This is a genomic window from Azospirillum melinis, from assembly GCF_013340935.1.
Lineage (GTDB): Bacteria > Pseudomonadota > Alphaproteobacteria > Azospirillales > Azospirillaceae > Azospirillum > Azospirillum melinis.
The window spans coordinates 1-43,404 of record NZ_WHOS01000060.1 but is presented as its reverse complement, the minus strand read 5'-3'; the positions used below and the strand labels follow the sequence as shown (position 1 = coordinate 43,404).

Below are 43,404 nucleotides of genomic sequence, written 5' to 3'. Positions count from 1 at the left end.
CCCCGCCGCCGCCCGCCAATGACACAGGCACTTCCGGCGCTTCGGACAGCGGCAGCACGTCCTCGACCCTGTCCTCCAGTTCGGCATCCTCCAGTTCGGCATCCTCCAGTTCCGCGGCTTCAAGCTCGGCAGCAGCCGGCGGCACGACCGGCTACGACCCGCTGGACACCAACAAGGACGGCTATGTGTCGGAACAGGAGCGGATGGCCTCCTATGGCAGCATGCAGCAGCAGACGGGCGACGTCACGTCCAACCGCCTCAGCGGCGACATGCTGCGGACATTGATGCAGGGCATCAACGAGGTTGCCGCGTAGCCTTGTGGGTTCGGATGCGCGGCACGGGGAAAGGCGGTCGGCGGGTGGCGCCGGCCGCCTTTTCTTTTGCCCGACTTTCTCCGCCCGACTTTCTCCGAATGCCGTCAAACCGCCCGGCTGTGCCGCCCGGCGCCCTTGGACAGGTGGGTGTCGAAGCGGGCGGCAACGATGCGCATCAACGGACGGGCGTTCTCCGGCACATGGATGCGCCGGCCGTCCATCACCGCGACGCCGTCGGCGACCAGATCGGCCATGCCCTCCAGTTCCGCGTCGAAGGCGGACTCGGGCAAGCCGTGGGCACGGGCGATGGCGGCGGTGTCGACCGACAGGTCGCACATCAGCCGCATGATCAGGTCGCGCCGCACCTTGTCGTCCTGGGTCAGCGCGATGCCCTTGCCGGTGGGCAGGCGGCCCTCCTCGATGGCGGTGGCGTAATGGTCGAAGGGCACCGCGTTCTGCACATAGCCCTGCGGCAAGGCACCGATGGAGGAGGAGCCGAAGCCCAGCAGAATCTCTGCATCGTCGGTGGTGTAGCCCTGGAAGTTGCGGCCCAGCCGCCCTTCCTCCTGCTGCACCGCCAGCTCGTCGCCGGGGCGGGCGAAATGGTCGAGACCGATGGCGCTGTAGCCGGCGGCCGACAGCGTGTCGGCGATGGCGGCGAACTGCTCCCAGCGGCCGAGCGAACCGGCCAGAACCGACTCGTCGATCTTCTTCTGGTGGGTTTTCATCCACGGCACATGGGCGTAGCCGAAAACCGACAGCCGGTCGGGCGCCATTTCCAGCGCGACTTCGGCGGAGCGGGCGACACTCTCCACCGACTGGTGCGGCAGGCCGTACATCAGGTCCAAATTGACGCTGGCGATGCCGGCATCCTTCAGCCAGGCCAGCGCCTGCTCGGTGACGGCGCGCGGCTGGACGCGGTTGATCGCCTGCTGCACCGTCTCGTCGAAATCCTGCACGCCCAGCGAGGCGCGGTTGACCCCGGCGCGGCCCATCGCAGCCGCCATCTCCACCGTCAGGGTGCGGGGATCGATCTCCACCGCCAGTTCGGCATCGTCGGCGACGTCGAAGCGTTTGAGCAGCAGTGCGATCATCGCCTCGAAATCGTCGGGCGCCATCATGGTCGGGGTGCCGCCGCCGAAATGGATGTGGCGCACCGCCAGCCGGCCGGGAATACGGTCGGCCACCATGGCGATCTCGCGCCGCATATGGTCGAGATACTCCGCGATCGGCTCGTAGCGGGCGACGATCTTGGTGTGGCAGCCGCAGTACCAGCACATCTTCTGGCAGAAGGGGACATGCAGGTAGAGCGATCCCGAGCGGGACGGCTCGATCGCCTCCAGCCAGCCACCGTAGACGTCGCCGTTCACCTCTGGCGTGAAGTGCGGCGCGGTCGGGTAGCTGGTGTAACGCGGCACCCGCAGCCCGTCATACTTGGCGAGCAGCGCGGCGTCGACACCGTGGGCGACACCATGGGAATGGGACGGGTTGGCGGGGGCCGGCGAAACGGCCAGGGCGGTGATGGCGTTCATGAGCGACAGAGTGCCGCAGTCCCCCCACCCCTGCCTTGATCCACGTCAAGATCGGAAAGAGCCGCCTTTCGGCGGCTGCCGCTTCAGCGCTTCGCGGTGGCGGCGGCGGTGGCGGCCAGACGCTGTTCCAGATGCTCGTGCAGCAGGTTCAGGTTCATCCGGTTGGCCTTGAAGGCGATGTCGAACACGGTGCCCAGCACCGGGACCGAGCCGCCCGCCCAATCCAGCAGCACGTTGAAGACCATGCGGGCCACCAGCGTCTTCGGCAGGTCGAAGCGGGCGGCCTCCATGATGATGTAGGCGGAAACGAACGCCGTCACCGTGTCGCCCGCCACCGGAACCACGCTGGCTATGCCGTCCAGCCCGATGGGGATGCGGGTGAAGGGAATGCGCCAACGGGTGTCCATCAGCCGGGTCAGGCGGCGAAGCCGCTCCAGCCGCTGGAAATCGATGGGGACCGAACCGCCTGTAGCGCCCGGCGGCGGCGCTTCGGCAACGGCGTGCCGGCGTGTGCGGATGGCGTCGATCATCGCATGTCCCCCCGAGTCAGGCGGTCCCGCGCCCGCAGCGCGACTCCCCGCAAGGGAAGAACCCGCCGATCCCCCCGGCTGTTCCACCCTCCGGGCACAAAGTTCGCGTACCCAGCGGACACCATGCCGCCCTGCCGCCTGCGGCGCTCCCATGGGCGATCCCATGGGGCCATCCCGGTCCGGCGATCTCAGCTTGCCCGGGCCACCTCCCGCGCCCGCGCGCTGCCGGCGGCATGGAGCAGCGCATAGCCGGCCAGTGCCGAGGCGAGCGAGCCGGTCAGCACGCCCAGCCGCACCGCCACCGCATGATGCGGATCGGCGAAGGCCAGCGTCCCGATGAACAGGCTCATAGTGAAGCCGATACCGGTCAGCACGGCGACGCCGTAGATCTGGCCCCAGCTGGCGCGCGCCGGCCGCTCGACCACGCCGGTCCGCACGGCGATCCACACCGCCAGGAAGACACCCGCCTGCTTGCCCAGGAACAGGCCGAGCGCGATGCCCAGCGGCACCGGCTCCAGCAGGCTGGCAGGGGTGATGCCGTCGAGCGGCACGCCGGCATTGGCGAGCGCGAAGACCGGCATGATCAGGAAGGCCACCCACGGGTGCAGCGCATGCTCCAGGCGATAAAGCGGCGCGTCCGGCGCACGCTTGCCGGCGCGGTCTTCGACGCGCAACGGAATGGCGAAGGCCAGCACCACGCCGGCCAGCGTCGCGTGGATGCCCGATTTCAGCACGCACACCCACAGGATCAGTCCCAGCACCAGATAGGGCGTCAGCGACCGCACCCCCGCCCGGTTCAGCAGCCACAGACCGACCGCCGATGCCGCCGCCAGACCCAGCGCCAGCGGCACCAGACCGTGGCTGTAGAAGATGGCGATGATCACGATGGCGCCCAGATCGTCCATAATCGCCAGCGCCAGCAGAAAGACGCGCAGGCTGCTGGGGACCCGGTTGCCCAGCAGGGCCAGCACACCGAGCGCGAAGGCGATGTCGGTGGCGGCCGGGATCGCCCAGCCCTGCAGGGCGCCCGGTTCGGCCTGGGCGAACAGGCAATAGACCAGCGCCGGCACCGCCATGCCGCCCAAGGCCGCGATGCCGGGCAGCATCGCCTTGGCCGGGCTCGACAGTTCGCCCTCCAGCACCTCGCGCTTGATCTCCAGCCCGACCAGCAGGAAGAAGATCGCCATCAGTCCGTCGTTGATCCACAGGATCAGCGGCTTGTCCAACCCGATGCCGCCGGCCGTCACCGCCACCTTCATCGCCAGGATCGCATCGTAGAGCGGGGCCGCCGGCGAGTTCGCCCAGATCAGGGCAAGCACCGCCGCAATCATCAGGACCACGCCGCTGGCGCTTTCGGTTTTCAGGAAGGTGGCGAGGCGTCTCAGCGTCATCGCGTCTCGTCTTTCCGCATAATTGACCAAAAGCAATAGATGGCACTGTCAGGCTCCCGTTGAAAGACACGACTGTCGAAAAATCCCTGCCTGGACGAGCGGCAGAGCATCGCGGCGAATTGACGCGCCCGTGCATCTAAGCTGCTGTTACGGCTCCCAATTCCGGCCCCGAATACTTGAGGCTATACGGGCTTATGTCTTTTGATCGCTGGCGATGCCTGGGGCCAGCCGACACAATTCATCCAACAGCATCAGCAGAGCCGAAGGCCGGTCATCCGTTGGACGATCAGCCGCAAGGCTCTGGGCAAGGCCGGCAAACGGCCGCCCGTTCCGGAGGAAACGACCATGACCACACTTTACTGCGCCTGCTGCGGCAGGCCCTTCGTCCGCACGTCCGCCCGCGGCCCAGCCCCCTTCTACTGCTCCCAGGATTGCCGGCTTCAGATGGCGGTCCGCCGGCGCGCCTGGAGCGAGCGGACCGACAGCATCACGGCCACCCGACAGACCGTCGAGCGGCACGAGGTGGAGCACGCCGACCCATCCCCTTTCGGCCGCATCCCCAGCACGGCGGCAGGACAGCGGACCGCAGCCTTCTGGAGATGAAACGCACGGTCGCGGGATCGGCGGCAAAAGGGCGGTAAGACGCCCGCAAAAACACCGGCAAGTCAGGGGAGCAGACAGGCGGGAAAATGGAACTGGCCCCTTGCAGCGGGCCGAAGCCGACCTCATGTGGTCGCGGTCACGCTGGCGCCCCGCGGTGCCGGCGTGAAACCCGTCGGTTGCACCCATCTGGCGACCGCCACCTGATTGCCGCCATCTGACTGCCGGAGCCCCGCCCCTACATGCTCGACCTGCTCTCCGACCCGAATGTCTGGGCCAGCCTTCTGACGTTGACCGCGTTGGAGATCGTGCTGGGCATCGACAACATCATCTTCATCTCGATCATGGCGTCGAAGCTGCCGCCTGAACGGCAGCACAGCGCGCGGCGCGTCGGCCTGGCGCTGGCGCTGCTGACCCGCCTGGCGCTGCTGGCCTCCATCGCCTGGGTGGCGCAGCTGACCCAGCCGCTGTTCACCGTCGCCGGCTGGGATGTGTCGGGCCGCGACCTGATCCTGATCCTCGGCGGCCTGTTCCTGCTGGCCAAGGGCACGCTGGAGATCCATCACACCGTCGAAGGCCATGAGGAGGGCGGATCGGCACCCAAGCACGCCACCTTCACCTCGGTGGTCGTCCAGATCATGTTCCTGGACATCGTCTTCTCGCTCGACAGCGTCATCACCGCGGTCGGCATGTCCGACCATCTGCCGGTGATGGTCGCCGCCGTCGTCATCGCCATGGCAGTGATGCTGTTCGCCTCCGGCCCGGTCGGCGATTTCGTCAACCGTCACGTCACGGTGAAGATGCTGGCGCTGTCCTTCCTGCTGCTGGTCGGCGTGGCGCTGGTGGCGGACGGCTTCGGCTTCCACATCCCCAAGGGTTACCTGTACTTCGCCATCGCCTTCTCCACCCTGGTGGAGGCGCTGAACCTGCTGGCCCGGCGCAAGCGCAGCGCGGCACATTGACCGAAAGGAAGGGGGCGCCGTCCGCGACGCCCCCTTCCCCGTCACGCCTCGGCGCGTTCGGCCATCAGATGCTCATAGGCGACCTTGAACAGGTCGCGGATCGACACGATGCCGACCGCACGCTTGCCCTGGGTGATGGGCAGGTGCCGGTAATGCTTGTCATGCATCAGCTTCAGCGCGTCGACCGCGTCGGCGTCGGGCGGCAGGCTGTCGGGGTTGCGGGTCATCACCGCACCGACCTCCACCGACGACGGGTCGAGATCCTTGGACAGCACCTTGTTGTTCAGGTCGCGCTCGGTGACGATGCCGATCAGGGCGCCGTGGTCCACCACCAGCACCGCGCCGATGTTCTTGTCGGCCATCATCTTCGACACCGTGGCGACGGAGGTATCCTCCGGCACCAGGATCAGTTCCTGCGACTTCACGACGTCTGGAACCAGCTTGCGTTTCATCGACTCCCCCGGGATCTGGTTGTTATGGACCAGACTGTAGCCAAAGCAAACGATCGGGGAGAACAACGGCATCGCAGAAAATCCGGCGCTGATTGTCGCAGGCAGACCTTTTGAATACTTACGAAACTTTTCCCCTCATGACGCATTTCCCCTCATGACGCTTTGGGCGCGGCAAATGCCGACCCCGCCGACGACTGTCGTCCGGCGATCACCATGCCCAGCGCCAGCAGCAGCGCGCCCAGCACCACCACGGCCGCAGCCCCCAGCAGCACGGCATTGAAGCTGCCGGTGCGGGTCACCACCAGCCCGGCCGGCAGCGGCCCGATGATCTGCCCCAACCCATAGGCGGCGGTCAGCGCCCCGACCACCCGGGCCGAGGCGCCGGCCGACAGCTGCCGCCCCAGCGCGAAAGCCTGGGAGACGATGCCGACGAAGGTACCGCCGAACAACAGCGCGGAAATGACGGCCACCGTCGGCGATCCGGTCATCGGCAGCAGGATGGCGACGGCCTGTGTCAGGTGCGCCAGGATCAGCGACCACCAGCTGTTCGACCGGCGGGCGACTGCGGCCCAGAACACCCCGGCGCCCATCGCCCCCAGCCCGGCCACCATCCAGGCAGCCTCGCCCACCGCGGCGGTGCCGGGATCGGTCTTCAGGATCGACACCAGGAAAGTGGCCGACACGATGTAGCCGCCGCCTTCCAGGAAATAGGCGAGCGTCAGCAGCAGGAGCGGCGCCGACAGTCCTCCCCGTCGTGCCGTACCGGCATCTCCCGCCGCCCCGGCCGTGGCGGAATGCGGCGGCTGCGGCGGGTCGCGCACCCAGAGGCCGGGCATCAGCCCAAGCACCGCGCAGACCGCTCCCAGAGCCAGCCAGTCGCCGGCCCAGCCCAGCCGGTCACCGAACAGCGCGACGAACAGCCCCGACGATGCAATGCCCAGCCCCACCCCGGTGTAGAGCCAGCCGGCGAAGCGTTCGCCGCCCCGCCGCGTCAGCGTGTCCAGCACCATGGCGATGCCCAGGATGAAGATGCCGGCGCTCGACACCCCCGACAGGAAGCGCAGGACCAGCCAGACCGGCATCGCCTGCCCGGCATCGCCCAGCTCCAGCCCCATCGCCGCGGTGGTGACGACGCTGACCAGCAGCGACAGCCGGTACATCGCCGTCCGCGTGGCGCCGTGCGGCACCAGCCCAGCGCCCAGCGCGCCGATGAAATAGCCCAGATAGTTCAGAGAGGCGAGCAGCCCCGCCCCGTCGGCCCGCAGCCCGGTGGCCTCCTGCATTGCCGGCAGGATCGGGGTGAAGGCGAAACGCGCGACACCCATTGCGATGGCAAGCCCGATCAGGCCGCCAACCAGCACTCGCACCATGATCCACGCCCTCTCGTCTTTTCGGCCGGCTCCTTTGACCGGGAACTGTTCGACGGAACGAACCGTCCGGTGGGCCGATTGATTTGGCGTCCATCATGGCCGCGGCCCCGCCCTCATTTCCAATGAATTGTTCTGATGATAAGCTCCACTTTCAGTGATGGGTGCCATGCACAGGAAGTGGAAGGAGGCCTCGCGATGGATCTGGCCGGTTTGCGGGTGGTGAAGGCGGTCGCCGACACCGGAAGCGTCAGCCGGGCGGCGGAGGCGCTGAACTGCGTGCAGTCCAACGTCACCGCGCGAATCAAACGGCTTGAGGAGGATTTGGGCGTCGATCTGTTCCTCCGCCTCAGCCGCGGGATGGAGCCGACGCCGGCCGGGCGGGTGCTCAGCGGCTATGCCGACCGGGTGCTGCGGCTGGTCGCCCAAGCCCGCGATGCGGTGGCGGAAGCGGCCGGGCGCGGCGGCCGGCTGGCGGTGGGCAGCATGGAGTCGACCGCTGCGGTGCGTCTGCCGCCGGTCCTGGCCCGCTTCCACCGCGACCATCCCGACGTGGATCTGACCATCACCCCCGGCCCGACCGAGACTCTGCTGGCGGACGTGCTGGCCGGACGGCTGGACGGCGCCTTCGTCGGCGGCGAGGTCGCCCACCCCGACCTGATCGCCCGGCGCATCTTCGACGAGGAGCTGGTGCTGGCCGAGCCGGCCGCCGGCCTGACCACCGAGTCCGCGCGCCGCACCCTGATCGCCTTCGGCAGGGCCTGCGCCTATCGCGGCCGGGCGGAGATGGCGATGCGCGAGGCCGGGCGCGTGCCCTTCCGGGTCATGGAGTTCGGGGCGCTGGACGCCATCCTGGGCTGCGTTGGCGCCGGCATGGGGGTGACGGTCATCCCGCGCGCCGTCGTCGAGCGCAATCCCTGGCGCGACCTGCTGGCGGCCCGGCCGCTGCCCGACGCGCTGGCCCGCATGCCGACCCAGTTCGTGCGGCGTGCCGACGCCATCGAAACCGCCAGCCTGCGCGCCTTCATGGAGGCGTTTTCACAAGCCGCCGGCCCGGCCATCGCTGCGAATGGCGCAATGCAAGGTGCGACAGGGTCGCCCACATCACGCACAGGGTTGAACGGCTCGTCTGCGGCGTGCTAGGCAGGCGCGGGTTGGCCATCCGGCCCTGTGCCATGCGCGTGCCCTATTCCTGGGAAACGGCTCCGATCAGCCCCGACGGGCGATAGCGGGACCACGGACGCGCGGCTGGCACCGCGGGCCGGAACAGCGGAGAAGAGATCATGCCCTACGTCGTCACCGACGGCTGCATCAAGTGCAAGTACACCGACTGCGTCGAAGTCTGCCCCGTGGATTGCTTCTACGAGGGTGAGAACATGCTGGTCATCCATCCGGACGAGTGCATCGACTGCGGCGTGTGCGAGCCGGAATGCCCGGCCGAGGCGATCGTCCCCGACACCGACGACCGCGCGACCAAGTGGCTGGAGATGAACCGCGACTATTCCGGCCAGTGGCCGAACATCACCCGCAAGAAGGACGCGCCGGCCGACGCCGACGAGTTCAAGGGTGTGGACGGCAAGTTCGAGAAGTATTTCTCCCCGAAAGCGGGCTGAGACCGACTGACGATGCGGCCCGGCCCCCGATCCGAGTAGGATTTTTCGAGTCGGGCCACATCAACCGATTGCACCAATCGATGTTGCTATGCAAAATCGACGGGGCGGCCATGGCCGGGCGATGGACGATTTCCGCCCGATGCATTGCGCGTTCCCTTTGTAACTCGGGCGTAACATCGCTATAATGCGCGCCCGGAGCCGGCCTTCGCGCCATTGCCGGTTTTCCCATCGTTCCAGGACCTGTGGCTTTTGTGATCGTCGTGGATGGGTCCCATCCCCACGGCGCCATAATCGTCCGGGGTCCTTTTTCGTCCCTTCCACCGGGGCGGCAAAATGGCGTGATCGCGAGAAGTGAGAGCCAATCCACATGTCGAACAAGCTTGACTTCGAAGCCGGTGACTTCGTCGTTTATCCGGCTCATGGCGTCGGTCGGGTCGAAGGGATCGAGACCCACAGCATTGCCGGACTCGAGGTTCAACTCTACGCGATCACGTTCGAGAAAGAGCGCATGACGCTCAAGGTTCCGGTTACCAAGGCCCGCAACGCCGGCCTGCGCCGCCTGTCCTCCAAGGACCGGATCAAGGTCGCGCTGGAGACTCTGCAGGGCCGTTCGCGCGTCCGCCGCACCATGTGGAGCCGCCGCGCCCAGGAGTATGAGGCCAAGATCAACTCCGGCGATCCGGTGTCCATCGCCGAGGTGGTGCGCGACCTGTACCGCGGTGCCGACCAGTCCGACCAGTCCTACAGCGAGCGCCAGATCTATCAGGCCGCCCTGGAGCGTCTGGCCCGCGAGCTGGCCGCCGTCGAGAAGATCGACGAGACCAAGGCGACCGAGCGTCTGGAATCGGTGCTGTCCAAGGCCGCCTGATTCCAGGTCCCGGTTTCCGGGCACCTCATATACGTCCGTGACACGAACGGGCGCGCGGCTGCTACGTCACGCCGCGCGCCCGTCTCGTTTTTCGCCTTTGTTTCCACGGCATGACACGCCTAAACTCCGGCCGCCTTCCGGCGGACAGCGTCGGAACGACTTCGCGAACGACGTCGAAGGGAATCGAGTTTGGGTCTGCCGCCGCGCCTTGGTCTTCCCAACCGCCGGACCAACCGACCTGCCGGCCCCAGTGCCGGTGCCCTTGTCGGTGCCCTTGAGGACGACAGCCGTTTCGCGTCGCTCGGCCGGCCGCGCCGGGTCTGGGCCATCGGCGCCATCCACGCACAGCCGGACCGGCTGGACCTGATCCATCAGGCCGTCGGCCAGCGCTTCCGTCCCGGCGACCGGCTGGTCTATCTCGGCAACATGATCGGCTTCGGCGAGCAGGTGGTGGAAACCATCGACCGGCTGCTGGCCTTCCGCATCGCCCTGCTGGCGATGCCGGGCATGATCGCATCCGACATCGTCTACCTGCGCGGCCAGCAGGAGGAGATGTGGCAGAAGTTGCTGCAACTCCATTTCGCTCCCGACCCGCGCACCGTGCTGGACTGGATGCTGCGCCAGGGCGTTGCACCGACCCTGGCGGCCTATGGCGGTCATCTCGATGCCGGCAAGGCGGCGGCACGCGGCGGGGCGGTGATGCTGGGCCGCTGGACGCGCGAACTCCGGCAGGCGGTGGCCGCGAGGCCCGGTCATGAGCAGCTGTTCAACGCGCTGCGCCGGGCCGCCTACACCGGCGGCCCGGCATCGCAGGGCGGGGCCGCGGATGACGGCTCCTCCGACGGCCTTCCGGAGGATGCTGGGGACGGCGAGGGCTGGACCGGCAGCAGCCGCGGCGGCGGAAGCCTGCTGCTGGTCAATTCCGGCATCGATCCCCGCCGCCCGCTGACCGGCCAGGGCGACGCTTTCTGGTGGGGCAGCGCCGGTTTCACCCGGCTGGAGCAGCCCTATGGCGGTTTCAGCCGTCTGGTGCGCGGCTACGACCCCAACTGGGTGCCGGAAAGCCCCGGCGTCGGTGTCGGACCGGCAACGGTGACGCTCGACGGCGGTTGCGGCCGCGGTGGCTACCTCGTCTGCGCCTGTTTTGATTCTTTCGGTGAGATGCTGGACCTTTTCCAGGCCTGACCCAACTTCAGGTTCTGCCAGATCGCTCCGCCCAACCGTAACTTCCCACAATAACAGCAAAGAGTTTCCGCTCTCCGCCCCTCACCAGCCATCCATAAACGGATCGCCGGAAAAATTCCTTTGCCTCTCCGGTGATCCGCTCCCCCTACACCTGCGTATGATTCCGCAACAGGGCGCGCTCATGCTTGTTGTCTTAACCCGACGGCATCGACCGGGGGCAGGCGGCAAAGCGGCGAAGACCCGATAGTACGGGGATATGCGAAGGAACACGATGCCGCCCAGACGGGAAGGAAGGGACGGATGGCATACATCGACGATCCGGAGACTCAGCGTGCAAATCTGAGCTTCATCAAGGCATCCATGCGCGAGCCGTTGCTGTCGCGCGACCACGAATTCGACCTCGCCCGAAAATGGCGTGAGGGCAACGACGAACGCGCCCTGCATCAGCTGGTCCGGGCATACACCCGTCTGGTGGTGGCCACCGCATCGCGTTTCCGCAATTACGGCCTGCCGATGGGCGATCTCGTCCAGGAGGGCAATGTCGGCCTGATGCAGGCGGCCAGCCGCTTCGAACCGGACCGCGAGGTGCGTTTCTCCACCTACGCCGCCTGGTGGATCCGCTCGGCCATGCAGGACTACATCCTGCGCAACTGGTCGATCGTGCGGACTGGCACCACCGCCGCGCAGAAATCCCTGTTCTTCAACCTGCGCCGGCTGCGTGCCAAGATCGACAGCGCCACCCAGAACGGCAGCGGTGCGCCCCTGACCAGGGAAGGCCGCGAGTGGATCGCCGGTGAACTGAAGGTCGAGGTGTCCGAGGTCGAGGCGATGGAAATGCGCCTGTCCGGTTCCGACCAGTCGCTGAACACGCCGGTGGCCGACGGCTCCGACGACGACTGGCAGGATTTCCTGGCCGACCAGCGCCCCTCGCCCGAGGACGTGGTGATCGGCATGCGCGACGCCAGCACGCGGTCGCAATGGCTGGCGGAGGCGCTGGGCGAACTGAGCCCGCGCGAACGCACCATCATCCGCGAACGCCGCCTGCGCGAGGAAGGCGCCACGCTGGAGGAACTCGGCCGTGAGCTGGGCGTCAGCAAGGAGCGCGTGCGCCAGCTGGAGCACCGGGCACTGCTGAAACTGCGGCAGTCGATGCTGAAGCGGGTCGAGGATTCCGACGACCTGCTGGCGGAGGCGTGAGAAAAAGCCCTCCCCCCTGAAGGGAGAGGGCTCGTTTCACATCATCAATGCCGGAAGTGCCGCATTCCGGTCAGCACCATCGCCAGACCCTTCTCGTCCGCGGCGGCGATCACGTCGTTGTCGCGGATCGAACCGCCCGGCTGGATCACCGCCGTCACCCCCGCTTCCGCCGCGGCCAGAAGGCCGTCGGCGAAGGGGAAGAAGGCGTCCGACGCAACCACGGAGCCCTTGGTCAGCGGCTCCGACAGGCCGGCGGCCTTGGCGGCTTCACCCGACTTGATGGCGGCGATACGGGCCGAATCGACACGGCTCATCTGGCCGGCGCCGACGCCCACAGTGGCGCCGTTCTTGGCATAGACGATGGCATTCGACTTGACGTGCTTGGCGACGCGGAAGGCGAACAGCAGGTCGGACAGTTCCTGTTCGGTCGGCGCGCGCTTGGTGACAACCTTCAGCTCGGCCGGGTCGATGCGGCCGCTGTCGCGGTTCTGCAGCAGGAAGCCGCCCGACAGCTGCTTGATCATCATGTCGGGCTCGGCCGGGTTCGGCACGTCCTTGGTCAGCAGCACGCGCAGGTTCTTCTTGGTGGCGAGCAGCGCGCGGGCGGCCTCGTCGGCGTCGGGGGCAATCACCACCTCGGCGAACAGCTTGGAGATCTCCTCGGCCGTCTCGGCATCCAGGCTGCGGTTGACGGCGATGATGCCGCCGAAGGCGCTGACCGGATCGCATAGCAGGGCCGACTTGTAGGCCTCCAGCAGGCTGGCACCCTGGGCGACGCCACAGGGGTTGGCGTGCTTGATGATGGCAACGGCCGGCTGCTCGAACTCCGCCACCAGCTCGAAAGCGGCATCGGTGTCGTTCAGGTTGTTGTAGGACAGCTCCTTGCCCTGCAACTGCACGGCGGTGGAGACGCCCGGACGCTTCTCGCCGGTGACGTAGAAGGCCGCCTGCTGGTGCGGGTTCTCGCCATAGCGCAGGGTCTGCGCCAGCGAGCCCGACAGGGTGGTGCGCGGCGGGAAGGTCTCACCCAGCTGGCCGGCCAGCCAGGTGGAGATGGCGGCATCGTAGGCGGCGGTGCGGGCATAGGCGCGCTGGGCCAGCTTGCGACGCAGGGCCAGCGTGACGCAGCCGTCATGGGTCGCCAGCTCGTCCATCACCGCCTCGTAGTCGGACGGCTCGGTGACGATGGCGACGAAGTCGTGGTTCTTGGCGGCGGCGCGGATCATCGCCGGCCCGCCGATGTCGATGTTCTCGACGCAATCGTCATAGGCAGCGCCCTTGGCGACCGTCGCCTCGAAGGGGTAGAGGTTGACCACCACCAGATCGATGCCGGGGATGTCGTGCTGGGCCATCGCGTCGGCGTGGATGTCGCGGCGGGCCAGGATGCCGCCATGGACGCGTGGGTGCAGGGTCTTGACGCGGCCGTCCATGATCTCCGGGAAGCCGGTGTGGTCGGAGACCTCCTTGACCGGCACGCCGGCCTCGGCCAGACGCTGGGCCGACCCGCCGGTCGACAGGATCTCGACGCCGCGGGCGGCGAGCGCCTTGCCCAGTTCCACCAGACCGGCCTTGTCGGACACGGAAATCAGGGCGCGGGCGATGCGGACCTTGTCGGGGGCGGGGGCGTGGTTGGCTTTGGGCGGGCTCATGGCGTCATCCTGATCGCTGCGGGAATTGCATATGGCCGCAGGCAACCGGGGAGACCCGGACAAGCACGGAAGAAGAAAAGCACGGACGACCACGGAAATGCCGCTCAGCTGTGCTTATCCGCGTCCGCCCGCCCGTCTGCACATTGCCGGCCCGGACGGACATGGATAAGCACGGCGTGAAGAGTCCCGTGGTCGTCCGTGCCCAAAAAATCCCGTGTTCATCCGTGTTTCCACGCCTCTCCCGAAGGGAATAGGCCCGGCCACCGCGGATGGGCGCGATTTACGCCGCCTTGCGCTCGCGGCGCAAGGCCCATTTCACCGTCAGCCCTTCGGGTCCGCATTGTCCCTGCATCATGATCTGCCGGGTGCGACGGGGTTCCTCCCCGCTGCCGAGATAGACGCTCTCCGCCACCTCCAGCACGGCGCCGGTCACCCGCATGCGCCAGGCATTGCCGCTGGGCAGGCGCAGCAGCACCTGATCGTTGCCCCCATTGCCCTGCGCCTGAACCGGAACGACCTGGACATTGGGGTGCAGGTGGAAGCGGATGGCATAGGGCTGCGGTTGGGGCGTGGCGCCGATCACCGGCTCCAGCGTGTCCTCGCCGCGCAGATCCTCGCCATTGTCGGCCAGATAGACGCGGCGGCGGTGCAGCAGGCCGAAGCCCTTGCTGTAGCCGTTGTGGGTGGCCACCACCAGCATGGCGCCGTCCGATTCCTGGCGTTCGCAGCTGACATGCGTCGGCCGGCGGCCGAGCCCGCCCTTCTCCAGCACTTCCGACGAATTGGTGTCGGCGACCGCCATGGTCGAATGGGCGGAGGTGCCGGCCAGCGCCGCGCGCCAGGGTCCGCGCTGTGACGGGTGGCTGCCGCAATTGACGATCAGCCGCTCCTTGTTGACGGAAACCTCCATCGACAGGGTGCCGGCATGGGCGGTGCGGTCCAGCCCGGCCGGCGGCGGCGCGCCGGTGTCGAGCAGCACCAGCGTGCGCCCGGCGAGCAGACGCTCGAAGCCGGTGTGCGGCGCGCTTTTCAACGGACGGCCGCGGGCATCGGCCTGGGCCAGCACCGTGTCGATCAGCGCCGGCTCCTCCTCCCGCCCGCCATTGAACAGGGCGAGGCTGCCATCGACATGGCGGAAGAAGCGCAGGGCCGGCGTCATGCGGTCGATGGCGTGCTGGAGGGTTTCCGGCACCTCCTCCTTCGCGACGCGCAGAACGGCGCGCATGTCGATCAGGTCGCGCAGCACCCGCATCTGGATCGACGGGTTGCGCTCCACATGGCCGCCATCGGGCAGGATCTGACGGGGCAGCTCCTTGTCGAGCAGGCGCAACGCCTCCCGTGCCGCCCTGTCCTGGTCGGGCAGGCAATAGCCGCCGTAGAGCAGGCCCTTGATCGCGCCGATCAGCCGCTCGCCGTCCAGCTTGGCCGGCGCCACCCGCAGCAGGTGGCGAAGCTGGCGGGCCATGCTCTCGAACACCCGGGCACGGAACTCGTCGTCGGCGGACGCGCAGTAGAAATCGTGCAGACCGATCCAACTGGACAGCCGCATGCCCAGCACGTCGGGCGCCCAGCTCTGCGAGTGCCAGCCGCCGTTCTGGTCCAGCCAGGACCACACCAGCACCCGCGCCCGGCGCCGCGCGGTGTCGCCGCCGACCGCGCGCAGGTCGCGCAGCCATTCGAAGCCGTGGGCGGCGCGCAGCCAGCCGGGGCTGACGCCCTGGGGCCGCCAGTTGGGCACACCGTTGGGGTCGACCGTGACCGGTTGGCCGGCGAAGCTCATCCGGCCGGCCAGCATGGCGTTGCCGTTGTCGGTATCGCCCGGCCAGGGATCGGGCGGGATCACCGCCAGCGCGCCCGGCGCCTTGCCGCCCAGCATCAGGGCGTAGAGGGGGTTCCCATAGGCAAGGCGCGCCATGCCGCTGCGAAACCGTCCGTTCCCGTCGCCCATCTGCGCCGACTCCTTCAGGACCGCAAGCGGCGTCGGCAGCCGGCGGAGGGTGATGATGCGGTGCGGGAGAGCGCGGACGGAAGCATGGCTCGTGTCGTATCAATTCGCCGCCCGCACCGCAAGACAGGGCTGGGATTTATCCCGCGGTGCGGACCGCAAAAAGCTTTAGTCCGGGCGCCGGCGCAGGCGTGCCACGAAGAAGCCGTCGATCCCGCCGAGATCGGCCAGCATGCCCGGCAGGCTGCGAACCTCCCCCGCCTCGTTGATCGGCTCCGACAGGCCGCCGAGCTCGTCGGCGGTCACAGGCCAACGCTCCACCCGCCTGTCCTGTTCCAGCAGGCGGGCGACCTGCATCTCCCCCTCTTCCGGCTGGATGGAGCAGGTGCAGTAGATCAGCGTGCCGCCAGGCTTCACCAGCTCGACCGAGCGGGCGAGCAGCCGCGACTGGGCACGGGCCAGCTTGGCGATGTCGTCGGGCGTTTTGACCCGAAGAATGTCGGGATGCCGCCGGATCGCACCCGTAGCCGAGCAGGGCGCATCGAGCAGCACGGCGTCGGCCGGCTCCTCCGGCTCCCAGGTGGTGGCGTCGGCGGCCAGCACATCGGCCTCAAGGTGCAGGCGCTTCAGGTTCTCCGTCACCCGCTCCAGCCGGCGGGCCGAGCGGTCGATGGCGGTGACCTGCGCGCCCCGCACCACCAGCTGCGCCGTTTTGCCGCCGGGGGCGGCGCACAGGTCGAACACCCGTTTGCCCGCCAGATCGCCGAACAGCTTGGCCGGCAGCGAGGCGGCGAGATCCTGGATCCACCATTCCCCGTCCTCGAAGCCCGGAAGCTCGGTCACCGACCCGCCGGTCGGACGGCGCAGCGATCCGGTCGGCAGCAGGGTGGCGCCCAACCGCTCCGCCCAGCCGGCGGGGTCGGACTTCACCGTGATGTCGAGCGGCGCCTCGTGCAGGTGCGCCTCGACGATGCCGCGGGTGCGGGCGGTGCCATAGGCGGAGCGCCAGGACAGCCACAGCCAGTCCGGCGTGTTCAGCCGCCCGGCATCCTGCCGCGCCGCCATCTCCGCCCCCTCGCGCCCGATGCGGCGGAGCACGGCGTTGATCAGCCCCTTGTAGGGAGCGGCGTTGCGCGCTGCCGCCAATTCCACCGCGGTGTCGACGGCGGCGTGGGCGGGGGTGTTCAGGAACACCAGCTGCGCCGTGCCCAGCCGCAGCATGTCGTGGATGGCCGCCTTGGGCAGGCCCGGCTTGGCGAGGCTGGCCTGGATCATCTCGTCGATCTGGCCCAGCCGGCGCAGGACGGTGGCGACCAGCAGGCGGACGAAGCCGCGGTCGCGCGGCTGCAACGCCGCCAGTTCGGGATGCGCGTCGAACGCGTCGTCGAAGGGGACGGACTTGCGCAGCACGTCGCGCAGCAAGTCGAGCGCAACGCCGCGGGCGGCGAGGGAAGTGTCGGTCATGTGTATGGATCTAGCGCGCCGGACGGCCAGTGTCGATACGGGATACCCAGCGATTTCAAAAGCCCGTTGCCGGGCCGCGGAAGCCGGAAAAGCGAAGGGCCGGCGCGTTGCCGCCCGGCCCTTTGATCTTCGCTTTCACCGGATAACTGGAGCGGGCGAAGGGATTCGAACCCTCGACCCCAACCTTGGCAAGGTTGTGCTCTACCCCTGAGCTACGCCCGCGCTCCCGTCGTCCGGGAGCCGCTTTCTACGGAAACACGGCCTCCGCCGCAAGAGGAAAATTCACCCTCCCCTCACTTTTTTCGGTACCTCCCCTTCCACCCTTGCGGCCCACCCGTTCCGCACCGCAACACCGGGCAGCTTGCGTCCCGGCAGCAGGGCGCTATGGTACGCGCCCATACGGCAACGGATGGAGACTGCGGCATGGCCGGCACCATCACCCTGACCCGCGATGGAGCGGTTGCAACCCTGACCCTGTCCAACCCGGACAAGCTGAACGCCTTCGACAAGCCGATGTGGCACGCCCTGATCGGGCACCTGAGCGCGCTGGAAGCCGACGAGGGTGTCCGCATCGTCGTCATGCGCGGCGGTCCCGGCGCCAATGGTGCCCGCACCTTCTCCCCCGGCGCCGACATCTCGGAGTTCGAGAGCGAGCGCAACAGCCCCGAACAGGGGGCGAGCTATAGCGATCTGATGGACGAGGGGCTGGATGGCCTGCGTGCCTTGCGCCATCCGGTTCTGGCCGCCATCGACGGCCCTTGCTGCGGCATCGGTCTGGCAGTGGCGCTGGCCTGCGACCTCAGGGTCTGTTCGGAGAGCAGCCGCTTCGGCGTGCCGGTCAGCCGGCTCGGCATCTCCATGGGGCCGACGGAGCTGAAGCTGGTGGCCGATGTCGCCGGCGGTCCGGCGGCGCTGGAAATCCTGCTGGAGGGCCGCGTCTTCGGTGCGGCGGAGGCCAAGGACAAGAACCTCGTCCACCGCACCGTCCCGGATGAAGGCTTCGAGGCGGAGGTCGCCGCCACAATCCAGCGCATCGCCGCCGGTGCGCCACTGGCCGCGACCCTGCACAAGCGCTATGTCCGCCGCCTCTCCGATCCGGCGCCGCTGACCGAGGCGGAGATCGCCGAATGCTATCGCTGCTTCGGCACCGGGGATTTCCGCGAGGGCTACAGGGCTTTCCTGGAAAAGCGGAAGCCGGTGTTCACCGGGCGGTGACGTGCTAAGGCTCACGGCATGTTCAGGACAAGCCAATGAGGAGCCACACCGCGATGACGATCCATCCAACCGTTCGCCCCCTGCCGCAGAAGACCATCGGCGTGCTCGGCGGCATGAGCAATCAGGCCACCGGCGAATATTACCGTCTTCTCAACGACGGGCTGAATGCCCGGCTGGGCAACTGGGACAACGGCGAGATCGTCATCGTCAGCGTGAATTTCGGCAACATCGAGCATTTCGTCCGCACCGGTGACTGGAACGGCGCCGAACGCTATCTCTCCGGCAAGGTCGATGCGCTGGAGCGGGCCGGCGCCGATCTGGTCATCTGCGTGTCCAACACCATGCACCGGGTGGTGGAGCCGATCATGGCCGGCCGCAGAATCCCCTTCATCCACATCGCCGACCCGACGGGCGAGGCGATCGCGAAGGCCGGGCTGCGGCGGGTCGGCCTGCTCGGCACCGCGGCGACCATGCGGTCCGACCTGCTGGCGGAGCGGTTCCGCGACCGTTTCGGTGTCGAGCTTCTGGTGCCCGACGAGGCCGACCAGACCCTTGTCGACCGCATCATCTTCGACGAGTTGGTCCGGCGCGACCTCCGCCCCGACTCCAAGGCCGAGTACCTGCGCATCGTCGAGGATCTGCGCCGCCGCGGCGCCGGGGGCGTGATCCTGGGCTGCACCGAGATCTTCCTGCTGATCGATCAGCCCGACCTGCCGGGCTTCCCGGTTTTCGACACCACACGGCTGCACACGCAGGCGGCGGTGGACTTCGTCTCTGCGGCCGGGTGATCCGTCTCCGACCGCGCTTACGCATGGCAGGGCTTTCGCATGGGCGATGGTCAATGCGGCGGGACGCCTCACATTCGTAGGGTTCCGCTCCCTGCCTGACGGTCCGTCATGTCGCGCGTCACCCCGCTGATCATCGCCTGCGCCCTGTTCATGGAGAACCTAGACTCGACGGTGATCGCCACCGCCCTGCCGGGCATCGCGCAGTCGATGGGCGAGGATCCGCTGCGGCTCAGTCTGGCGATGACCTCCTACATGCTGGCGCTGGCGGTGTTCCTGCCGGTCAGCGGTTGGGCGGCCGATCGTTACGGCGCCCGCACCGTCTTCGCCAGCGCCATCGGCGTCTTCATGGCGGGCTCCATCGCCTGCGGCCTGTCGAACGGGCTGGCGGAACTGGTGGCCGCCCGCATCCTCCAGGGCATGGGCGGGGCGATGATGGTGCCGGTCGGCCGGCTGATCCTGCTGCGCACCGTGCCCAAGGACCAGCTGGTGACGGCGATGGCACGGATGACCCTGCCGGCGCTGATCGGGCCGGCGCTGGGGCCGCTGGTCGGCGGGGCGATCACCACCTACGCCTCCTGGCGCTGGATCTTCTTCATCAACGTGCCGATCGGGCTGGTGGGCATCGCCCTGGTATTGGCGCTGATTCCCAATCTGAAGGAGGAGCAGCGCGATCCCTTCGACGCCCGCGGCTTCCTGTGGAGTTCCATCGCGCTGGCAGCCTTCATGTTCGGCTTCGAGAATGTCGGGCGCGACCTGCTGCCGGCCACTGCGGTGGCGATCCTGCTGGCGGTGGCGCTGCTGGCGACGCTGGCCTATCTGCGCCATGCCCGGCGGGTGGCGCGGCCGGTTCTGGACCCGTCGCTGTTCCGGCTGCAAACCTACCGGGCGTCGGTGCTGGGCGGCACCCTGTTCCGCATCGGCATCGGCGCGGTGCCTTTCCTGATGCCGGTGATGCTGCAGATCGGCTTTGGCCTGACCGCCTTCGAGTCGGGCGCCCTCACCTTCGCCGGAGCGGCGGGCGCCCTGACCATGAAGGCGCTAGCCGGCCCGATCCTGCGCCGCTTCGGCTTCCGTCCGGTGCTGACGCTGAACTCCATCGTCAGCGGCGTGATCCTGGCCAGCTACGGCGCCTTCCGTCCCGATACGCCGCATCTGCTGATCCTGGGCGCGCTGCTGCTGGGCGGCTTCTTCCGGTCGCTGCAATTCACCGGCATGAACACGCTGAGCTACGCCGAGGTGCCGCAGCCGATGACAAGCCGCGCCAACACGCTGGCCAGCGTGATGCAGCAGCTGTCGATGAGCCTCGGCGTCGCCGTCGGCGCCACCACGCTTCACCTGACCGTGCAGTGGAGCGGCACGCTGACCCCGGCCTCCTTCGTTCCCGCCTTCCTGACGGTCGGGCTTATGGCCTGCGCCTCCAGCCTGCCCTTCTGGCGCCTGCCCGCCGATGCCGGCGACGAGATCAGCGGACATATCGGCCGCCGCAGTGCGGACAAGCCGGCGGGCGATGCCCGCAGCGCGACGGTCAAGGCCGCCGCCCTGACCGACGCCGCGGATTAGCAAAACGGGGGCGAACGACCGCCGCCCCGTTTCCGAGCATCGCAAACATCCCTATCCATTATACGGATATGCCCGGATCGCTGTGACTTCGGATGAGAATAACTCCGGTGATCATGATTAATTTTCGTGCGAATCGCTTTTACTAGCGCGTGCGTTCCGGGCGCGTTCCCGCTATAAACATGCATGGCGGCCATGCGCCGTCCTCAAGATAAACGGGAGGCTCCGGGCGGTTGCGCATCGGGGCGGGACAGCATGATGGATTGGGACAAGCTTCGGGTCTTCCACGCGGTGGCCGAAGCCGGCAGCTTCACGCACGCCGGCGAGACGTTGAACCTCAGCCAGTCGGCGGTCAGCCGCCAGATCAGCGCGCTTGAGGAAAGCCTGGGCGTTCCACTGTTTCACCGCCACGCCCGTGGGCTGATCCTGACCGAACAGGGCGAACTGCTTCACCGCACCGCCCGCGACGTCTTCGCCAAACTGTCGATGACCGAGGCGATGCTGACCGAAAGCCGGGAGCATCCCAAAGGCCCGCTGCGGGTGACGACGACCGTCGCCTTCGGATCGACCTGGCTGACGCCGCGCATCAACGAGTTCATGTCGATCTACCCGGACATCCAGCTGACGCTGCTGATCGACGACGACGAGTTGGATCTGGCGATGCGCGAGGCGGACATCGCCATCCGCATGAACACGCCGCGTCAGCCGGACCTGATCCAGCGGCACCTGATGTCGATCCGCTTCCACCTCTATGCCAGCCAAAGCTACCTGAAGAAGAAGGGCTCACCCAAGACGTTGGCGGAGCTGGACAACCACGACCTGATCACCTACCCGCCCGACGTGCGGGCGCCGATCCCCAACGTCAACTGGATCATGGAAATGGGCGATCCGTCGCCCAACCGGAAACCGATCCTGCAGGTCAACAGCGTCTACGCCATCTACCGCGCGGTGGAGAGCGGGCTTGGCATCGGCGCGCTGCCCGACTTCTTGGTCGACAGCTTCTCCAAGGACGTGACGCGGATTCTGCCGGATGTCGACGGGCCGAAGGTCGATGCCTACTTCGTTTATGCCGAAGAATTGCGCCATTCCAAGCGCATCGCCGTCTTCCGCGACTTCCTGGTTAAAAAAGTGGCAGAAACTCCGTTCTGACCACGAACATTTTCAGTGATCTTGTAAGAGAATTGCCAAAAATGACAGCGCCGCTCCAACTTACCGGAGCGGCGTCATCGTTTTTGGCATTTTTATTAGCTTTCTAAGGGACTTCAGAAGCCATGCGTGTCTTGCATGGTAGATTTATACATTTGTGCCTGGAAAGTTGGCAGCAGAATGGTCAAATTTTGATCGTTGGATGTTGCGACGCAGCATCTGATGTTTCGTCCCGGAGGTCTCCCCTCCGGGGTTGGGTCCTCGGACCCAGCGTCTCCCAGACGTGAAGCCTCCCTGTTCAACTCGCCGCTAATCCAATGGGTTAGCGGCGGTTTTTTTATGTGGCCAGGGGTTGGGCTACGCGGGGGGCCACAATCTGCATGGTTTCTGCTGGCTGCTATGGTCGGCCGCAAGGTGACGGGCAGTCGAGGTCCGTCTTTTCCCAGCGCATCATTCCCATCGGCAGATCATCACCGGGGATGGGACGCCCGGCCAAACCGGGGCATGCCGAACGCCGCCCGCTGGCTCGACATGCCTTCGCCGAGGCATCGCGCCATCCGCACTCATTTGTAGGGGAGCCGGCGGAGGTCAGGAAGGTCGCGACATCCAGCGGATTCTTGTTCAGTCTTTTGAAGAGGCCCGGCTGCTTTCGGCAACGGTCGTAACAGGACGGGTGAAGCTCCTAGACGCCCCCATCCTCCGCCAACGCAAAAGGGCCGCCCCACAGGACGGCCCTCTCTTACATTCGACAATCCGGCCCACAGACGGGCCAAGCCCTGCTTCAGGCCAGTTCGGCCGTTTCGATCTGCTCGGCGCGCTTGTTCACGTTCTTGCGGATTTGCTCCAGCGCGGCCAACGGGATGTCGATCTTCACACAGGGTTCCTGAATGCGCGGATCGTCCCCCGGATACAGCGCCTCATACTCGGCAGCGTTGTCGTAGGCCTGACGGTTGTCGGCTTCGAGATAGGTCTCGACCGGCAGCCCTTCGGCGTACATGCCGTCATGGCTGTCGAGTTCGATGTGGAAATACTCGATCTCATCCATCGCATCCACTTGCCGAACCGACGAGCCGTTGATCAGCAGACGGGCCGAAACACCGTACTCGCCGATCAGCAGCGCATGGCTGGGGGAGATATAGAGATCGCGGGACGGCATGTTCCGGGCGATGGCGTCACGGGCGATCCGCACCGGCAGATGGACCTTGCGCAGATGCTCGGTATCGAAGGACGAGCCCGCCAGCAGACGCTGGCCGATCCAGCGGATCGAACGGAACTCACCGGTCACCGACGACTTGATCATATCGCCGATCTTCAGGCTTTCGACGGGTACATCGCCGAACATGGAACGAACGTAAGTGCCGCGGAGGATGCAGGTCGGAGTCGCGATCGGAACCATTGCCTGGGAAGTCCCATTTCGGTTTGAGAAGCCCTCCGCCTGCCCCCCTGATTTTCAAGGCTGGGAACGACGGTGGTAAGTCCGGAAGGTTACTCCCCCATGCAATTCGTGTGTGTGCGAAGTTGTGCAGATTTACGACCACGCGTGACCAATTGTCTCAGCACCTTGGATGTGACCGCCACGTCCCTCTCACCGCTCCGGTCAGCCACCGCCTTCATTCCGTGACGGCTGCGGCATTTCGTCCCCGTCCTGCCCCACCAGCGCTTCGCGGGCAATGGCGAGGATGTTGTCCAGACGGATGACCAGTTCGTTCTCGCACAGGGCGGAACGTGCTGCCGCCGCCTCGTTCATGATCGCACGCAAGGCTTCGTTTGGTGTCATGCCGTCCCCCGATCCGATGTCGATCCCATGATGCCCGCCCGGCCCTTCGACGGCTCCCCGCTCAATGGGTCATTTTCCCTGTGAAAAACTTCACAGCACACACCCCGCCGTTTCACATACCCATTTATGCATCAGCAACGGAGGGCTCTCCCATGCACATGCGCAACATCAGGGTGAACGGCAAGCGGACCAGCATGAAGCTGATGCCGGTGGAGTGGGAGTCGCTTGAGGAAATCTGCGCCCGCGAGTTCATGACGATGAGCGAACTGGTGTCGAAGATCGATGCCGAACGCCAGGACTGCGACAATCTCACCGGCTGCGTCCGTGTCTATGCCCTGTGCTACTTCCGCAAGGCCGCCAACCTGTCGGAGCCGATGCCGCGCCATCGCCACACCGCGGCCGTGGCCTTCGCAGCGGAGTAACGGCGCAACGCGGCCGTTCCGTCAGGCATAAGCGGTTCGCCGAAGCAGCGCCCGCCGGGTTCTTTCCATCGGACAGGGCCGCTGGCGTGGCCGCTGCCGGCACACCATGTTCGACGCAGGCCCCATTCCGGCGGCCGACTTCTCTTTGCGTCGACCGAAGCGGTGTGCCAATGCCGGATGCCCACCAGTTTCCCGTCTACAGCGTCGGCGAGCGGCGGGCCGATGCGGTCGTTCATGCCATCGGTGTCACCGCCGGCCTCGCCGGCTTCGTCTGGCTGCTGAATGCAGGTGTGTTTTCCGGCGCCGTTCCGGCCCATACGGCGCTGGCGCTGACCGTCTACGGCCTGGGGCTGGTGGGGATGCTGACGGCCTCGGCCGCCTACAACCTCGCCCCGCCCGGCTTCGGCAAGGCGGTGCTGCGGCGGATCGACCATGCGATGATCTTCGTGATGATCGCCGGCACCTACACGCCCTTCACGCTGGGGCTTGGCCAAGGGATCGGGCTGGGTGGCGCCGTCTGGGGCGGGGCCGCCTTTGGCGCCGCGCTGAAGCTGCGCTTTCCGGGTCGCTTCAACCGGCTGGGGCTGGCGCTCTACCTCGGACTGGGCTGGGCGGTGGTCACGGCGCTGGAACCGCTTGGATCGGCATTGTCGGCGCCTGCCCTGTGGCTGCTGATCGCCGGCGGTCTGGTCTACACCGTCGGCGTCGTCTTCCACCTGATGGATCGCATTCCCTACAACAACGCCCTCTGGCACCTGTTCGTGCTGACTGCGGCCAGTTGCCATTTCGCCGCAATCGCAGTCGCTTTTCTTTGACTGCTTCCTTTGATTGCCGCTCTTCGGAATTGCCGGGGAGGCAGAGGACAAGCCGCAACGGATTCCGTATCTTCCGCGGATCACAGTCCCAGGAAGGCATGATGGGCCGGGCAGAGAAAAACCGAGCGGTTATGGACAAGCGCAAAAACGGGAAGCCGTCCATCGACGGCGCAATGCTCGCGGGGGCGGCTGCGCTCTCGATCATGGTCATCGGCGGGGCGGCAAGGGCGGAGCCATCCTTCGACTGCAAGGCGGCCTCCACGCCGGTGGAAAAGGCGATCTGCGCCGATCCCAAGCTGGCCGATGCCGACCGGGAGATTGCCGGCCTCTACAAGGCGTTGCAGGATTTGTCCGCCGCCGCCGACCGTGACCGGCTGCGGACGGAACAGCGGGCCTGGCTGGCACAGCGCAATCAGTGTGCGACCGCGGCCACTCCCGGCTCCTGCCTCGGCCCGGTGCTGGATGCCCGGCGCACCGCGCTGTCCGACTCGATGCCGAAGGCGGTCGCCGCAATGTCCGCCATCGTCGACGGCATCGCCGGCGACCCGGCCGGCGCCGCCAAACGGCTTGCCGAAATCCGCGGCGGGCTGGGCAAGGGATGGAACGCCTATCTGCTGCGCTTCGGCCCCTCCCCCGACCGGGCAAAGTCGGAGTCGCTGCTGCGCGAGGCCATCGCTGGCATCGAGGATTCCTATGCCCGCGAGACGGCATCCGGGGTCGATCTCGCCACCGACGACGGCTTCCTGACCGCTCTGCGCGTCGTCAGCGACGAGGTGGAGATGGCGTGGCCCTGTTCGGTGATGGAGAAGCGCGGAGCGGCGGCCTGGAAAGCGATGGAGCCGCTCTATGGCAGCAACCGCGACAATTTCGGCGCCTATCCCGCCTGCCCCGACGACAAAGCTCTGCTCGCCACCCCCGCCTGGAAGGCGGTTGACGACCTGCTCGCCCCGATGCTGGAGGCGGCCTCCAACCGCACCGGCACGATCCGCTTCGCCACCTACCGCCAGATGGGCATCGACCGCATGAAGTCGGCGGTCGATCCGCGCCTGTTCGTCGCAGATCAGGGCGACGATGCCCCGCAACTGGCCCAGCTGGTCAAGGATGCCTCCGGCTGGTCCAATCCGCGCTGGATCGCGCCCGGCTGGGGCGACCGCCTGCGCAAGGCGGTGGACGGTGCGGTGACGGCCTGGACGCCGCAGATCGCCACCCGCTACGGCATCCCCGCCGCCGAAGCCCGCAAGATCGCCGAGGCGGTGGCCGCACAGGGGCTGAATGGCAGCATCGGCCTGATCACCGACAATCTGGAGATCCAGAAGGACACCCGCCTGCCGGACTGGCTGCGCGGCAACTGGAGCTGGAGCGGCGGCGGGGCGGACGACGCGCCCTTCAACGCCCCCGCCGGAAAGGCACGCATCGACGAGACCAGCATCTGCGTCGGCAGCGAATGCACGGGTTACGATGTCGCCGGCCAGGGAGAGGACGCTTTCTTCGATCCCAAGGAGGTCCCCGGCGGGGTGAAGCCTGCTGCCAACGCCGCCAAGCAGGCGGTCAGCCTCGCCCCTGTGTCGGCCGGCAGCAGCCTGACCGTCGTTCCGCTTGCCGGCGGAAACCTGCTGCTCACCGGCACGGCCAAGCCGGTGGTGCTGAAGCGCGAAGGAAAGTAGGCCGGCACCGGCGCCGTCCTTCTCCCGGGAACGCGAAAGTCTTGCCTGCACCGTTCGGGTAAGCGACACTTCGCGGCGCGTGCTGCGGTTGCGGAACCGCACGCGGCTTTCCGGGGGGAGGCATGGCACGGAACCTCAAGGCGCTCGGGTTGTGGCGCACCGCGCTGGTCGCCAGCGTCCGAAAGGATGCGCCGGACCTGTCGGCGCGGCAATTGGCGATCCTTCTCCAGGTTTATCTGACCGACCCGCCGCACACCGTGCGCGGTCTGGCGTCCCTGCTGAACATTTCCAAGCCGGCGGTGACCCGTGCGCTCGACCGTCTGTCGGTCCTGGGCTTCGTCAAGCGCAAGCGCGATGCCGAGGACAAGCGCAACGTGCTGGTCCAGCGCACCGTGAAGGGCAGCGTCTATCTGTCCGATTTCGCCGAACTGGTGATCGCCGCCGGCGCCGTCGCGCCGGAGGACATGGCCCGCATCCAGGCCGACGAGCAGCTGGCCGCCGCCGCCAAGGCAAGGCTGGAGGCGGAGTTGCAGGAGGTGCCGGCACGGGAGGCCGCCCCGCTGGAAGCCTCCGCGTCCTGACCGGTGCCTTCCCCTGTCCCAAGGGGAAGGGAACTGCGTCTTACAGCAACGCTTCCAGAACGCGGTCGGGCGGGGCGTGGCCGTCTGAGAAGGTCTTGATGTTGATCACCACCTTCTCGCCCATGTCGATGCGGCCTTCGATGGTGGCGGAGCCCATGTGCGGCAGCAGGACGACGTTGTCCAACCGCAGCAGCTTCGGATTGACCGCCGGCTCATGCTCGAACACGTCCAGGCCTGCGCCGGCGATTTCGCCCTTCGACAGCATGCGGGTCAGCGCCACCTCGTCGATCACCTCGCCGCGCGAGGTGTTGACGATGTAGCAGTGCGGGCGCAGCAGCTTCAGCCGGCGTTCCGACAGCAGATGGTAGGTGGCCGGCGTGTGCGGGCAGTTGATCGACACGATGTCCATCCGCGCCAGCATCTGGTCCAGGCTGGACCAGTAGGTCGCCTCCAGTTCCTGCTCCAGCTCCGGATGGACGCGGCGGCGGTTGTGATAGTGGATCGACATGCCGAAGGCACGCGCCCGCTTGGCCAGCGCCGAGCCGATGCGGCCCATGCCCAGGATGCCCAACCGTTTGCCGCTGATCCGGTGGCCCAGCATGGTGGTCGGACCCCAGCCGGTCCACTGACCGGAGCGGACCAGACGCTCGCCCTCCGCCACGCGGCGCGCGGTGGCCAGCAGCAGCGCCATGGTCATGTCGGCGGTGTCCTCTGTCAGGACACCCGGGGTGTTGGTGACGACGATGCCGCGCTCGCGCGCCGCCTTCAGGTCGATGTGGTCGACACCGGTGCCGAAGGAGGCGATCAGCCGCAGCTGCGGCCCGGCGGCCTCGATCAGCGCGCGGTCGATGCGGTCGGTGACGGTGGGCACCAGCACCTCGGCGATGTTCATCGCGTCCTGCATCTGGGCAGGGGTGAGCGGCACGTCGTCCGGATTGAGCCGGGTGTCGAACAGCTCCATCATGCGCGTCTCGATGACGTCCGGCAGCTTGCGGGTGACGACAACGAGCGGCTTCTTCTTGTCGGTCATCGGTGCTGGTCCTCCCTTGCCCCGGCTGCCCGCATCTGAAGGTCTCGGCACAGGCTGCTCCGGTCCATGGTTGCCATACCAAGCGGTCGTGGGACTGTCCAGAAGTCCGTCGCGAAAGGCCACCCTGCGGCAAGCCGGCCGCATCGTCCGATGGGGGTGGCGGCGCTTGCCCTATCGAACGGGTGGTCTCTATAGTGCGGCCCGGTTTGCCCTCCCCTATTCCTGTTCCGGTGCCGCCATGCCTGTCCGCCGCCGCTCCGTCCTCGCCGCTCTGGCCCTGATCGCGGGGTTGGGGGCGGGGCTTTTCGCGGGCGGCGAGAGCGCGGCGCTCGCCGCGGAGGGAAAGGACCCGACCCACGCGTCGGGCCTGCCGATCCCCCGCTTCGTCACCGTGCGCGTCGGCGAGGTGAACCTGCGCTCCGGCCCCAACGGCAGCTACCCCATCGAATGGGTGTTCAAGCGCAAGGACATGCCGGTGGAGATCATCCAGGAGTTCGACACCTGGCGCCGCATCCGCGATTGGGAGGGGGCGGAAGGCTGGGTGCACCAGAGCGCGCTGTCGGGACGCCGCGGCATTCTGATCGTCGGCCAGACCCGCGCGATCTATGAGTCGCCACGCGGCGACGGCGCCGTGGTGGCGCGGGCGGAGCCCGGCGTCATCGGATCGCTGAAGAAGTGCCGCGACGAGTGGTGCGAGGTCGATGTGAAGGGCTATCGCGGCTGGATGAAGCGCGCCGATTTCTGGGGCACCTACCCCGGCGAGAGAATCGAGTAGCCGGTCCCGGTCATTCCCAGGGGCAGATCGGCGCCGGCAGGGCTTGAAGGCGGGCGGGAAAGGCCGTACGGTCGCGGCCTTACCTTTCTCTACTGCAAGAGCAGTCCCATGAGCGGCGCGTCCGGCAAACAGATCAAGAAAGTGGTGCTCGCCTATTCGGGCGGCCTCGACACTTCGGTCATCCTGAAGTGGCTGCAGGAAACCTATTCCTGCGAGGTGGTGACCTTCACCGCCGACCTCGGCCAGGGCGAGGAGTTGGAGCCCGCCCGCAAGAAGGCCGAGCTTCTGGGCATCAAGCCGGAAAACATCTTCATCGACGATCTGCGCGAAGAGTTCGTGCGCGATTTCGTCTTCCCGATGTTCCGCGCCAACACGCTCTACGAGGGCACTTACCTGCTCGGCACCTCGATCGCCCGGCCGCTGATCGCCAAGCGGCAGATCGAGATCGCCAACATGGTCGGCGCCGATGCCGTCGCCCATGGCGCCACCGGCAAGGGCAACGACCAGGTCCGCTTCGAGCTGGGCTATTACGCCCTGCGCCCGGATATCACGGTCATCGCGCCGTGGCGCGAATGGACCCTGAACAGCCGCACCACGCTGCTGGACTACGCCGAGAAGAACCAGATTCCGATCGCGAAGGACAAGCGCGGCGAGGCCCCCTACTCCACCGACGCCAACCTCCTGCACATCTCGTACGAGGGCAAGGCGCTGGAGGACCCGTGGGTCGAGCCGGACGAGGACATGTACACCCGCTCCGTCGCCCCGGAAAAGGCGCCGGACACTCCGACCTATATCGAGGTCGAGTTCAAGAACGGTGACGCGGTCGCCATCGACGGCAAGGCGCTGTCGCCGGCAGCCCTGCTGACCGAGCTGAACCGCCTGGGCGGCGAGAACGGCATCGGCCGCCTCGATCTGGTCGAGAACCGCTATGTCGGCATGAAGTCGCGCGGCGTCTACGAGACCCCGGGCGGCAGCATCCTGCTGGTGGCGCACCGCGCGATGGAGAGCATCACGCTCGACCGTGGCGCCGGCCATCTGAAGGACGAGCTGATGCCGCGCTACGCCGAGCTGATCTATTGCGGCTACTGGTGGAGCCCGGAGCGTCTGGCCATCCAGGCGCTGATCGACCAGACCCAGTCGCTGGTCAACGGCACCGTCCGTCTGAAGCTGTTCAAGGGCAACGTCACGGTCGTCGGCCGCCAGTCGCCCAACTCGCTGTACCGCATGGACTATGTGACCTTCGAGCAGGACAGCGTCTACAACCAGAAGGACGCGGAAGGCTTCATCAAGCTGAACGCGCTCCGCCTGCGTCTGGGCGCGATGGCCAAGCAGAAGATCGGCTGATCGAAGGACCGGCTCCACCGCCCGCCAGCCGGGCGGTGGAGCGTTCCTTTGTCTATTGTGCCGCCAGCATGTCGCGGCGGATTTCCACGGCACGGTCGGCCGCCTTGCCGACCACCTCCTGAAGCCGTTCGAACTCGGCGCTGTAACTGCCGACGCCGAAGGTCAGCGACCGCAACTCCACGATCAGATCCTGCATGTCGGACTGCGGCATGCACGCCTTCACTTCGTCCCAGCCGGGCCAGCCCAGCCGCGCATCGAAGCCCAGCAACTGGCCGCGCCGTCCGCTGACCAGACGCTGTACCTTCGGCGTGAAGGTGCTGGGCACCGCGATGGTGACGGTCAGGATCGGCTCCAGCAGAACCGGCTCGCAGGTCGGCAGGGCATCGGCCATCGCCTGCCGCGCCACCGTCTTGAAGGCCATGTCGGAACTGTCGACGGCGTGGAACTGGCCGCCGGTCAGCGCCACCGCGAAATCCACGACCGGGAAGCCCAGCGGCCCGCGCACCGCCGCGTCGCGCACGCCGGCCTCCACCGCCGGAATGTACTGGCGCGGCACGGCACCGCCGACCACCGCATCCTCGAACTGGATGCCCGACCCGCGCGGCAGCGGGCGGATCTCGACATGGATGTCGGCGAACTGGCCATGGCCGCCGGTCTGGCGCTTGAAGCGGGCATGGTGGCTGGTGCCCTTGCGGATCGTCTCCTTGTAGGGCACCTGCGGCGGCTGGCCTCTCACCGCGACGTTGAAGCGGCTGCGCAGCCGGTCCATCGCCAGCTTCAGATGCACGTCGCCCTGGCCCCACAGCACCAGCTCGCCGGTCTCGGCCGATTGGTCGAGCGTCAGGGACGGGTCCTCGTCCCGCAGTTTCTGCAAGGCTGCGGACAGCTTCACCTCGTCATTGCGGTTCTCGGCGCGGAGCGCCAGCCCATGCACCGGCGGGGCGGCGGCCGGCCAGTCGGCGGGCGGACCCAGGTTGGCCTTCTCGGTCAGCCGGTCGCCGGTCGCCGCCTTCTCCAGCCGGCCGAGGGCCACGAGATCGCCGGCGACGGCCTGCGGTACCTTGGTCTGGTCGCGGCCGAACTGCTGGAAGATGCCGGACACCCGCTCAGCGCCCAGCGTCATGCCGTCGGTGACGGTGCCGCGCCAGATGCGGGCGAGGCTGAGCTTCCCGGCATGGGACCCCATCATCGTCTTCACCACCTGCGCCGCCACCGCCGCGTCGGCAGGGGTGTCGATGCGGGCCGCGGTGGTGGCAACCTCCGGCCCCTCGTGCCGCAGGGCCTTCAGCAGGCGGCGGATGCCGTTGTCGTTCTCCGCCGACCCGAAGAAGACCGGCACGATCAGGTCGTCTGCCAGTTCGTGCGCCAGCGTCTCGTAAAGCTCGGCACTGTCGGGAGCCATGTCCTCCAGCAGCTTTTCCAGCAGGCCGTCGTCAAAATCGGCCGCCGATTCCAGCATCGCCAGCCGCGCTTCCGCCTCCCAGTCGCGGGCGCCGTCGGGCAGGGCGACTAGGTCGGACGGCTTGTGCGGGTTGAAACGCCAGGCGCGCTCGCTGACCAGATCGACCAGCCCGGTGATCTGGCCGTTCTCGCGCAACGGCACCTCGCGCAGCACCAGCTTGCGGGTCGAGACCTCCTGATAGGCGGCGACGACGTCGCGCACCCTGATATCGCCCAACGTGTCGATCTTGTTGATGAACAGCAGATGCGGGATGCGGTGATCGTCCAGCACCTTGAAAAGCGGGGCCAGCAGCACCGCCTTTTCCGGTGCGGCCTCCGCCACCACGATGGCGATGTCGGCGGCCATCAGCGCCGCCTGCGCCTCCCCCGCCAGTTCCACCGAACCGGGGCAGTCCAGGATCGACCAGCGTTCCCCAAGGTAATCGAAGGAGGCGACGTTCAGCTCGGTGCTCATCGACCGGGCCTTCGCCTCCGGCGAGTTGTCGCCCACGGCATTGCCGTCGCGCACGCTGCCCTTGCGGGTGACGGCCCCGGCGGCGAACAGCAGGCTTTCCAGCAGTGTCGTTTTGCCGGCGAGATAGGGGCCGACCAGCGCCGCGCAGCGCGCCGTCCGGATTTGCGTATGCGGCATTCACACCTCCCGTCGAAGCTTCGGGCTGTCGGGACCGGAGGACGGAGCCAGGGCGGGAATCGGGCCGCCGGCGCCGGCCGCCGGGGCGGCCCGTTCGCGTGTGGCACTTCAGACTGGCACTTTAAAGAACTGGCACTTCCTGAAGATTGCGTCCGGATGGGCGACGGGCGGCGGCGGACGGGCGCTGGGAAAACGCATCGGGTCCGGAGCCGGCAGGGCGCCCGCATCGGACTTTCGATGCTCCACCCGAACGGCGCGGCTGTCGATGGAAAAAAGGGGCGGCAAACCGTCACGCGCGGGCTGCGGCAGCGACCGATGCGTCGATAGGCCGCATCGGCGCGCGGATGGCTTGTCCATCCCCGCCCGGCCGCTCTTGCTGCACAGCTAACACGTTCAAACGCAAGGCGATACCGCTCAAAGCTGCGGATCAGATCCATTCATTCGTAATATTGCTATGCTGCAATGCAATATGATCGTGTAGAAATGCAGCGGACAAACGCATGAAACCTTCTGCTAGTAGCCTTACGGGAAAATGGCCGCACGTGAAGGCGACGACGGCCGGATAAAACGTGTCAGGGTCCCCGGCATCTGCTGGCCGGCCCGCAATCCTTGGGGAAAGTGCACATGCGCCTGTGGTTTCGTTTGCTGGCGGTCGCCCTGATTGGCGTCGGGACTGCCGTTTCCGCCCCCCTGTCCAGCCCGGCCATCGCCGAGCAGGCCAAGCCAACGCAGGAGGACGCGAAGTCCATCACCCTGAAGGCGGCGGACCTGATCGCCGCCCAGGGCCTGGACGAGGCCGCCAAGGCGTTCAACGCCGACGGTCCGTATAAGCAGGGTGAGATCTACGTCAACGTCATCGACTTCAGCGGCGTGTGGAAGGTCTACCCGCCGCGCCCGGCCGGCGTCGGCCAGAGCGTCATCAACGTCAAGGACCCGGACGGCCGCTTCATCGTCCAGGATGTGCTGGCCGTCGCCAAGGACAAGGGCGAAGGCTGGGTCGAGTATCGCTGGCTGAACCCCGCCAGCAACAGGATCGAACCGAAGATCACCTATGTGAAGCGCGTGCCCGGCCAGGAACTGGTCGCCTATGTCGGGGTCTACAAGTGACGGTTCCTGCGTAAGGCGGTGACCGGCGGGCAAGGCCGTTGGAGGCGGAACTGTTGGGGGGGAGCATGAGCGGCGGTGTCTTTGCGCGTCTGTCCGGCCTGTCTGTGGCAGGCCGTGTGTTCGCAGCCCCTCTGATGGGGATCGTCCTGACGGTGGCGGCGCTGGTGCTGGCCGACCGCCAGTCGGAACAGGCCCTGGGCGCCGTGGACGCCATCCACCGCGAAGCGGCGGAGCGGCTGGGCCGCATCGACCGGCTGGTCGCCATCGCTTATGTCATCCACAGCGACGTGTCACGGCATCTGGCCCTGTCGGGATCCGGCATCGAAGAGAAGAAGCTCCAGGCCATGCGCGACGCCATCGCCGCCAACCTGGGCAAGGCGCGCGCCGCCATCGCGGAGCTGCGGGCCATGCCGCTGGTCGAGGCGGAGCGGGCGATGCTGGACGAGGTATCGGTGCGGATCGGCGCCTATGCCAAGGCGGTGGACGAGATGAACCAGATGGCGGCCATCGACCGCCTGATCGGCATCCCGATGATGTCCCACACCGACGACCAGTTCGCCGCCCTGACCGCCAAGGTGATGGAGACGCAGGCGGCCATCGGCCGTTCCACCGCCGCCGCCATCCAGGCCACCCGCGATGCCGCCGCATCGGCCCGCCGCGACTTCGCCCTGGTGATGGGCGGGCTGCTGCTGGCGATGATGGCGGCCGGGCTGCTGCTCGCCCGCTCCATCACCCGGCCCTTGCAGCGGCTGTCGAGCAACACGGCCGATCTGGCCGCCGGACAGCTCGATACCGCGGTCGAAGGCGGCTGGATGCGCAACGAGATCGGCGCCATGGCCCGCGCGCTGGAGGTGTTCCAGACCAACGCCCGCGAGGTGGAGCGGCTGACCGCCGACCAGCAGCGCCAGAAGGCGGAAGCCGAGGCGGAGAAACACCGCGCCATCCAGGAGCTGGCCGATCTGTTCGAAGCGCGCGTGGCGGAGGTGGTTCAACTGGTCGGTTCCGGCGCCCATCAGGTGCGCAGCAACGCCGCCGGAATGCTGGAGCGCGCCAACAGCGCCAACCGGCAGGCCGCCACCGTTGCCGCCGCCAGCGCCCAGGCGGGCACCAGCGTCCAGACCGCCGCCGCAGCGACGGAGGAGATGTCGGCCTCCATCGCCGAGATCGGCGATCAGGTCCGCCGGTCCTTCGATATGGTGCGCGGCGCGGTGCGGGCGGTGGAGGAGACCAACGCCCATGTCGTCGGGCTGTCCGACGCCGCCCACCGCATCGGCGAGATCGTCGGCCTGATCAACTCCATCGCCGCCCAGACCAACCTGCTGGCGCTGAATGCGACCATCGAGGCGGCGCGGGCGGGCGAGGCCGGCAAGGGCTTCGCCGTGGTGGCGAGCGAGGTGAAGAACCTCGCCACCCAGACCGCCAAGGCCACGGAAGAGATCGGCGCCCAGATCGCCACCATGCAGGGCGTGACCGGAGCCGCCGTCACCGCGATCAAGGGGGTGGGCGAAACGGTGGTCGGCATCGACGAGATCGTCGGCTCCATCGCCGGGGCCATGGAACAGCAGGCCGCCGCCACCCAGGAGATCACCCGCAACGTGCAGGAGGCCGCCGCCGGCACCGCCGAGGTCTCGCACACCATCGCCACCGTCTCCACCAGCGCCGGAGAGACCGGCACCGCCGCCGGCGAGGTGCTGCGCGCCGCGGAACTGCTGGACGGTCAGGCGGTGACGCTGAACCGCGAGGTGACGAACTTCATCGGCCGGCTTCGGGCGGGCTGAGGAGAACGGGCGGAGGGGGTAGGCACGCGCCCGGGACTCATCACCTGCCGGCGAAGTTTGCCCGCGAAGTTTGGTCGCATCAGACTTGAAACGATCCGCCTGCGCCCAAGCTCTTGTCCCGGGGCCGCGGGGGCGGCGGCCGGTTACGGCCGTGCCGAAGCCGGGGTATGATGCAGGACCCAACAACAAGGATCGAAGCATGAAGATCGACATCGGGATCTCGGACGCAGACCGCAAATCCATCGCCGAAGGGCTGAACAAGGTTCTGGCCGACACCTTCGCACTCTACATTAAGACCCATTCGTTCCACTGGAACGTCACCGGTCCGATGTTCAACACGCTCCACACCATGTTCATGACCCAGTATACGGAGCTGTGGACTGCGCTGGACGAGATCGCCGAGCGTATCCGCGCCCTGGGCTATCCGGCGCCGGGCAGCTTCTCGCAGTTTGCGCAGCTGGCCTCGATCAAGGAAGAGGCGGGCGTTCCCAAGGCGAACGACATGATCCGCCAGCTGGTCGAAGGCCACGAGGCCGCTGCCCGCACCATCCGAGGCGTCTTCCCGCTGGCCGAGCAGGGCAGCGACGAGCCGACCGCCGACCTGCTGACCCAGCGCCTGCAAATCCACGACAAGACCGCCTGGATGCTGCGCAGCATGCTGGAGTAGTCACCGCACCGGCCGCAAGGCGGTCGGTCGAAAGGTTCAGGGCCTCCCCGTCCGGCAGGATGGGGGAGGCCCTTTCCATTTTCAGTCCGATCTTTTTCCTTACGCCGCTGATTTGGCGTGCTGGCGGACCGGCAGATTGGGAATGGTCAGGGTGAAGATTGTGCCGCCATCGCGCTCGATCTTCAGCGTGGCGCCGGCCTGGTGCGACAGCGCCTGCACCAGATTAAGGCCGAGCCCGCTGCTGGCGCCGCCGCGGGTTGGACGCTTATGCTGGCTCGGCATGCCGGCGGGCAGGCCGACGCCATTGTCGCGCACGATCAGCCGCATGCCGTTTTCCTCGCGCTCCAGCAGCACGCGCACCGTTCCCGGATGGCCGTGCGGGAAGGCGTGCAGCAGGGCGTTGGACACCAGCTCGCTGGTGGCAATGGCCAGCGGCGTGGCGCGGTCGGCATCGACGATCCAGTCCTGTGCTTCCAGTTCCAGCCGGGCGGCCGTCGGGTTGTCGGAACGGACCAGCCCGTCGCACATCTGGCGCAGCGCGTCGGCAAAGTTGATGTGTGCCGGCTCGGCCGAACGGTGAAGCAGCTCGTGCAGCAGGCTCATGGTCTGGATGCGGCGCAGGCTCTCGTCGAAGCCGCGCCGCGCCCTCTCGTCGATGCGGGCGGCTTGCAGGCGCAGCAGGCTGCAAATGACCTGAAGGTTGTTCTTCACCCGGTGCTGAACCTCCTTCAACAGCACCTCCTTGTCGGTCACCGCCGCTTCCAGCTGGGCGTTGGCCCGTTCCAGCTGGGCGGTGCGCTGATGAACATTTTCCTCCAGCGTGTCGTAGGCGTGTTGCAGGGCGTCCTCGGCCTCGCGCTCCTTCCGGGCGCGCTGGATGGCGAGCGCGCCGATCACCGCCACCGTCGCGCAGGCCGCGGCGGCGAAGGCGGCGTAAATCCACAGCCGCTCGCTCCAGCGCCGCAGGACGCTTTCGGTGGTGATGGTCACCGCGGCCGACAGGCCGGTGTCGCCGATCGGACGGGTCACGGTGATGTCGTCGGCGTGGCTGACGGTTTCATCCCCGGGATTGCCGCCCGTGGTGCCGCCGCCCTCCGGCTCGCGCAGCAGCGGCGTTCCGTCCGACAGCATGATGGAGATGCTGTGGCCGTAGCCGACGTCGAGCGAGCGGTAGACATCGCGGAAGGCGCGCGCGTCGAGCCCCGCCACCGCCCAGCCGCGCGGCGCGGCGCCGGAACCGCTGGCGGCCGTACCGCCCGGCAGAGGCTGCGCCAGGAGAACCACCGCACGCCTGCCCATCCGGCCGCTGCCGATGGTCATGCCATTCGGCTTCAGCGCCGGCATGCCGGCGCCGGGCGCTGCGTCCGGCAGGCTCGACAGCCGCAGGGCGCCCGCGGCATCGCGGATCTCCAGCCCGACCACGTGGGGAGCGCTGGCCGCCAGCAAGGCCATGCGGTCGCGGGTCGCCGCATCGTCGGGCAGCGGCGTGCCGGCCTGACCGGCCAAGGTCGCCGTCTGGGTCAGCAGCAGGTCGCCCGACTCGATCAGACGGGCGGCATGCTCCGCCGCCAGCAGCCCGATGTTGCCGGCCACGCCGGTCGCCTGCTGGACCGCCTCGTTGCGGTCACGCCAGGCGAACACGGCCGACAGCCCGATGGTCAGCAGAACCGCGGCGGTGCAGGCGATCAGGACCAGCGCCGAACCGGGCAGCCGGTAGAGCGGAGAGGATTGGGAACGCAGCGCGCGCAACGGCATCGTGTCGGAAACCATCTGGAGATACGGCCACTTCATTCTTAGCCGGAAACGGTAACACCGCCCGGCGGGTGACGGTTCCGCCGAACGCTACCCGTGTTGAAGCGGCAGCGGCCACCACCTATTGTGGGGTGCCGACAAAGTCATCCCGCGTTGGTAAGGACTTGGCAAGACTACGGCAGGCATGGGGAGGATAGTTTTATGCGGATCGACGGCACGGCCTATCGCACCATCTGGCCGGACGGCGAGGGTGTCGTCGCCATCATCGACCAGACCAGGCTGCCGCACGACTTCGCCGTCGTCCGCCTGACCAGCCTGGAGGAGGCCGCGCACGCCATCCGCGCCATGCTGGTGCGCGGCGCCCCGCTGATCGGTGCGGCGGCGGCCTATGGCGTGGCGCTGGCCCTGCGAACCGATGCCAGCGACCACGGGATGGAACAGGCCTGTGCCACCTTGCTGGCGACCCGTCCGACCGCCGTCAACCTGCGCTGGGCGCTGGGGCGCATGCGCGGCCGGCTAGCCCCCCTGCCCGAGTCGCAACGCGTCGGCGCCGCCGAGGCGGAGGCTGCGGCCATCGCCGACGAGGATGTGGAGATCAACCGCTCCATCGGCCTGCACGGCGCAGCATTGATCCGCGCCGCGGCAGCACGCAAGGCACCGGGGGAGCCGGTCAACGTGCTGACCCACTGCAACGCCGGCTGGCTCGCCACCGTCGATTGGGGAACGGCACTCGCCCCGGTCTATGCCGCCTTCGAACAGGGCATCCCACTGCATGTCTGGGTGGACGAGACCCGGCCCCGCAACCAGGGCGCCAGCCTGACCGCCTGGGAACTGAAGCAGCATGGCGTTCCCCACACCGTGATCGCCGACAATGTGGGCGGCCACCTGATGCAGCACGGCAAGGTCGATCTGTGCATCGTCGGCACCGACCGCACCACCGCGACCGGCGACGTCTGCAACAAGATCGGCACCTATCTGAAGGCGCTGGCCGCCCACGACAACGGCGTGCCCTTCTATGTCGGGCTGCCTTCGCCGACCATCGACTGGACCATCGCGGACGGTGTGCGGGAGATTCCCATCGAGGAGCGCGACGGCCGCGAGGTGAGCGAGCTGACCGGCCGCACCGCCGATGGCCGGATCGAGACGGTGCGCGTCACCCCCGACGGCAGCCCGGTGGCGAATTACGCTTTCGACGTCACGCCGGCAAGGCTGGTGACCGGCCTTATCACCGAACGCGGCGTCTGCGCCGCCTCGCGCGAAGGGCTGCTGGGGCTGTTTCCGGAGCGGGGGTGAGGGGCGATGGGATCAGGGGCGACGGTTGGACAGGAGCCGCCGCAGCAGCGGCCATCCCAACTGGCGTGGTCTGTCTTCGGCATTCTTGGCATCAAGCCACTGATCGGCCAGTTCACGGACCTGCCAGTCACCGAGAAAACGGTCGCAGTCGATGGCGGTATAGAGTCGAACCCGCTCTTTTCCCAGCCTTTCGAAATAGGCCAGCGCTCTTTGGCGGTCGATGTCTTCCATAGGCCCCAATGAAACGGAGATTGCGGGACGGCCGGTTCTGACCTTTGCCGATCCTCCGGATATTGGGAGCAGCCTGCCGCCCATGCAACTGTCCGTTCGTCGTTGTTCCATCCCCCGGAAGGTGAATGGACCGTCCCCATCGGTGACTGGCTAGCGGCGGCCGGGGTCGAAGCAGTCGGTGTCGAGACGGCCGGTGTGCACGACATCGGCGGACAGCGGAATGCCGGCCCGCGCGGCAGCCTGCTCCAGCGAAGCGCGGTCGGACCAGTAGAGCCGGCCGCCGACCTCCGCCAGGGCGCCCCGCCTCCGGATCACCCACAAGCCGCTGAACGCCATCTCGACGATCCTCCCCATCGGAGAGTCGGATGGCGAGCGGAGCGGCCGGTTCCTGTCTAAGTCTCTATCGACGATTGTCATCTCTGGTCTTCCCAGTGTCGGCCTTTCGGCATTGGGCGTTTGCACGCCCGCAGCCGGAGCTGATTTCTGTCTTCCCCAAGGGGTAGTGGATGAGGTCCTAAAGGGTTTCCCAACCAATTCACAAGAAGTTTTCATCGAAAAATTTCAAACTATTTGTAAACGCCCGCACACAATTTATGTGGTCTTACCACACCATTTGGTAACCATAAATTAAATGGCGTTATTTTCGATGCCGGACACCGGAATTGGCGTACATGCTGTGCCGCATGGTCCAGGCCGCACATCCGCCCAACCTTCCGTACTGCTTGCAATCCAAAAGGAGTGGGGCGCCCTGATCAGATGAGATCGATACCCCTAAATGGTCACAGCAAGGACCGGCGCCACTCACCAAACATAAGCTTGACCGCTTGTTCCCGGCCTGACGGCAGGGTGGCGGTCGGCTTATCGACGTGCCTGTGTTCGAAGGAAGAGACCGATGAAGACCACCATGCGGACATTCACCACCGGGGCGATGGCGCTGATGATCGGCGCGACCCTGCTCGGCGGCTGTTCGAACCTGAACCATCGCGAGAACCGCGCGCTGACCGGCGGCGCCATCGGTGCGGCCGGCGGTGCGGCCATCGGTGCCGTCACCGGCGGCAGCGCCGTCTATGGCGGATTGCTGGGCGGTGCCGCCGGCGCGGCGGTCGGCGCCTTGACGGCGGACGAGGGCAAGCACCGGCGCTGAGCGCCCAGGGGGGCACCAGCGGATGCCGAGGGGACGGGACGGTCGATCCGGCCCCTCCCCTCCCTACTCCTCCTCGTCGTCCTCGAACTGGTCGAGGCTGAGGGAGCGGACCTCGGTGCTCGGGTTAGGAGCGGCAACCGGCGGCATGCTGCTCGGACGGGCGGCGGCCAAGCGGTCGGCAGACGGGCGGGGAGCGGCGCGGCCGGGCGGCAGATGGGCGTTCGGGCCCTTCAGCGGACTGTTCAGCGTACCGCGCGGGCCGATGCTGGGTTCGTCGCCGAAATCGGGCAGCGGCGGGATGCGGTCCATCACCCGCCGGATCAGGGCGGCGATGCGGTCGGCCTCGCCGCGCAGGGCCTGCCCGCGCTCCCCCTCATAGAGCGGGTCGTCCAGGAACTTGCGGATTTCCAGGACGCCGCGCAGCTCCACACCGCACATCTCATGGGTGCCGATGGGCAGGGCCTTCACCCGCGCGAAGCTGGCGAAGAAGGCGGCGCTGCCCTCCACGAACTGGACCACCATGCGGGCGTGCAGACGCTCCAGCGCGGTGGTCATGGGGTCGATCAGATCCTCCATCTCCTCCGGCGCCGCGTCCAGCCGCTCCTGGGTCAGGGCGGCCAGCGCAAAGAAGTCGCGCACCCGCCGGCTGAAGCGGCGATAGCGGGCCAGCCCGCCGACCGACACCCGCTCGCGCGCCGTCTGGGCCAGTTCGGCCGACTGCTTCAGCATAGCGTCGAGCCGCATCAGCAGCGTCGCGATCTCGCGCTGCCGCTGGGCCGCGCTGCGGCCGGGCGTGGGCGCCGGCGGAGCGGCCGGACGGCGGGGAGGGTTCGAACGCATCATGCCGGTACGGTGTGGCTCCTCGACGGTCTTCGGTCAGCGCTGTGGCGCCGTCAACGTTGTGGTGCGGTCAACGCTGGGTGCGGACGGTGACCGACTTTTGCCCGCCCTCGCGCATCACCGTCAACTGCACCGGCGTACCGACGCGCAGAAGGCCGATGCGGTTGCGGAAATCGGTGGCGCTGCGCACCGGCCGGCCATCGACCGCGATCACCACGTCGCCGCTGCGCAGACCGCCACTGTCGGCCGGCGATCCGCGCTCGATCTTGGCGATCAGCGCGCCTTCGTCGCCCTTAAGGCTCATGCTTTCCGCAAGGTCGGGCGTCAGGTCCTGGATGGCGACGCCCAGCCGGCCGCGCCGCACCTCGCCATATTCGCGCAGCTGTTCCACCACCGACCGGACGATGCTGACCGGCACCGCGAAGCCGATGCCGACCGAGCCGCCGGCCGGGCCGATGATGGCGGTGTTGATGCCGATCAGCTCTCCCTGGAAATTGACCAGCGCGCCGCCGGAATTGCCGGGGTTGATCGAGGCGTCGGTCTGGATGAAGTCCTCGTACCCTTCGATCTTCAACCCGCTGCGGCCCATTGCCGAGACGATGCCGGAGGTCACCGTCTGCCCGAGTCCGAACGGGTTGCCGATGGCGACGACGAAATCGCCGACCTTGGTGCGGTCCGAGTCGCCGATGGACAGCGCGGCCAGCCCGTCGGCCTTGATCTGCAGAAGGGCGATGTCGGTGGCGGCGTCGCGGCCGATCAGCTTGGCCCGCAGGCGGCGGCGGTCCTTCAGGGTCACCGCGATCTCCTGCGCGTTCTCCACCACATGGTTGTTGGTGACGACATAGCCGTTGCGGGCATCGATGATCACGCCCGACCCGGCGCTGACCTGCGGCTTGGACTGCGGCATCTGGTCGGGAAGGTTGAAGAAACGGCGGAAGAACGGGTCGCGCAGCAGCGGGTTTTCCGCCTGGGGCGCCTGGCTCAGCACCGAGATGTTCACCACGGCCGGCGTCACCTGTTCCAGCATCGGGGCGATGGTGCCACCGCCGACCGCACCCAGGGGAAGCGCCGCCTCCGCCGGCGAGGCGCCGAGGCCGATGGCGGAACCGATCCGGCCCAGCGCCGAGTCGGCCGGTGCCACCAGCGCGCCGCCGGTCAGCGCCGCGATCCCGACCGCCGCCGCAAACATCACCGGACGCACCGCCGTCTTCATGGACTGTTCCTTTCCTTTTGGGAATTTCTAAGGCGAGATGGCCATCGATCGGGCTGATTTGGGATAAAAACGAAGGTGGTTCAAGCCTGTCGGCCATCTGACGGCCTTTAGACCCCATCCGGCCCCTGTGGGCGCGCCCTGTCCGCCAAAATCCGCCGTCCCGATGATAACGTGGCGGCGTCGGAAACTCCCGGTAAAGAAATACGGTGGTATAGGACGATGGTCGGCGCGGTCCCGGAGACGCCGGGAAGGCGCGGCTGTCGAGGAACGGGTTGAGCGCTATGAGCGGCGGGTCACTGCTCGAACTGACCGAGCAAGAGTATCTGCAGATGGAAGAGGCCCTGTCGCAGACCGCGCGGGGGCGGGCCTTCCTGCGCATGCGCGACCGGCGCAGCCGCGTCGTCGCCTCCGACGAGTTCCACCGGCTTGTGGACAAGCTGGGCACCCAGGTCGACCGGCTGAGCGGCACCTCGCCCAGCGCCTTCACCGCCTTCGCCCCCGGCGAGGACCCGCGCATCCAGCAGGAGCTGACCGCCATCACCCAGGTGGTGCGCGAGGCGCGTAGCGACATCGCGGCCCTGAAGGCGACCGACACGGGATCCAACCGCATCGAGGCGGCGACCGGCGAGTTGGACGAGATCGTCGCCGCCACCGAACGCGCCACCACCGACATCCTGAACGCGACGGAGAAGATTCAGGAAATCACCATGTCGATTCCACGCGACGACGACGATCTGGCCGAACGGATCGACGCGGTCGAGGCGTGGTGCATCGAGATCATGACCGCCTGTTCCTTCCAGGACATCACCGGCCAACGCACCACCAAGGTCGTCAACACGCTGCGCTACATCGAAGAGCGCGTTAACACGATGATCGAGATCTGGGGCGTCGAGCGTCTGGCCGTCGACCCCCAGCAGCATGCGTCGGGCGAGGTGTCCTCGCACCGCAAGCTGGGCGACACCCGGCCGGACGCGCATCTGCTGAACGGACCGCAACTGGGTGGGCCGGAGGTCAGCCAGGACGCCATCGACGCGCTGTTCGACAGCGTGCCGGGGGTTGCGGAGCGGGCCGAGCCGTTGCCGGCCGATGTGGAGCCCTCCCCAC

General features: G+C 67.5%; 40 protein-coding genes, 1 tRNA gene and 1 pseudogene. 24 read left to right on the top strand and 18 right to left on the bottom strand.

Annotated elements, in window-relative coordinates:
- A pseudogene (locus GBZ48_RS36005) lies at positions 1–314 on the top strand (hypothetical protein); the annotation flags it as partial.
- Positions 315–418: 104 nt separating this feature from the next.
- On the opposite strand, the gene hemN reads toward GBZ48_RS36005, so the two are convergent.
- The 3 genes from hemN to nhaA all read right to left on the bottom strand — a co-directional run bounded on the left by hemN (position 419) and on the right by nhaA (position 3,767).
- Positions 419–1,846 carry an oxygen-independent coproporphyrinogen III oxidase gene (gene hemN, locus GBZ48_RS29315; protein ID WP_174474244.1) on the bottom strand — a complete coding sequence of 476 codons (1,428 nt, stop codon included), beginning with the start codon at positions 1,844–1,846 and terminating at the stop codon, positions 419–421.
- An 83-nt stretch (positions 1,847–1,929) separates the two neighbouring features.
- The gene (locus GBZ48_RS29310; protein ID WP_174474243.1) at positions 1,930–2,376 is read right to left on the bottom strand and encodes a DUF4112 domain-containing protein; all 447 of its coding nucleotides are present in this window, start codon (positions 2,374–2,376) and stop codon (positions 1,930–1,932) included.
- 188 nt (positions 2,377–2,564) lie between these two features.
- Positions 2,565–3,767, bottom strand: coding sequence for a Na+/H+ antiporter NhaA (gene nhaA, locus GBZ48_RS29305; protein ID WP_174474242.1), 1,203 nt, complete (start codon positions 3,765–3,767; stop codon positions 2,565–2,567).
- A gap of 345 nt (positions 3,768–4,112) precedes the next feature.
- Here nhaA and GBZ48_RS29300 point away from each other — a divergent pair, with 345 nt between their 5' ends.
- Both GBZ48_RS29300 and GBZ48_RS29295 read left to right on the top strand, forming a co-directional pair.
- A complete protein-coding gene (locus GBZ48_RS29300; RefSeq protein ID WP_174474241.1) occupies positions 4,113–4,370 on the top strand; it encodes a hypothetical protein in 258 nt (85 codons plus the stop codon).
- Between the two features lie 239 nt (positions 4,371–4,609).
- Complete coding sequence (locus GBZ48_RS29295; RefSeq protein ID WP_174474240.1) at positions 4,610–5,329, top strand: TerC family protein; 720 nt, start codon at positions 4,610–4,612, stop codon at positions 5,327–5,329.
- Positions 5,330–5,370: 41 nt separating this feature from the next.
- On the opposite strand, the gene GBZ48_RS29290 is transcribed toward GBZ48_RS29295, so the two are convergent.
- Entirely contained in the window at positions 5,371–5,781 is a 411-nt protein-coding gene (locus GBZ48_RS29290; RefSeq protein WP_109048118.1) for a CBS domain-containing protein, read from the bottom strand.
- Between the two features lie 152 nt (positions 5,782–5,933).
- Positions 5,934–7,151, bottom strand: a complete 1,218-nt coding sequence (locus tag GBZ48_RS29285; RefSeq protein ID WP_174474239.1) for a YbfB/YjiJ family MFS transporter — start codon at positions 7,149–7,151, stop codon at positions 5,934–5,936.
- A 195-nt stretch (positions 7,152–7,346) separates the two neighbouring features.
- Between GBZ48_RS29285 and GBZ48_RS29280 the strand changes: the two genes are divergently transcribed.
- From GBZ48_RS29280 to GBZ48_RS29260, 5 genes are all read left to right on the top strand, one after another.
- The gene (locus GBZ48_RS29280) at positions 7,347–8,291 is read left to right on the top strand and encodes a LysR family transcriptional regulator (protein ID WP_174474238.1); all 945 of its coding nucleotides are present in this window, start codon (positions 7,347–7,349) and stop codon (positions 8,289–8,291) included.
- Between the two features lie 140 nt (positions 8,292–8,431).
- On the top strand, positions 8,432–8,761 hold the full coding sequence (gene fdxA / locus GBZ48_RS29275; RefSeq protein WP_098738899.1) for a ferredoxin FdxA: 330 nt from the start codon (positions 8,432–8,434) through the stop codon (positions 8,759–8,761).
- Positions 8,762–9,128: 367 nt separating this feature from the next.
- Positions 9,129–9,629 (top strand): CarD family transcriptional regulator, encoded by a 501-nt coding sequence (locus GBZ48_RS29270; protein WP_014248912.1) that lies wholly within the window; start codon positions 9,129–9,131, stop codon positions 9,627–9,629.
- Positions 9,630–9,818: 189 nt separating this feature from the next.
- The gene (locus GBZ48_RS29265) at positions 9,819–10,814 is read left to right on the top strand and encodes a metallophosphoesterase family protein (protein WP_174474237.1); all 996 of its coding nucleotides are present in this window, start codon (positions 9,819–9,821) and stop codon (positions 10,812–10,814) included.
- Positions 10,815–11,114: 300 nt separating this feature from the next.
- Positions 11,115–12,011, top strand: coding sequence for an RNA polymerase factor sigma-32 (locus tag GBZ48_RS29260; protein ID WP_109048123.1), 897 nt, complete (start codon positions 11,115–11,117; stop codon positions 12,009–12,011).
- Between the two features lie 44 nt (positions 12,012–12,055).
- On the opposite strand, the gene purH is transcribed toward GBZ48_RS29260, so the two are convergent.
- The 4 genes from purH to GBZ48_RS29240 form a co-directional block, all read right to left on the bottom strand.
- Positions 12,056–13,660: a bifunctional phosphoribosylaminoimidazolecarboxamide formyltransferase/IMP cyclohydrolase gene (gene purH, locus GBZ48_RS29255; protein WP_174474236.1), complete on the bottom strand. Its 1,605-nt coding sequence runs from the start codon at positions 13,658–13,660 to the stop codon at positions 12,056–12,058.
- 280 nt (positions 13,661–13,940) lie between these two features.
- Positions 13,941–15,608, bottom strand: coding sequence for a heparinase II/III family protein (locus GBZ48_RS29250; RefSeq protein WP_174474235.1), 1,668 nt, complete (start codon positions 15,606–15,608; stop codon positions 13,941–13,943).
- Between the two features lie 165 nt (positions 15,609–15,773).
- A complete protein-coding gene (locus GBZ48_RS29245) occupies positions 15,774–17,069 on the bottom strand; it encodes an RsmB/NOP family class I SAM-dependent RNA methyltransferase (RefSeq protein WP_174474234.1) in 1,296 nt (431 codons plus the stop codon).
- Positions 17,070–17,216: 147 nt separating this feature from the next.
- Positions 17,217–17,291, bottom strand: a tRNA-Gly gene (locus GBZ48_RS29240).
- A 201-nt stretch (positions 17,292–17,492) separates the two neighbouring features.
- On the opposite strand from GBZ48_RS29240, the gene GBZ48_RS29235 reads away from it, so the two are divergent.
- From GBZ48_RS29235 to GBZ48_RS29220, 4 genes are all read left to right on the top strand, one after another.
- On the top strand, positions 17,493–18,284 hold the full coding sequence (locus GBZ48_RS29235; protein WP_174474233.1) for an enoyl-CoA hydratase/isomerase family protein: 792 nt from the start codon (positions 17,493–17,495) through the stop codon (positions 18,282–18,284).
- Positions 18,285–18,337: 53 nt separating this feature from the next.
- The gene (locus tag GBZ48_RS29230) at positions 18,338–19,072 is read left to right on the top strand and encodes an aspartate/glutamate racemase family protein (protein ID WP_174474232.1); all 735 of its coding nucleotides are present in this window, start codon (positions 18,338–18,340) and stop codon (positions 19,070–19,072) included.
- A 108-nt stretch (positions 19,073–19,180) separates the two neighbouring features.
- Positions 19,181–20,632, top strand: coding sequence for a DHA2 family efflux MFS transporter permease subunit (locus tag GBZ48_RS29225; protein ID WP_174474231.1), 1,452 nt, complete (start codon positions 19,181–19,183; stop codon positions 20,630–20,632).
- A gap of 255 nt (positions 20,633–20,887) precedes the next feature.
- On the top strand, positions 20,888–21,778 hold the full coding sequence (locus GBZ48_RS29220; protein ID WP_098738890.1) for a LysR family transcriptional regulator: 891 nt from the start codon (positions 20,888–20,890) through the stop codon (positions 21,776–21,778).
- A 778-nt stretch (positions 21,779–22,556) separates the two neighbouring features.
- On the opposite strand, the gene GBZ48_RS29215 is transcribed toward GBZ48_RS29220, so the two are convergent.
- Positions 22,557–23,171 (bottom strand): Hint domain-containing protein, encoded by a 615-nt coding sequence (locus GBZ48_RS29215; protein ID WP_281362508.1) that lies wholly within the window; start codon positions 23,169–23,171, stop codon positions 22,557–22,559.
- A 201-nt stretch (positions 23,172–23,372) separates the two neighbouring features.
- The gene (locus GBZ48_RS29210; protein ID WP_174474229.1) at positions 23,373–23,552 is read right to left on the bottom strand and encodes a hypothetical protein; all 180 of its coding nucleotides are present in this window, start codon (positions 23,550–23,552) and stop codon (positions 23,373–23,375) included.
- Between the two features lie 152 nt (positions 23,553–23,704).
- Between GBZ48_RS29210 and GBZ48_RS29205 the strand changes: the two genes are divergently transcribed.
- The 4 genes from GBZ48_RS29205 (at position 23,705) to GBZ48_RS29190 (ending at position 27,034) form a co-directional block, all read left to right on the top strand.
- Entirely contained in the window at positions 23,705–23,974 is a 270-nt protein-coding gene (locus tag GBZ48_RS29205; RefSeq protein WP_098738887.1) for a ribbon-helix-helix domain-containing protein, read from the top strand.
- A 170-nt stretch (positions 23,975–24,144) separates the two neighbouring features.
- The gene (trhA, locus tag GBZ48_RS29200) at positions 24,145–24,789 is read left to right on the top strand and encodes a PAQR family membrane homeostasis protein TrhA (RefSeq protein WP_174474228.1); all 645 of its coding nucleotides are present in this window, start codon (positions 24,145–24,147) and stop codon (positions 24,787–24,789) included.
- Positions 24,790–24,920: 131 nt separating this feature from the next.
- A complete protein-coding gene (locus GBZ48_RS29195; protein WP_246307542.1) occupies positions 24,921–26,453 on the top strand; it encodes a lysozyme inhibitor LprI family protein in 1,533 nt (510 codons plus the stop codon).
- Between the two features lie 122 nt (positions 26,454–26,575).
- Positions 26,576–27,034, top strand: coding sequence for a MarR family transcriptional regulator (locus GBZ48_RS29190; RefSeq protein ID WP_174474227.1), 459 nt, complete (start codon positions 26,576–26,578; stop codon positions 27,032–27,034).
- A 40-nt stretch (positions 27,035–27,074) separates the two neighbouring features.
- On the opposite strand, the gene GBZ48_RS29185 is transcribed toward GBZ48_RS29190, so the two are convergent.
- Entirely contained in the window at positions 27,075–28,064 is a 990-nt protein-coding gene (locus GBZ48_RS29185) for a 2-hydroxyacid dehydrogenase (RefSeq protein WP_174474226.1), read from the bottom strand.
- Between the two features lie 238 nt (positions 28,065–28,302).
- On the opposite strand from GBZ48_RS29185, the gene GBZ48_RS29180 reads away from it, so the two are divergent.
- Positions 28,303–28,839 carry an SH3 domain-containing protein gene (locus tag GBZ48_RS29180; protein ID WP_174474225.1) on the top strand — a complete coding sequence of 179 codons (537 nt, stop codon included), beginning with the start codon at positions 28,303–28,305 and terminating at the stop codon, positions 28,837–28,839.
- A gap of 108 nt (positions 28,840–28,947) precedes the next feature.
- Complete coding sequence (locus tag GBZ48_RS29175; RefSeq protein WP_098738883.1) at positions 28,948–30,183, top strand: argininosuccinate synthase; 1,236 nt, start codon at positions 28,948–28,950, stop codon at positions 30,181–30,183.
- A 52-nt stretch (positions 30,184–30,235) separates the two neighbouring features.
- Here the strand turns inward: GBZ48_RS29175 and GBZ48_RS29170 are convergent, their stop codons facing one another.
- Positions 30,236–32,275: an elongation factor G gene (locus tag GBZ48_RS29170; RefSeq protein ID WP_174474224.1), complete on the bottom strand. Its 2,040-nt coding sequence runs from the start codon at positions 32,273–32,275 to the stop codon at positions 30,236–30,238.
- A 624-nt stretch (positions 32,276–32,899) separates the two neighbouring features.
- On the opposite strand from GBZ48_RS29170, the gene GBZ48_RS29165 reads away from it, so the two are divergent.
- From GBZ48_RS29165 to GBZ48_RS29155, 3 genes are all read left to right on the top strand, one after another.
- Entirely contained in the window at positions 32,900–33,382 is a 483-nt protein-coding gene (locus tag GBZ48_RS29165) for a cache domain-containing protein (RefSeq protein WP_174474223.1), read from the top strand.
- 116 nt (positions 33,383–33,498) lie between these two features.
- Positions 33,499–35,160, top strand: a complete 1,662-nt coding sequence (locus tag GBZ48_RS29160; RefSeq protein WP_343049714.1) for a methyl-accepting chemotaxis protein — start codon at positions 33,499–33,501, stop codon at positions 35,158–35,160.
- 199 nt (positions 35,161–35,359) lie between these two features.
- The gene (locus GBZ48_RS29155; protein WP_098738879.1) at positions 35,360–35,827 is read left to right on the top strand and encodes a Dps family protein; all 468 of its coding nucleotides are present in this window, start codon (positions 35,360–35,362) and stop codon (positions 35,825–35,827) included.
- A 99-nt stretch (positions 35,828–35,926) separates the two neighbouring features.
- Here GBZ48_RS29155 and GBZ48_RS29150 read toward each other — a convergent pair whose 3' ends face one another.
- Positions 35,927–37,597: a sensor histidine kinase gene (locus GBZ48_RS29150; protein ID WP_174474221.1), complete on the bottom strand. Its 1,671-nt coding sequence runs from the start codon at positions 37,595–37,597 to the stop codon at positions 35,927–35,929.
- A gap of 183 nt (positions 37,598–37,780) precedes the next feature.
- On the opposite strand from GBZ48_RS29150, the gene mtnA reads away from it, so the two are divergent.
- Positions 37,781–38,872, top strand: coding sequence for an S-methyl-5-thioribose-1-phosphate isomerase (mtnA, locus tag GBZ48_RS29145; RefSeq protein WP_174474220.1), 1,092 nt, complete (start codon positions 37,781–37,783; stop codon positions 38,870–38,872).
- A 12-nt stretch (positions 38,873–38,884) separates the two neighbouring features.
- Here the strand turns inward: mtnA and GBZ48_RS29140 are convergent, their stop codons facing one another.
- A complete protein-coding gene (locus tag GBZ48_RS29140; RefSeq protein WP_109051884.1) occupies positions 38,885–39,103 on the bottom strand; it encodes a hypothetical protein in 219 nt (72 codons plus the stop codon).
- A 150-nt stretch (positions 39,104–39,253) separates the two neighbouring features.
- Positions 39,254–39,439, bottom strand: a complete 186-nt coding sequence (locus GBZ48_RS29135; protein WP_174474219.1) for a hypothetical protein — start codon at positions 39,437–39,439, stop codon at positions 39,254–39,256.
- A 556-nt stretch (positions 39,440–39,995) separates the two neighbouring features.
- Between GBZ48_RS29135 and GBZ48_RS29130 the strand changes: the two genes are divergently transcribed.
- Positions 39,996–40,247, top strand: coding sequence for a hypothetical protein (locus tag GBZ48_RS29130; protein WP_209798433.1), 252 nt, complete (start codon positions 39,996–39,998; stop codon positions 40,245–40,247).
- Between the two features lie 63 nt (positions 40,248–40,310).
- Here GBZ48_RS29130 and GBZ48_RS29125 read toward each other — a convergent pair whose 3' ends face one another.
- Positions 40,311–41,090 (bottom strand): hypothetical protein, encoded by a 780-nt coding sequence (locus GBZ48_RS29125; RefSeq protein WP_174474218.1) that lies wholly within the window; start codon positions 41,088–41,090, stop codon positions 40,311–40,313.
- Between the two features lie 67 nt (positions 41,091–41,157).
- A complete protein-coding gene (locus GBZ48_RS29120) occupies positions 41,158–42,300 on the bottom strand; it encodes a Do family serine endopeptidase (protein ID WP_098738872.1) in 1,143 nt (380 codons plus the stop codon).
- Positions 42,301–42,581: 281 nt separating this feature from the next.
- On the opposite strand from GBZ48_RS29120, the gene GBZ48_RS29115 reads away from it, so the two are divergent.
- A partial coding sequence (locus tag GBZ48_RS29115; RefSeq protein ID WP_174474217.1) for a hypothetical protein occupies positions 42,582–43,404 on the top strand: 823 nt, incomplete at its 3' end.

What these genes read in the sequence shown, in the direction of transcription:
- hemN (WP_174474244.1), bottom strand. Translation starts at nt 1,846, where the DNA reads ATGAACGCCATCACCGCCCTGGCCGTTTCGCCGGCCCCCGCCAACCCG.
- GBZ48_RS29310 (WP_174474243.1), bottom strand. Translation starts at nt 2,376, where the DNA reads ATGATCGACGCCATCCGCACACGCCGGCACGCCGTTGCCGAAGCGCCG.
- nhaA (WP_174474242.1), bottom strand. Translation starts at nt 3,767, where the DNA reads ATGACGCTGAGACGCCTCGCCACCTTCCTGAAAACCGAAAGCGCCAGC.
- GBZ48_RS29300 (WP_174474241.1), top strand. Translation starts at nt 4,113, where the DNA reads ATGACCACACTTTACTGCGCCTGCTGCGGCAGGCCCTTCGTCCGCACG.
- GBZ48_RS29295 (WP_174474240.1), top strand. Translation starts at nt 4,610, where the DNA reads ATGCTCGACCTGCTCTCCGACCCGAATGTCTGGGCCAGCCTTCTGACG.
- GBZ48_RS29290 (WP_109048118.1), bottom strand. Translation starts at nt 5,781, where the DNA reads ATGAAACGCAAGCTGGTTCCAGACGTCGTGAAGTCGCAGGAACTGATC.
- GBZ48_RS29285 (WP_174474239.1), bottom strand. Translation starts at nt 7,151, where the DNA reads ATGGTGCGAGTGCTGGTTGGCGGCCTGATCGGGCTTGCCATCGCAATG.
- GBZ48_RS29280 (WP_174474238.1), top strand. Translation starts at nt 7,347, where the DNA reads ATGGATCTGGCCGGTTTGCGGGTGGTGAAGGCGGTCGCCGACACCGGA.
- fdxA (WP_098738899.1), top strand. Translation starts at nt 8,432, where the DNA reads ATGCCCTACGTCGTCACCGACGGCTGCATCAAGTGCAAGTACACCGAC.
- GBZ48_RS29270 (WP_014248912.1), top strand. Translation starts at nt 9,129, where the DNA reads ATGTCGAACAAGCTTGACTTCGAAGCCGGTGACTTCGTCGTTTATCCG.
- GBZ48_RS29260 (WP_109048123.1), top strand. Translation starts at nt 11,115, where the DNA reads ATGGCATACATCGACGATCCGGAGACTCAGCGTGCAAATCTGAGCTTC.
- purH (WP_174474236.1), bottom strand. Translation starts at nt 13,660, where the DNA reads ATGAGCCCGCCCAAAGCCAACCACGCCCCCGCCCCCGACAAGGTCCGC.
- GBZ48_RS29250 (WP_174474235.1), bottom strand. Translation starts at nt 15,608, where the DNA reads ATGGGCGACGGGAACGGACGGTTTCGCAGCGGCATGGCGCGCCTTGCC.
- GBZ48_RS29245 (WP_174474234.1), bottom strand. Translation starts at nt 17,069, where the DNA reads ATGACCGACACTTCCCTCGCCGCCCGCGGCGTTGCGCTCGACTTGCTG.
- GBZ48_RS29235 (WP_174474233.1), top strand. Translation starts at nt 17,493, where the DNA reads ATGGCCGGCACCATCACCCTGACCCGCGATGGAGCGGTTGCAACCCTG.
- GBZ48_RS29230 (WP_174474232.1), top strand. Translation starts at nt 18,338, where the DNA reads ATGACGATCCATCCAACCGTTCGCCCCCTGCCGCAGAAGACCATCGGC.
- GBZ48_RS29225 (WP_174474231.1), top strand. Translation starts at nt 19,181, where the DNA reads ATGTCGCGCGTCACCCCGCTGATCATCGCCTGCGCCCTGTTCATGGAG.
- GBZ48_RS29220 (WP_098738890.1), top strand. Translation starts at nt 20,888, where the DNA reads ATGGATTGGGACAAGCTTCGGGTCTTCCACGCGGTGGCCGAAGCCGGC.
- GBZ48_RS29215 (WP_281362508.1), bottom strand. Translation starts at nt 23,171, where the DNA reads ATGGTTCCGATCGCGACTCCGACCTGCATCCTCCGCGGCACTTACGTT.
- GBZ48_RS29210 (WP_174474229.1), bottom strand. Translation starts at nt 23,552, where the DNA reads ATGACACCAAACGAAGCCTTGCGTGCGATCATGAACGAGGCGGCGGCA.
- GBZ48_RS29205 (WP_098738887.1), top strand. Translation starts at nt 23,705, where the DNA reads ATGCACATGCGCAACATCAGGGTGAACGGCAAGCGGACCAGCATGAAG.
- trhA (WP_174474228.1), top strand. Translation starts at nt 24,145, where the DNA reads ATGCCGGATGCCCACCAGTTTCCCGTCTACAGCGTCGGCGAGCGGCGG.
- GBZ48_RS29195 (WP_246307542.1), top strand. Translation starts at nt 24,921, where the DNA reads ATGGACAAGCGCAAAAACGGGAAGCCGTCCATCGACGGCGCAATGCTC.
- GBZ48_RS29190 (WP_174474227.1), top strand. Translation starts at nt 26,576, where the DNA reads ATGGCACGGAACCTCAAGGCGCTCGGGTTGTGGCGCACCGCGCTGGTC.
- GBZ48_RS29185 (WP_174474226.1), bottom strand. Translation starts at nt 28,064, where the DNA reads ATGACCGACAAGAAGAAGCCGCTCGTTGTCGTCACCCGCAAGCTGCCG.
- GBZ48_RS29180 (WP_174474225.1), top strand. Translation starts at nt 28,303, where the DNA reads ATGCCTGTCCGCCGCCGCTCCGTCCTCGCCGCTCTGGCCCTGATCGCG.
- GBZ48_RS29175 (WP_098738883.1), top strand. Translation starts at nt 28,948, where the DNA reads ATGAGCGGCGCGTCCGGCAAACAGATCAAGAAAGTGGTGCTCGCCTAT.
- GBZ48_RS29170 (WP_174474224.1), bottom strand. Translation starts at nt 32,275, where the DNA reads ATGCCGCATACGCAAATCCGGACGGCGCGCTGCGCGGCGCTGGTCGGC.
- GBZ48_RS29165 (WP_174474223.1), top strand. Translation starts at nt 32,900, where the DNA reads ATGCGCCTGTGGTTTCGTTTGCTGGCGGTCGCCCTGATTGGCGTCGGG.
- GBZ48_RS29155 (WP_098738879.1), top strand. Translation starts at nt 35,360, where the DNA reads ATGAAGATCGACATCGGGATCTCGGACGCAGACCGCAAATCCATCGCC.
- GBZ48_RS29150 (WP_174474221.1), bottom strand. Translation starts at nt 37,597, where the DNA reads ATGGTTTCCGACACGATGCCGTTGCGCGCGCTGCGTTCCCAATCCTCT.
- mtnA (WP_174474220.1), top strand. Translation starts at nt 37,781, where the DNA reads ATGCGGATCGACGGCACGGCCTATCGCACCATCTGGCCGGACGGCGAG.
- GBZ48_RS29140 (WP_109051884.1), bottom strand. Translation starts at nt 39,103, where the DNA reads ATGGAAGACATCGACCGCCAAAGAGCGCTGGCCTATTTCGAAAGGCTG.
- GBZ48_RS29135 (WP_174474219.1), bottom strand. Translation starts at nt 39,439, where the DNA reads ATGGCGTTCAGCGGCTTGTGGGTGATCCGGAGGCGGGGCGCCCTGGCG.
- GBZ48_RS29130 (WP_209798433.1), top strand. Translation starts at nt 39,996, where the DNA reads ATGAAGACCACCATGCGGACATTCACCACCGGGGCGATGGCGCTGATG.
- GBZ48_RS29125 (WP_174474218.1), bottom strand. Translation starts at nt 41,090, where the DNA reads ATGATGCGTTCGAACCCTCCCCGCCGTCCGGCCGCTCCGCCGGCGCCC.
- GBZ48_RS29120 (WP_098738872.1), bottom strand. Translation starts at nt 42,300, where the DNA reads ATGAAGACGGCGGTGCGTCCGGTGATGTTTGCGGCGGCGGTCGGGATC.